Raw genomic sequence first — 57,671 nt, forward strand, 5'->3', positions numbered from 1 at the left:
AAAAGCCAAGAGCCACGCAGAAAGAGCGTGATTCTTGGCTTTCAAGTTTCAGTTAATACTTCTAGAGGTAGCTTAATTGATCAAGCTGCATTAATTGCCGCACTTAAGAGTGATGAGATTGCTGGCGCAGGACTCGACGTCTTTGAAAATGAGACTAAACCGGATCCAGAACTTGTAGAATTGGACAACGTAGTAATGACTCCACATGTTGGAAGTGCAACTCATCGAGCAAGATATCGTCTTACTAAAGAAGCAAGCAAAAATATTATTTCTTATCTCAGAGATGGGAAAACATTGAATCAAGTTAATTAAGATAAAAAATAAGCTGTAATTAAAAATTACAGCTTATTTTACAATAAACAAAATTATGTTAAGTTATTTATCTAATTGGCTGTGGCGATAGCCATAAACTAAATAGATGACAACACCAATTGCTAACCAAATTCCAGCTAAAATGAAAACATCCTTGTTAAGTTGGAAAATCATGAAGATACAGAATAATCCAGAAAGGATAGGAACGACAGGATAACCTGGAACTTTAAAACCATCGTTTGGAATATCCTTTCTTTTTCTTAGACGTAAAATACCAAATGAAACAAGAGTGAAGGCGAATAATGTACCAAAACTAACTAAGTTAGTTAATTGGTCAACTGAGAAAAATGCTGCACCAAGAGCGATCACAATAGTTACTGCAAGTAATGAACGTTCAGGCGTACTATGTTTTTCATCTAATTTACTAAAAGTATGAGGTAATAAACCGTCTCTTGCCATTGCATAAATCAAACGAGAGCTTGAGTAAATCATTGTGAGCATCATTGTTGCCATTCCAACCATTGCCCCTAGAGCAAGAAGTTCAGCTACCCAATCTTGGTGGACATATTGCAGTGCAAATGAAACAGGGTTGGCAATGTTTAATTTAGTGTAATTAACCATTCCTGTTAAAACAATTGAGACACCCATGTAAAGAACTACAGCAACCGCTAAAGTTCCGATGATTCCTAGTGGCATGTTTTTTTGTGGTTTTTTAACTTCTGCAGCAGAACTTGAGACAACATCAAATCCCAAGAAAGCAAAGAACACGGTTGTTGCCCCCTTAATTACTCCAGACATGTGATAAGGTAAGAATGGCTTATAGTTGGCAGGCTTAATAAAGTTCAAACCAACAAAAATAAAGATTAAGATAATGGCAACTTTGATAATAACAGCGATATTGTTGATTTTAATCGAACTTTTCATTCCTTGAGCCAAAAGAGCGGCGATTAAAACGATGATTAAAACAGCAACTAAGTCGAAATAAACTCCATTTTTAGGATCAAAAGGACCAGAGAACGCTTTAGGGATGCTTAGTCCAAATGGCTTGATAAATGAAGAAAAGTATGATGACCAACCTGCTGCAACAGCTGCCACTGATAGCATATACTCTAAAATTAAAGCCCAGCCCATTAACCAACCAACAGATTCACCGTAAATGATACTACCATATGAATAAGCTGATCCGGCGACAGGAATTGAAGATGCAAATTCTGCATAGCACATACCTGCCAAAACACAAATAATTGCTGCCACTAAAAAAGATAAACTTACTCCAGGTCCAGCAGTTGTAGCTGCGACTGTTCCAGGTAAAATGAAAATTCCTGTTCCGATAACAGCTCCAACGCCCATTGCAATTAAGTCAAAGGCAGTTAAGGATCTTGAAAATTTAATATCTTCTCCCAAGAATGTTTTAACTTTTTGTTTGCGAAAAATGTTTACTCGCATAAAACTCCCCCTAAGTATCGTTAGATAGATTTTTTAATTCGTTTTTTGTACCAAATGAATGCTAAATAGATGAAAGCAATCAATAGTAAACCGGCAACAATGAGTGAATATTCTTCAAAAATGGTAACAATTACTTCCCATTTTTTTCCCATGTAGGCGCCTAAAGAAATTAAAACCGCATTCCAAACTAAGCTACCCAGAGTAGTTAGAATAAGGAAAATTGACATTTTAGTTTTAGCAATTCCCGCTGGAATTGAGATTAAGCTTCGGATTACTGGAACAAAACGGCCAAAAAAGACGGCTTTTACACCATGACGGTTGAACCAAGCGATTGTTTTATTTACATCATCTTTTTTAAATCCTAGTTTTTTAAAAAAAGAATGATCTAATAATCTTTCTAAGCGGCTTTCGTTTAATAAAGTACCTAGCCAATACAGAATCAAAGCACCAATTACTGAACCGATCGTCGCAGCAATAATAAGACCGAAGACGTTCAGACTTGTAGTGTCAGTTAAAAATCCACTAAAGGATAAGATTACTTCTGAAGGGATAGGTGGGAAAATGTTTTCGATTGCTATTAAAATAGCAACTGCGATATAACCAAAATCATTAATAAAAGAAAAAATCCACTCTATCATAAAAACTCCTTAAAATTATTATTAATCATTAATATAGCAAAAAAAATATAGGAACGCTATTTAATACTTGATAAAAGAGTTCTTCTTATAAATATGTTAAAATTTGTTGTTGAATTTAGGGAGTGATTTTTTTGGCAACAGAATTAGTTGAAAACAAGTTAAAGCTTTTACCAGAAAAACCTGGCTGCTATTTAATGAAAGATATAAACGGCACTGTCATTTATGTTGGTAAATCTAAAAATTTAAAAAATCGAGTTAGATCTTATTTTAAGAGTAAGCAAGTCGGTAGAAGAGCAGAGTTAGTTAAAGAAATTCGAGATTATGACATTATTACTGTCTCGACTGATAAGGAAGCTTTCTTGCTTGAAATTACTTTAATTAAGAAATATCAGCCGTACTATAATGTGCAATTGAAGCAAGGAACAGGGTATCCTTATATTGAGATTACTAACGAACGTGATCCGCAGACTAAATTAACAAGTGTAATTCATAAAGATAAGGGGTATTATTTTGGTCCATACCCTAATGTTTATGCTGCTCAAGCAACTTTGAAATTTATTCAAAAGGTTTTTCCATTAAGAAGATGTAATGGCCATCAAGGTAGGCCGTGCTTGTATTATCATATGGGCCAATGTTTGGGAGCTTGCTTTAAAAATGTACCTCAAAAAGAATATGATGACCAAATCAAGAGAATTAAAAGATTTTTAAATGGTGATATTGCCTCAGTTAAGCAAGACTTAATCCAAAGGATGGAAGAAGCTTCTGCTGATTTGGAATTTGAACGTGCTGCTGAAATTCGTGACCAGCTTAAATATATTGAAGAAACTGTTGAAAAGCAAAAAATTATCTCAAATGATAATACTCAACGAGATATTTTCAATTTCTATGTTGATAAGTCCTGGTTATCAGTTCAGATTTTCTTCTTAAGACAGGCAAAGTTGCTTAGAAGAGAAACAAAAGTGTTTCCTTTAACAGAAGAAAACGAGCCAGAAGATGAATTTACTTCATTTATTGTTCAGTTTTATGGTCAAAGAAATCGTGTTTTACCAAAAGAAATTTTAGTTCCCGAGGGAATCGATAATGAAGATTTATCTGAAATTCTGCATGTTCCGGTTAGAACGCCACAAAGAGGGCAGAAAAAAGCACTTCTTGAAATGGCTAAAGAAAATGCAAAATTGAAGTTAGATGATAAGTTTAGATTGCTTGAATTAGGGAATCGTAAAACTAAAGGAGCACAAAAAGAAATTTTCGATGCACTTGGGTTGCCATATGGGCACGTGATCGAAAGTTTTGACCACTCACATATCCAGGGAGCAGATCCGGTTTCAGCTCTAGTTGTTTTTAAAGATGGTGAACCAGATAAAACATCTTATCGTAAATACAAGCTTAAGGGTGAAGTTGAACACCAAAATGGCGGAGACGAACTTCGTAATACTCGCGAAGTTGTGAGAAGACGATATGGCAGACTGCTGCGTGAGCATAAGAAAATGCCGGATCTGATTTTAATGGATGGTGGTCAAATTCAAGTTGAGGCTTGTGAGGACGTTCTGCGAAATGAATTGAATTTAAATATTCCAGTTGCAGGGATGGTTAAGGATGATAAGCACAGAACTAACCACTTATTATTTGGTGATCCAATTAATGGAGAAGCTTTTAAACTGATACCACTCGATCCTAAATCTCAAGGCTTCTACTTAATGACGAGAATTCAAGACGAAGTCCACAGGTTTGCAATTACCTTCCATAGAAGGACACATGCAAAGAATGCTTTATCAAGCCGATTAGATGAAATTAAAGGAATTGGTCCTAAGAGCAGAAATAAATTACTTCGTGAATTTGGCTCCCTTAAAAAGATTAAGGAAGCATCAATTGATGATTTAAGAAATGCAGGATTAACTTTAACTCAAGCGCAATCAGTAAAATTAACCTTGTAAATTGATTAAGAGTGGCTAAATGAGGCTATTTGTGTGGTATTATAGTAAAGTTAGACAAGACGGAAAGGGGTTTTAACATGTCTACATTTGTAGATCAAACAAAAATTGAAGTCCAAGCCGGAAAAGGCGGAGATGGCATGGTAGCCTTCCGCCATGAAAAATACGTCCCAAACGGTGGCCCAGCCGGTGGTGATGGCGGTCGTGGCGGTAGTATAATCTTTGTTGCTGATAGCGGATTAAGAACTTTAATGGATTTCCGTTATCGCCGTAAATTTAAAGCTGATAATGGTGAAAATGGTCGAATTAAGTCACAATATGGCCGTGGAGCTAAAGATCTTTATTTAAAAGTTCCAATTGGTACTACAGTTTATGATTTTGACACTAATGAATTAATTGGTGATTTAGTAGAAAATGGTCAAGAATTAGTTGTAGCAAAGGGTGGACGAGGCGGACGAGGTAATATCCACTTTGCTACTAGTGTCAATACAGCTCCAGAAATTGCTGAAAACGGTGAACCAGGTGAAGATCGAGTTTTACGCCTTGAACTAAAGATGCTTGCTGATGTTGGATTGGTCGGATTCCCTTCAGTAGGTAAATCAACTTTACTTTCAGTAGTAACTAAGGCAAAACCAAAGATTGCGGCATATCAGTTTACGACTTTAACACCTAATTTAGGAATGGTAATTTTACCAGATGGTCGTGACTTTTCAATGGCAGATCTTCCAGGATTAATTGAAGGAGCAAGTCAAGGTGTTGGCTTAGGTATTCAATTCTTGCGTCACATTGAAAGAACTAAAGTTATCTTGCACTTGGTTTCAATGGATCCAAATAATGGTCGTGATCCTTATGAAGATTACGAAGCAATTAGAAAAGAGCTTGGAAATTACACCACTGATTTAACTCAGAAGAGAGAATTAATCGTGGCAACGCAAATGGATATCCCAGGTGCTGATGAAAAATTTGCTGAATTTAAAAAAGCATTAGCAGAGCATAATGTTGATGAACCAGTTTATCCAATTTCGAGTGTGACTCATGAAGGGGTTACTAAGCTTATGCAAGATGCAGCAAGCTTAGTGGAAAAGGTCGAAGAAGAACGCAGTCAAGAAGTTCAAGAAACTCCAGAAACTAATGCTAAGACTAAAGAATACAAGTTTAAGGCCCCTAAGACTAATGAGTTTACTGTTGAAAGACTTAGTGAACATGAATTTGAAGTTCATGGTGAATCACTTGAGCGATTGGTTCAAAGAATTAATCTCGACCATCAAGATGGTATTATGCTGTTAGCGCGTAAGTTAAAGAACTTGGGTGTTGATGATGCTTTACGTAAAGCTGGAGCAGTTGATGGGGACGATGTTTACATTGGAGATTTCAACTTTGAATTTGTTCAATAATATTTATTTAGAGAAGTTAATATAATGAAAAAGAATCAGTTTATTACTGGATATTCAGGACTTAGAGCATTAGCGGTAATCGGGGTAATTTTATATCATCTTGATCCAAATACTTTTATCGGTGGCTATCTTGGTGTACCGATCTTTTTTGTGTTATCAGGGTACCTAGTAACCGATCATATGATGAGATCATATGAGGCTCAAGGAAGTTACGACAATAAGAAATTCTATATTAGTAGAATTAAACGGCTATATCCACAAATGATCACAGTTCTTTGGTTATCAGCGGCTTGGATTCTTCTTTTTCAAAGGAATCTTCTAGCAAAACTTAATCAGATTATAGTGACTAATTTGCTTAATGTTTATAACTTCTGGCAAATTTCTAACGGTCAAAGCTATTTTGAAAGATTTGCCGCTAATGAATCTCCGTTTACTCATTTATGGACGATGTCAATCGAAGGACAATTCTATATTCTGTGGCCAATTGTGATGTTCTTGCTTTATAGATTTGCTAGAAAGCGAAAAACAATCTTTTGGATTTTGTTTAGTCTTTCAATTGTTTCTGCAATTGAAATGGCAATTCTGTACTTAACAGGTGCTGATATTAACCGTGTTTACTACGGAACAGATACAAGATTTTTCTCATTGGGTATTGGAGCAGCAATGGCTATTATTTGGCCAATTGAAGACTTACGCGAAAATATTGCAAAACGTGATAGTCGAGTCCTAGATTTAACTGGATTAATTGCTTTTGCTGGGATGCTTTTGATGTTCTTTAGCAGCAACATGAATCCTCAAGCAGCATTTACCTATTGCGGTGGAATGTTGATCTTTACTTTGCTTGTGGCAATTATGACTGCAATTATTGCGCATCCAGGAAGCCACTGGAATCGTATTTTGACTAATCCTATTTTTAAATGGATTGGTTCAAGGAGTTACGGTATTTACTTGTATCAATTCCCAGTTATGATCTTTTTTGAAGATAAGTTAACTAATATTGCTGATCATCCAACTCTGTATCATATCTGTGAAATTTTGATCATCTTACTTTTAAGTGAAACTTCATATCGTTTGATTGAAAAGCCATGCAGTAAGATTACTTGGCAAAAGACAAAACAATATTTTGCACAAGTTTTTGATACTCAAAGAAATAATTATGCTCAGAAGTTTCAAGCTGCTTTTGCTACAATTGTCTTAATTGTTGGTTCTATTGGAATTGGTATTTCACCTTCTGTTAAAGGAGAAGATTTTAATAAGTCTCAGCTAGCAGAAAGAATCAATGCTAATCAGAAAGAACAAAAGAAAGATAATGCAGCTTTAATAGCCAAAATGAAGAAGAATAAAAAGACTAAAAAAGTCGATTCAAGTAAGGCAATGAAAGAGGCAAGAAAGCAGGCAAAAGAGAGCCCAGTAAATAAACGATTTACCAAATATGGTATTTCGCAAGTTGATTTGCAATTGGCACAAAATTTAAATGTTACAGCTATTGGGGATTCTGTTATGGCCGGGTCAAGTGATGATCTTAAAAAATTAATGCCTAAAGCAATTATTGATGCGGCTGTTTCTAGACAACTAAACGTTGCTTTTGATCTTTTGAGTAGCTATCAGAATCAAGGCGCACTTGCTGACAATGTTTTGATCGGATTAGGAACCAATGGACCATTTTCAATGGGAGATGTTGATCGATTGATGAAGCAAGTGGGACCCGATAGACATGTTTTTTGGATTAATGTTCATGTGCCTAGTCGTACTTGGCAAAAACCGGTGAATGATTTGATAGCACAAGCTGCCAAGCACTATTCAAATTTAACAGTGATAGATTGGTATGGATATTCTAAGAGTCACCCAGATTGGTTCTATGAAGATCATACCCACCCAACACCAACCGGGTCGATGTACTATAGTGCTTATATTGTTAAATCGATTGTTAAGCACACGAAATTTTAGAATGGGATTTTAATGGAAATACAATTTTTAGGAACAGGAGCAGGACAACCAGCTAAACAGCGTAATGTTGCTAGCTTAGCATTAAAACTGCTTGATGAGTTAAATGAAATTTGGTTATTTGATGTTGGTGAAGCTACGCAGCACCAAATTTTAAAAACAAACATCCGAATGAGAAAAATTACTAAGATATTTATTTCTCATAATCATGGGGATCATATTTTTGGCTTACCTGGATTATTGGCTACACGTTCATTTCAAGGGGACGTGGGGCCGTTAACTATTTATGGTCCTCCAGGACTTGAACAATTTGTTAAGACGTCTTTGCGAGTTTCTAGAACCAAGATAAGTTATCCAATTAAGTTTGTTGAACTAACAGAAGGTGGATTAATTTATGATGATCATGGTTTTAAGGTTTATACAGACAAGCTTGACCACCGTGTACCAAGTTTCGGTTATCGTGTAGTTGAAAATTCTCGCCCAGGTGAGCTATTAATGGACAAATTAGCAAAATATAATATTCCTAATGGGCCATTATTTGGTAAACTGAAAGCAGGGGAACAAATCGTTTTAAGTAATGGTACTATTCTTGATGGTAGAGACTTTTTAGGCCCTGCTAGACCTGGTAGAATTGTCACAATTATCTATGATACTCGCTCTACCCCTACAATTGCTAAACTTGCTAAAGATGCTGACGTTTTGGTGCACGAATCAACTTTTGCGGGTAATGAGGCGAAATTAGCGCATTCATACTACCACTCAACTTCGGTTGAAGCTGCAGAAGTTGCGCGTGATAATGGCGTTAAAAAATTGTATTTGGATCATGTTTCTGCTCGTTATTTAGGTAATAAAGCTAAAAAATTAGTAAAACAAGCACAAAAAGTATTTCCAAATACATTTTTAGCAAATGATTTTGATCAAATTACGATTCCAATGAAAGGAACTGAAGAATGAGTGATTCATTGAGAAATAAAGTTGTAGTTGTTACTGGAGCTTCTAGCGGTATTGGACGTTCAATCGTTTTAGAAACTGCTGGGCGTGGTGCCACAACTATTTTAATTGCTAGAAATAAAGAAAAGTTAGAAGAAATTTCTGCTGAAGCCAAAGAACTTTCAGGTGCAGATTCATTTGTTTTTCCAACTGATCTTGGAAAGAGCGATGAAATTGAGAAAACTTTCAAAGAGATCATTGCTTCGGTTCAACATATTGACTTTTTGGTAAACGCAGCTGGATTTGGTAAATTTGAAAACTTCATGGATTCTAACATGAAGGACGCTACCAATATGTTCCAAGTAAATGTATTAGGTTTGATGTACCTAACTCGTTTAGTTGGTCGTGTAATGATGGAACAAAAGACCGGACAAATTATCAATTTCGGTTCAATTGCAGGGAAGGTTCCAACTACTAAGTCAGCCGCTTATAGTGCTTCTAAAGCTGCAGTCATCCAATTTTCAAATGTTTTAAGACTTGAATTGAAGCCATTTGGTGTTAAGGTGATGACTGTTAATTTAGGTCCTGTTTACACTAATTTCTTTAATATTGCAGATCAAACTGGTGAATATGTCAAAAACGTTCAAGAATTTATGCTTGATCCAGATGACGTTGCTTGGCAAGTAGTTCATTATTTTGGAAGTAATAAGCGAGAATTAAACTTGCCACTAAGTTTAGCTGTTGCAGCAAAACTCTATAATTTATTCCCAACTATTGGCGATAAGATTTCATTAGATTTTGCTTCAAGAAAGTAGGATTATAATGAATGATGCCAAGAAAAAACAATTAAATATAATCATCGGTTCAGTTATTACTTTGTTAGCAGTGATTTTTGTTGTTTTAAACACAAATCCAGTAGCAATAAATTTTGGATTTTTCAAAGTGAAATTACCGTTAATTATTGTTTTAGTAGTAATGGTAATCGTCGGAATCTTACTTGGATGGTTCCTAGGACAAGGAAATCAATTTAAGAAGAAAAATTAAAACCTTGATTTATAAGCGATTCAATAGTATCATTGAACCATATGAGCGATTGAACTTGTTGTCATACAAGTTATTAGCTTAAGACTACAATAAAGGAGATCTAAATCAATGGCAGTTCCAGCAAGACATACTTCTAAGCAAAAGAAACGTTCACGTCGTGGTCATATTAAGTTAACTGTTCCAGCAATGCACTATGATGCAACTACTGGTGAATACCGTTTAAGCCACCGCGTTTCACCTAAGGGTTACTACAAGGGTCGCCAAGTTGTTAGCGAAAACAACGCAAGTGACAATAACTAATTAAAAGACACCCGGCTATGTGGTGTCTTTTTTTATGCCTGTTTTTAGAAGGAAAGATTATGAGATTAGTTTTTTTACATTCTAGTGATACACACGGTTTTTTATTGCCGACTGATTATCAAAATAAAGACGATTATGATGCACCATTTAGTTTAAGTAGAGTTAGTTCGACTATCAAAGCAGAAAAAGCTAAATATGGCGCTGATAATGTGATTGTAACTGATTCAGGGGATTGCCTTCAAGGTTCACCTCTTGCTTCTTACACGCATGCTTCTGATGTGGATGATTATGATAATTTGCATACCTTTACTGAAGCATATAACGAAGTAGGCTATGATGCACGTTGCCTTGGCAATCATGATTTTAACTTTGGGCAAGATTATCTTGCCTACTATGTAGAACACAATGAGGCACCAATGCTTAATGATAATGTTTTGGATGCTGAAACAGATACACCAGCATTTGGACAAGAATATACTATCGTTGAACGAAACGGTATTAAAGTGGGCTTATTAGGAATTACCACTCAATACATCCCTCATTGGGAACCTAAAGAAAACGTTGCTGGTTTAAAATTTGTCTCTGCTTATGAAAAAATCAAGCATTTTGCTAAAATTTTACGTCCACAAGTAGATGTTTTAGCTGTTCTTTACCACGGAGGTTTTGAAAGTGATCCTGTAACTGGAGAAGCAACTGAACCACATCGTGGTGAAAATGAAGGTTACAAGATCTTAACTGAAATTCCTGAAGTTGACGTCTTTTTAACGGGTCACCAACATCGCCGCTTGAATGTTGTTACTAAAAATACTGCAATTGTTCAACCAGGCTATCGCGGAGAAGCAATTGGTGAAGTTATTTTAGATATTGATGATAATACTAAAAAAATCAAGAATATGTCAGCTGAATTAGTTGACACTAAGGATTATGATCCAGATCCTGAAATCGTAAAAATTGTTAAAAACCTTGATCAAAATACTCAAAAATGGCTTGATCAGCCAATTGCCACTTTAAGTGAGCCAGCACCAATTGAAGATGCAATGAAGGGACGTTTAGAGGGTGCACCATTTATCAACCTTCTTCAGCAAATGCAGATCTGGTTCACAGATGCTGATGTTTCTGCTACTGCCGTAATGAGTGAGAAAGCAAAAGGATTTGGAAAAGAAGTCACAATGCGTGATGTGCTTTTGAATTATCCATATGCTAACCAATTATGCAGAGTAAGATTAACCGGTAAAGAATTGCGTCATATTATCGAACACAGTGCTGGTTTTCTTGAAAAGACCGCAGATGGTGAGATAAAGTTCCTTGATCGATGGATTAAGCCTAAGCCGCTACTTTATCATTTTGATGTCTTTTATCCAGTTGAATATGAAGCTGATCTTTCTAAGCCATCTGGTAAGCGATTGACAAAGTTAACCCTTAACGGAAAACCGATTGAAGATGATCAAATTTATCATTTAGCTGTTAATAATTATCGTGCAATGGGCGGAGGATTTTATCCTGAATACAGCATGGATAAGATTGAATTTACCCTCGATAAGGATTATGTTCAAATGTTTACTGAATATTTAACTAAGAATCAAGTTAAAGTTGATACCAAGAAAAATTATCGCTTCTTTTAGGGAATAAAAAAGCCACTAGCAATGCTAGCGGCTTTTTAAATATAAAATCTTATTTTAATTTAGAAAACTTACTGTTGTCTTTGTGAGAATGAGCAGTAATCGTTGGAATAATTGCTGCAAAGAGGATTCCAAAGACAACGCCAATAATTAGAGCATCTTTAGCGTTAAACGTGCTAGAAGTTAAAGGAGCAGCAATAAAGCCGATAACCATCATGTAAATGACGCTCCAAACAATAGTTACGATATAGCGACCCATAAACATTCCTTCTTTCAGAAGCAATTTTATCAAAAAGGCAACTGATTTTCAAACGCAAAATAACCTGAAATAATCATCAGGTTTGGTATACTTATTTTAATGAAAGGCGGCGAGACGATGAAAGTTGCAGCACTTCAAAATATTAGTTCTTTTTCATTGCTAGAAAGTCCAACTAGAATCAAAGATCTATTGATTTCTGCTAAGAAAGAAAATTATGAAGCCGTTGCTTTAACTGATATTAATGTTACATACGGTTTGGTCAATTTCTTTGAACTTGCAAAAGAAGTTGGCATAAAAACAATCTTGGGGATGCAAGTTAGAATTAACGGAGTTCTAGATACAACAGAAAAATATAACTTGATCGTTCTTGCTAAAAACAATAAAGGCTATCGCAATATTTTAAGAATATCTAGTGCGATTAATTTGCTTACTGATAATGGACAAAATAATCATTTAGTCACTTTGGAAAAGCTGGAAAAGTATTTATCTGATTTAGTGGTCATTGTGCCAGCTAACGCTCAGAGCGAATTACACCGCTTATCTATTGAAAACGATCAGTTGGGCAGTGATTACATTAGACAGCTTAAAAAACGATTGCAAGAGTCGTGTGACCTCTATTTAGGGGTTTATGCAAGAGATGCTCAAAGAAATTACATAAATTATGTTCATGGCTTGTCAAAGCAATTTGAAATCCCGCTTGTAGCAGTAGAGGATAGTCAATATTTAAAACCACAGGATCATTTTTTAAAAAAGACGCTGCATGCAATAAAAACAGGTGATAAGCTGCATGACATAACTGCTTTAGCTAAACAAGAGGGCTCACATTATTTGGCATCCGCTGAAGAAATGCTAACACGCTATCATGATTTTGATCTAGATGAAGCAGTTAATAATACTTGGCGAATTGCTGATAAATGTAATGCGGAAGTTATTTTCCAAAAGCCAGTTTTACCTAAATACCATCAAGGCCAATTTTCTAGTTCACAAGCATATCTGCACCATTTGGCTCAAAGTGGACTTGAAGATCGTTTTACAAATGGCGATGTACCTGAAGAATATCAGAAGCGTTTGGATTATGAACTCCAAGTTATCCATGAAATGGGTTTTGATGATTATTTTTTAATTGTTTGGGATGTTATCAATTTTTGCCATCGAACAGGTATTACTACTGGTCCTGGACGTGGGTCAGCATGTGGATCTTTGGTTTCATATTCTTTAAAAATTACCGAAGTTGACCCATTAGAGTATCATCTTTTGTTTGAAAGATTTTTGAATCCGGCGCGACATGAAATGCCAGATATAGATTTAGATATTCCAGATGTTAAACGTGATCAAGTGATCAGATATATGTACGAAAAATATGGTATGGATCACGCTGCTCAGATTTTGACTTTTGGTACTTTAGCAGCCAAGCAAGCTTTAAGAGATACAGGGAGAGTATTTGGTTTATCTACTGTGGAGCTAGATAGATGGTCAAAGGCTGTACCATTTTCAAAGACTAAAATCACTTTGAATGAAGCTTATCAAGAATCACGTGAAATGCGATTAATTGTTGATTCTACTCCTCAAAGCAAGCTGCTATTTCAAACGGCTAGAGCACTTGAAGGTTTACCGAGACATTATTCAATTCACGCAGCTGGTTTAGTAATAAGTGATGATTCAATTGCAGGTATTTCAGGTCTTCAAGCAGGTCCATTAAAAATTCCTGTAACGCAGCAAACTAAGAAGTATGTTGAAGCGTTAGGGCTTTTGAAAATTGACTTCTTGGGTCTAAGGAATTTGACGATTTTGGGTGACACTCTTGATTTAATTAGAAGTCAGGGAATAAAGATTAATCCAAACAAAATTCCGTTAGATGATCCGCAAACCCTAGCTTTGTTCAGAGCCGGTAAAACTGATGCGATTTTTCAATTTGAGTCAGCAGGAATTAGACAGGTTTTAAAGAAACTGGAGCCAGATAATTTTGAAGATTTAGTTGCTGTTAATGCCTTATACCGCCCAGGCCCAATGCAGAATATCGATACTTTTATTAATCGAAAAAAAGGACAAGAAGCAGTCAAATATCCAGATCCAAGTTTGAAGCAAATTTTAGCACCAACTTATGGTATTTTAGTTTACCAGGAACAAGTTATGCAGACCGCTCAAATTTTGGCAGGTTTCAGTCTAGGTGAGGCTGATTTACTTCGAAGAGCGATGTCAAAGAAAAATCAAAAATTGATTGATGAAGAGCGGAGTAAATTCATTGCAGGAACAGTCAAAAATGGTCGTGATAAAGCTGTAGGCGAGCGGGTTTACCGATATATTGAGCAATTTGCTAACTATGGTTTTAACCGATCACATGCAGTGGCTTATACAAAAATTGCATTTTGGCTTGCATATTTGAAAGTTCATTTTCCAGCTGCTTTTTATACAGCACTGTTAAATTCATCTGCTAGTGGGTCCAAAGCACAGACTTACATAATGGAAGCTCAAGAAGCAGACATTCGGATTTTACCGCCAGATATTAATACTAGTGACGTGGATTTTAAATTGAGTAAGGACAATATCTTGGTTGGGTTCAAGGCGATTAAAGGATTGCGCAATGATTTCATTAGAGAAATTGTGACTTTGAAGCGTCCATTCACTTCTTTTGAAGATTTTTTACGACAAATTAATCCGAAATTTTTACAAGAAGATGCAATCAAAGCCTTGATTATGGCAGGATGTTTTGACAATTTAGAAGCTAATCGGAATTTGCTATTGTTAAATTGCAAAGATGTCATTGAGAATATTCAGTTAACCGGACAGAATCTATCTCTTTCGGTAAGCTTGGGTGGTGTTCCATTAAAAGAAGCTGAGCCGGTAACTAGCGCTGAAAAATCTGAAATGGAAGAGAAAGTATTAGGCTTTTCTACTACCACTACTCCATTGATTGCTGTTCAAAAATATGCTAGACGCTTTAACGCCCGTTTACTTGATCATTTTCAAATTAACGATAGTGGAATTGCAGTTGGTAAACTTATGTCATTAAAACCAATTAGAACAAAAAAAGGTACAGTCATGGCGTTTGCGAGTTTTGCAGATTCAAGTTGCCGTCAGGAAATAACTATCTTTCCTGGAATATATGAAAAAATCCATGGAATTCTAAAAGAAGGGGATATTTACTTATTAGGAATTCGGACCCAAAGTGATCGTTATGATTCGAGCAAGGCACAATATTTGCTAACCAATTTGAAACGAGTGAATTTTCAAGAATAGTTAAAAATTAAAAAGCTTAAAAGATTACGCTTGTAAGCGAATACAATTAAAAAGCCCGATAAATCAATAAATTTAAACCACTTTTTATGAGATTTTTGGCTAAAAAAATGTTAATATTTAATTGATGTGAGAAATTACACAAATAATCATGATGAGGTGAATTCATGAAACGGATTGGTATTTTAACTAGTGGCGGTGACGCCCCTGGTATGAATGCAGCAATCAGAGCTGTTGCCAAGACTGCCATTCACCATGGACTTGAAGTCTACGGGATTCGTTATGGTTTTGCTGGTTTAGTTGCCGGTGACTTTATTCCGCTTACTGCGGAAGACGTTGACCATAAGATTAGCGAAGGTGGTACTTTCTTGTACTCTGCTCGTTTCCCTGAATTTGCACAAGAAGAAGTGCAAAAGAAGGGTGCAGAACAATTAAGAAAGCATGGTATGGATGCTGTTGTCGTAATCGGCGGTGACGGTTCCTACCATGGTGCTTTGGCTTTAACGCGTCTTGGTATTAATTCAGTAGGTTTGCCAGGAACTATTGACAACGATATTCCTTATACTGAATATACTATCGGCTATGATTCTGCTTGTCGTACTGCTATGGACGCAATCGATAAGATTCGCGACACAGCAAGTAGTCACCACCGTGTATTCATTGTAAATGTAATGGGTCGCGAGTGCGGTGACATCGCAATGCGTGTTGGTCTTGCTAGTGGTGCAGATGCAATTGTTATTCCCGAACGTCCTTACGATATCGAGAAGATTGCAAATACTCTTAAGCAAGGTTTTGCTGATGGTAAGGACCACGGTCTTGTTGTATTAGCTGAAGGCGTGATGAGCGCTGATGAATTCAAGGAACAACTTGCAAAATACGCACCTGACCTTGATATTCGTGCTAATGTACTTGGCCATATGCAACGTGGTGGTTCACCAACTGTTGAAGACAGAGTAAATGCTACTAAGATGGGTAATTATGCTGTTAACTTACTTCTCGATGGTAAAGGCGGCTTGGCTGTTGGCATGGAGAATGGTAAGCCAAATACTCACGACATTCTTGATCTGTTTGAAGGTAAACACCAAGGTGACTTTTCACTACTGGATGTTAATGAAGAAATGACTAAAGATTAGTCAGTTTTTGGAGAGGATTTTTTTATAATGAAGAAAACTAAGATTGTTAGTACTTTAGGGCCAGCTTCAAATGATGTTGAAACTATTACTGCTTTAGCTGAAGCAGGTGCAAACGTATTCCGTTTCAACTTCTCACACGGTGACCACGAAGAACACCGTTCACGTATGAACATGGTACGTGAAGTGGAAAAGAAGACTGGTAAGCTTCTTGGTATCGCACTTGACACTAAGGGTGCAGAAATCAGAACTACTGACCAAGAAGGTGGAAAGTTCACTATCAATACTGGTGACAAGATCCGTATTTCTATGGATGCTACCAAGACTGGTAACAAGGACATGATTCACGTAACTTACCCAGGTTTGTACGATGATACTCATGTTGGTGGTCACGTTTTAATTGATGATGGTTTGGTAGACCTCTTAATCTTAGAAAAAGATGACGCTAAGAAAGAACTTGTTTGTGAAGCTCAAAACACTGGTTTAATCGGTTCAAAGAAGGGTGTTAACGCACCAGGTGTTGAAATTCGCCTCCCAGGTATTACTCAAAAGGATACTGATGACATCAACTTTGGTTTAAAGGAAGGTATCAACTTCATCTTTGCATCATTTGCACGTAAGGCACAAGATATCTTAGACATCCGTAAGCTTTGTGAAGAAGCAGGTGCTGACTACGTTAAGATCTTCCCTAAGATCGAATCACAAGAAGGTATCGACAACGCTGACGAAATTTTACAAGTTTCAGATGGTTTGATGGTTGCTCGTGGTGACATGGGTGTTGAAATTCCATTCATGGAAGTACCATTTGTACAAAAGAACTTGATCAAGAAGGCTAACGCACTTGGTAAGCCAGTTATTACTGCTACTCAAATGCTTGACTCAATGCAAGAAAACCCACGTCCAACTCGTGCCGAAGTTTCTGACGTTGCTAACGCTGTTCTTGATGGTACTGACGCAACTATGCTTTCAGGTGAATCAGCAAACGGTTTGTACCCAGTTAACGCTGTTAAGGCAATGGCTGAAATTGACGAACGTACTGAAAAGCAAATGCTTAAGCGTAACACTTTAGCTCTTCAAAGATTCGAAGACTACAAGGGTTCAAACGTAACTGAAGCTATTGGTGAATCAGTTGTACGTACTGCTCAAGAATTGGGCGTTAAGACTATTATTACTGCTACTAAGTCAGGTTACACTGCACGTATGATTTCTAAGTACCGTCCTAACGCTGACATCGTAGCTATGACTTTTGATGAAAAGATCGAACACTCATTAGCAGTTGTTTGGGGTGTAACTCCAGTCTTAGCTGAAAAGCCTAAGTCAACTGATGACATGTTCGAAAAGGCAGCAGAAGTTGCTAAGGAAAAGGGTCTTGTTAAGGATGGTGACCTTGTAATCATCGTTGCTGGTGTTCCAGTTGGTGAATCAGGTACTACTAACGTTATGAAGTTACAAATCATCGGTAACAAGCTTGCTCAAGGTTTGGGCGTTGGTAACGGTTCTGTTGTTGGTAAGGCAGTTGTTGCATCTTCAGCTGAAGAAGCAAACAGCAAGGTTAAGGAAGGCGACATCTTAGTTTCTAAGGTAACTGACCCTGACTACATGCCAGCAATCAAGAAGGCTTCAGGTTTAGTAGTTGAAGCTTCAGGTTTGACTTCACACGCTGCAGTTGTTGGTTTGTCATTAGGTATCCCAGTTGTTGTTGGTACTACTGATGCACCTGAAAAGATTTCTGATGGTTCAACTATCACTGTTGATGCTCGTCGTGGTGCTATCTACCAAGGTGAAATCTCAAACCTTTAATCCAAAAATAGATTAAAAATTCAAATAAAATAGTCAGCTTTTGGGCTGGCTATTTTATTTTGCTTAAAATTTGCGTATACTGGTAACAAGAATATGTAAAGTAGGAGATTAAAATGCTGGGAACAATTCAAACTGGAAAAATTATAGATGAAAATAAAAATGCTTATTATGTTCAAATTGATGGTGTTACCTATGAATTAAAGCGCCAAGAACTGACACAAGATGAAATTCCAAAATTGGGCGACGAAATTACTGGTTTTATCTACGATAATAAAAATCATGATCGTGAAATGACGCAATTCTTACCATTTGCAGGACCAGATCAATATGGCTGGAGTAAGGTAACAGAAGTTAGACCTGGATTAGGTGTTTTTGTTGATATTGGTTTACCAGATAAAGATGTAGTTATTTCAATGGATGATCTCCCATTTGATAAAAATCGTTGGCCAAGAAAAGATGACCGCATTTTAGTGTGTCTAGAAACTGACGAAAAAGACCGCATTTGGGCAAAAATGGCCGATGAAAATATTTTTGAACAGATTTCTGCGCACTTTCCAAATAACATGAAAAATAAGAATGTTTTCGCAACAGTTTATGCAAGTCGTGATATTGGTGCTTTTGTTTTAACTAATGATTATTACTTGGGCTTTGTACATGAATCACAAATGGCCGGTACATTACGTTTGGGTGAACAATTTAAAGCTAGAGTAATTGGAATTAGTCAGTACGGTAGACTTAATTTGAGCAGCTTGCCACGTGCCTTCGAAGAAATTGATGATGATGCACAAATGATCTTGATGAGTTTACGTCGTAAAGAAACTAAGAGCCTTCCATTCTATGACAAATCAGATGCACAAGAGATCAAGAACTACTTTGGAATTTCTAAGTCAGCTTTTAAACGTGCGTTAGGTCATTTGCTTAAAGCAAAGTACATTGTTGAAGATAAGGAAGCCGGGAACATTACTTTAATTAATGATCCAGAAGATAGTGAAAATGAATAAATTAAAAGATCAAATTGACGACTATTTACGTTTTGGGCAATTAGAACGAGGGCTAAGTGAAAATACAATTACTGCTTATCGTCAGGATTTATATGAATTTTTAGATTTCTTAAATGATGAAAATTTCACTTCATGGCCAACAGAAGCAACTGATATTGATGCTTTTCTAGCTAGACAAAAAGATTTAAATAAAGCTTCAAGCTCAATCAGTCGAATGATTTCCAGTTTACGAAAATTTTATCAATGGCTTGCTAGACAAAATATTCAAAAACTTAATCCTATGATTGAAATTGATGCTCCAAAAAAAGAGCGTCGATTACCAGTTGCATTGACTGAAAAAGAAATTGAAGATTTATTAGCTCAACCAGATATTAATAAGAATCTAGGTATTCGTGATCGTGCATTGCTTGAAACGATGTATGCAACAGGAATGCGAGTTAGTGAGGCAATCAATTTAAAATTGGAAGATATTCACGCTGAGTTGAATCTTGTTAAGGTATTTGGTAAAGGTTCAAAAGAAAGGCTGATACCTATTAGTAGTGTCGCAATTGATTGGATTAATAAGTATTTAGAAGAAGTTAGAATGCCTCTTTTAATGAAAAAAGGCAAAAATACTGAAGTTGTATTTTTGAATAATCGGGGCGGCGCAATGACTCGGCAAGCTGTTTGGCAATTGATTAAACGGTATTGTCAACAAGCTGGAATTACAAAGGATGTTACTCCCCATACTTTGCGTCATACTTTTGCGACACATTTACTTGAAAATGGGGCTGATTTACGAGTTGTACAAGAAATTTTGGGACATTCAGATATTAGTACAACTCAGATCTATACCAATTTGACGCAAAAACATATTCTTAAAGTGTACCGAGAAACTCATCCACGGACTTAGGTGATAAAATGCTAGTTCAATATAAAAAAGACTATGAAAAAACGGCAATGGGCTTGTTGTCATACTTACCGGATTTTAAAAACTTCGCAAATTTGAAAGATGAAATGAAGTTAATTAATGATGACACGGAATTTAACCTACTTTTATTTAGAAATAAAGAGGCAAATGTTGTTGGCGTAGTTGGAATTCAAAGTGCAGGTCTATTTATCGTAATTCGCTATTTATCATTAGCTCCAGGGTTTCGTGAAGAGAAATATGAAAAAGAAATTCTACAAGAATTAAAAGAAAGTAATCCGAAAAAGAAAATAGCAGCTTTGCCAGAATATACATATTTATTAAAGTTGGTAAAAAATAAAGATGACAAATAACGAAAGTAACGACTTAACTTTAGAGCTTCCTAATTTTGAAGGACCATTAGATTTATTATTACATTTAATTCAGTCACAAAAGATCGACATTTATGATATTCCAATTGCGCAAATTACGAGTCAATATTTATCATATTTAAAAGAAATGCAGCGCCTAAATCTGAAAATTGCTGGAGAATTTTTCGTGATGTCTTCAACTTTATTGAGAATTAAATCTCAATATTTATTACCAGAAAATGATTTTGTTGAAGAAGATCAAGCAGAAGATCCAAGAGAAGAATTGGTTCAACAACTAGTTCAATATTCAGTATTTAAAAAGGTTTCAGAATATTTCAAAGAACGTAGTGAAGAAGTTCCAATTATTGCAGCGAAAGAAGCTAGTGTCTCGAAAAGTGAAAAAATTCAGCCATTACCTTTAGGGCAAATTACTTCTTCAGACTTAGCTAATACATTTGCTTTGGTGATGAAAAAAATGAAGCTCAGACAGCCTGATGCTGCTTCAGTAAAAGTTGAGGGTGCACCGATTTCTGAAATGATTTCATATTTAGAAATCAGATTAAACAAGAAAAAGAAAATCAGCTTTTTCTCTTGTATTCCTAAAATGAATAATTTAGTCGATGTAATTGGTTTATTTTTAGCAATGTTAGAACTTTGTAAGAATCATAAGATTCATGTTCGACAAGCTAGAACTTTTGGTGATTTAGAATTGATTAAAGGAAATGAAAGTAATGGCATCTAAAGTAGCGGAACTTGAAGCTCTACTATATGTAGCAGGTGATGATGGAATTGAAGAAGTTAATTTATGTGAATTATTAAAAGTAGCGCCGATCGAATTAACTAATTTAGTTAAGGAATTAAAAGAAAAATTGGCTAAAGATGAAGATTCAGGTTTACAGATAATTGAAATTAACAGTACGTATAAATTAACTACTAATTCTAAAGTTGGAAAAATTATCGAGAAGTATTTTTCAAAAGACTTATCAAAGAATATTAGTCAGTCTGCTTTAGAAATATTATCAATTATTGCTTATCGACAACCAATTACTCGAGTTGAAATTGATGATATTCGTGGTGTTAATTCTTCAGGAGCTTTACAGACCTTAGTTTGGCGCGGATTAGTCAAAGCAGAAGGTAAAAAGGATGCACCAGGGCACCCTAATTTATATGTGACTACAGATTATTTCTTACAATATTTTGGTTATCAAAGTTTAGCCGATTTACCTGTGATAGAAGATTTTGAAGATAATTTCGATTCTGACGGTGAAACAGATTTATTTTCACAAATGAGTCAAGCTGATAAATATTTAAGTGATGAAAAAGAGGATAAATAATGGCATTAGAACGATTACAAAAGGTGATTGCTGAAGCTGGGGTAGCTTCAAGAAGAAAAGCAGAAAAGATGATTGTAGCAGGCCGCGTTCGAGTTGACGGCAAAGTTGTAACTCAATTAGGAACAAAGGTAGATACTTTTAGTAATGTAACCGTTGATGGTGAACCAATCGAAAGAGAAAGTTTACACACGTACTTGTTTTACAAACCACGCGGAGTTGTTTCAACTGCAAATGACGAAAAGGGCAGAAAGACAGTGGTTGATTTCTTTGAAAATGTGCCATATCGTTTGTATCCAATTGGTCGCTTGGATTATGATACTTCTGGCTTACTTTTAATGACTAATGATGGGCAATTGGCAAACTTATTAATGCACCCCCGAAACGAAGTGCCTAAAGTTTATGTTGCTAAGATTAAAGGAATTTTGACTCCAGAAGAAATTACTTTACTAAAAAAAGGTGTAAAAATAGATAATAGAAAGAGTGCACCAGCCAAAGTTAAGGTGTTAAAAACCAATCCTAAAAAGAATACTCAAATCGTTCAATTAACAATTCATGAAGGTCACTATCACCAAGTTAAAAGAATGTTTAAGGCAGTGGGTCACTTGGTTGATAAACTATCACGTGAAAGATATGCCTTTTTAGATTTACATTCATTAACTTCGGGTCAATATCGTGAATTGACACGTGAGGAAGTTGACAGATTGAAACATATTTACTAGACTAAAAGTGTAATTAAATAAAAGTTTGTTGTCTTCAGGGCAGGGTGAAAATCCCGACCGGCGGTTGAAGTCCGCGACCCACGATAGTGGCTGAATTTCGTAAGAATACCGATAGTTAAAGTCTAGATGAAAGAAGACAGACCAACCAACTTAAGACAAGAAGATAAATACTTACTTACTTTTGGAAGTCTGTTGCTGAAGCAATAGACTTCTTTGTTTTAGGAGGTAGTAAGTATTATGTCAAATACTAGAAGAGCTGGGAACAGCTTAACAAATTTAATTGCATATGCACTGATCGGAGCGATTGCCTTTGTAGTGATGAAATTTGAATTTCCAATTATTCCAGGAGTAGGATTTTTGAAATTTGATTTTTCTGATATTGTTATCACTATTGGAATGTTTTTATTTGGTGCTTGGCCGGGTGTTTTAATGGCCTTGATTAGAGGTTTACTGAGTTTAATCTTTAGTGGCTTTGCTTTACCAAGTATAGTGGGGCAGCTTGCAGCTTTTTTAGCTACTTTATCATTTGCATTGCCATTTTATTTAATTAGTAAAGGAATTACTCAAGAAAATCGACGTACTAAGAAAGGCTATTTATTACCAATCTTAGGCTTAATTATCGGTATTATTGCAATGACTATAGTTTTGTCCTTGACTAATGCATTCGTTTTAACACCAGTATATGCAGTTACATCAATGGCCAATATTCCAGCTCTTCACAATTATAGTGATTTGTTCAACTTCACAGTGAATAATTATTTAGGACAGTTGCTACATTTACCATCAATGAATGCATATATTTTTGGCATTATTGTACCTTTTAATTTGTTAAAGGGTGCAATTAATTCAGTTGTAGTTTTCATTTTGTTTGAATCAACCTTGAAGAGTATTAAGCCATTTGTTCAAAAGAGATTTACTGTTAACTAGTTACCAAAAGGATATAGACGAAAGAGGAAGATGCGAAAACATCTTTTTCTTTTTTATTTTGTCTCATATAAGTCCATTTCTATGCTAAAATTTAATTTAGTCAATAAATGGGAGGAATTCCAAATGAACAATAGTCCAAAAGGACCATATCAACATTACGAGCGTCCAAACAAAGGTCGCAGTGATGGTGAGCAGCCCAAAGGTGGTCATTGGGGCGCAGTGATTAGCGTCTTATTAATTATTTTGGTAGTGCTAATTCCAATTGTATATCGAACAGCTTCGGCTCACTATGGTCAGAGCGAAAAGGCTAAGGAAGTACAACGCGTAAGTAATAGTTCTTCAAGTAAAAAAGTTAAGAAGGCAAAAAAAACTGCGCAATCAACTAAAAAAACTCAATCTAGCAGCAAGTCTTCTAAGGTAAGCAACCAAAAGAAGGCGACGAATAGTAGTTCTAAGACAAAACAATCTTCATCTAGCCAAACTGCTAAAACCTATGTGGTTCAGGATGGTGATACTTTAACTAGCATTGCGCAAAAAGAAGGCGTTAGTGTTTCTAGCTTAGTAAGTATTAATAATCTAAGTAGTGCTGAAGATATTCAAGCTGGCCAAACTATCAGATTGAGATAAATTTAAGAAAGGATATAAAGACTTATTTACTAGTCTTTTATTGTTAGAATGCAAGTAGCAATTGATGGTCCTGCATCAGCAGGTAAAAGTACTGTAGCTAAGATAATCGCTAAAAAGTTATCTTTTGTATATATTGATACAGGTGCGATGTACCGTGCTTGTACAGTAATCGCGCGTAATCACCATCTTGATTATGGTGATGAAGAAGGAATCTTAAAAGCGATCGATGAAGACGGAATTGAATTGAGATCCGAAAATGGTGAACAGAAAGTTTACTCTGCAGGTAAAGATATTTCTTTAGAAATTCGAACTCCAGAGATTTCAGCTAATGTCTCACAAGTTTCAGCTTTACCTAAAATTCGTGAAAAAATGGTCGCTTTGCAGCGTAAAATGGCAGGCGAAACTAATGTAATCATGGATGGTCGAGATATTGGCACCACAGTTTTACCTAACGCCGAAGTAAAGATTTTCTTAGTTGCTTCAGCTAGATCAAGAGCTGAAAGAAGAATGCTCGATTTCCAAGAACGTGGTATTGAAACTGATCAAAGCGTTGAAGAGATTGAAAAAGATATTGCAGAACGTGACTATAAGGATTCACATCGTGCAATTTCACCGCTTAAGAAGGCTGATGATGCCATTGAAATTGACACTACCAATCTTACAATTGATCAAGTAGTAGACACAATTTTAGAAAAAATCAAAAAAAATCAAAAAAAGCTCACAAAATAGTAGAAAAAAATATCACTTTCCTATAAAATGGGTATTGATATTGGGAGGTACATATGTCAGAAAACAGTAATCAATTTTTAGACGCATTAAAGCAAATGCAAGGAGTTGAGGTCGGAGATATTGTCGATGTCGAAGTATTAGACGTTGAAGACGGCCAAATCGATGTTGGTGTTGTTAACGCCGGTGTTGAAGGTGTTATTACTCACCGTGAATTTACTTCAGACCGTAATGCTGATTTGCGTGAATTAGTAAAGCCTGGTGACACATTCAAGGCTTTAGTATTAAGAAGAGCAGGTGGCGACAAGGAAAATGGTGAATTCTTCTTCTCAGTTACCCGCTTGAAGGAAAGAGAAGCATTCGACAAGTTACAAAAGGACTTCGAAAATGGTACTCCAATCGAAGGTACTGTAACTTCATCAGTACGTGGTGGTTTGCTTGTTGATGTTGGTACTAGAGGCTTTTTACCAGCTTCATTAATTTCAAACCGTTACGTTTCAGATCTTAAGCCTTACATTGGTAAGACTATGAAACTTAAGATCACTGAAATCGATCCTAACAAGAACCGTCTTATTCTTTCACACAAGGATTTAGTTGAAGAAGAACGTGAAGAAGCATTTGATAACGTTGCAAGTCAATTAGTTGTTGGTGACGTTGTTGAAGGTAAGGTATCACGTTTAACTAACTTCGGTGCATTTATCGATGTTGGTGGCGTAGATGGTCTTGTTCACATTTCAGAAATTTCTTACAAGCATGTTGACAAGCCAAGCGATGTTTTGAAGGCTGGTCAAGATGTTAAGGTTAAGGTCATTGGTATCGACAATGACAGACATCGTATCTCCTTGTCAATCAAGCAAACTGAACCTTCACCATTTGAACAAGCTACTTCCGGCTTAACTGAAGGTGATATTTTTGAAGGCGAAGTTAAGTCTTTAACTAACTTCGGTGCATTCGTTGAAGTTGCTGATGGTATCCAAGGTTTGGTACACGTTTCAGAAATTTCAAGCAAGCACGTTGACAAGCCAAGTGATGTTTTGAAAGTCGGTCAAGAAGTTAAGGTTAAGGTATTAAACATTGACCCTAGCGATAGAAGAATCTCACTTTCAATCAAGGCTGCAGATCCTAATGCTTCATCAAGCGAAAGTCCTCGTCCACGTCGTCAACGTAACGACAACTCAGTAAACAAGAAGTACATGAGCAATGATGACAACGGCTTCGCATTAGGTGACATTATCGGTGACCAATTAAAAGACCGTAAATAATTAATGTAATAAAAAAGCCGACGCTTAAAGTCGGTTTTTTTTATTTTTTAGAGGAGGCTGAAAAAAAGATGGTTTTACCTGTAGTAGCTATTGTTGGACGCCCTAATGTGGGTAAGTCAACACTTTTCAACCGCATTATTAAAGAACGCTTGGCAATTGTTGAAGATGAGCCAGGCGTAACAAGAGACCGTAACTATGCTAAGGCAGAATGGATGGGTCACGAATTTGATCTGATTGATACCGGTGGAATTACCTGGGAAGATGGAAAGATCGAAGAAGAAATCCGTGCACAAGCTGAAATTGCTATTGAAGAAGCTGATGTTATTGTTATGCTTTGTAGTGTAGTTAATGGTGTAACCGATCTGGATGAAAGGGTTGCAAAGTTACTTTATGGCACTAAAAAGCCAGTGATTTTGGCAGTAAACAAGGCTGATAACCCAGAACAAAGAAATAATATTTATGATTTCTATAGTTTAGGATTAGGAGATCCTTTCCCAGTTTCTGGTAGTCACGGAACTGGGATTGGTGATTTACTGGATGAAATTGTAAGTAAATTTCCTGAAAAAGAAGATTACAAGTCAGATGATACAATTGCTTTTAGTGTAATTGGGCGTCCGAATGTTGGTAAATCTTCAATTGTTAATAAGCTTCTTGGAGAAGAGCGTGTGATCGTTGCTAACCAAGAAGGTACTACGAGAGATGCTATCGATACACCGTTTGAATCAAAAGATGGTACAAAGTTCCGTTTAATTGATACAGCTGGTATTAGAAGACGAGGTAAAGTTTACGAAAAGACTGAAAAATATTCAGTAATGCGTGCGATGAGTGCTATTGAACGCTCCGACGTGGTTTTGTTGGTGCTTGATGCAAGCACCGGTATTCGTGAACAAGATAAGCACGTGGCAGGATATGCCCATGATGCAGGGCGAGGTATCATTATTGTAGTTAACAAGTGGGACTTACCTAAAAAGAACTCAACCAGTGCTAAAGATTTTGAAAAAGTAATTAGACAAGAATTTCAATACTTAGACTATGCACCTATTATGTTCGTTTCTGCAGAAACTGGTCAGAGAATTGATCAAATTCCTATTATGGTTAAAGAAGTCTACAAAAATGAGAATCAACGTATTCAATCTAGTGTATTGAATGACTTATTGCTTGAGGCTTCAAGCCTTGTGCCAACCCCAATGATTAAAGGTAAGCGTCTTCGCGTTTACTATATGACTCAAGTTAAAACAAATCCACCAACTTTTGTCGTATTTGTTAATGATCCAGAATTGATGCACTTTTCATACCAAAGATTTTTGATTAATCAATTACGTGAAAACTTTAACTTCGAAGGAACTCCAATTAAGATTATTCCAAGAAAGAGAAAGTAACTTTAAGACATTGGTCTTTGAACCAATGTCTTTTTCGTGTAGAATAAGATTTCGAATGAATGGAGGATTGCAATGTCATATTCAGAACAGTTATTAGATGCGATTGAGAATCATGATTTTTCTCAAAGTAAAATTCTATTAAAGCAAGCGCTTGATAATGATACACCAGAAGTATTAGCTTCTTTAGCCGAAAATTTAACCAACTACGGTTTTACTGATTTATCTAAAGAAGTTTATCGTGCTTTAATTGCAAAATTTCCACGAGAGAACTTATTTAAGGTTTATTTGGGTGAAATTCTATTAAATGACGGTCAAGAAGATGATGGACTAAGTTTACTCTATAATGTATCAAAAGATTCAGATGCATATGTAGAGAGTTTACTGGTTCAGGCAGATTATTACCAAAGCAATGGTTTTTTTGAAGCTGCTAGAGATAAGTTGCTTGAAGCTCTAGAACTTGCTCCTGAAGAAGATGCGATTAAATTTGGCCTTGCTGAATTGTATTTCGCTGCAGGTAGATATGAATCTGCTTTAGACATCTATCAAGATTTAATTAAAAGGCAAAAAAACTTTGGTGAGGTTAACCTTATTCAGCGCTTGTTCCAAACAGAGGCAAAAATTGGTAATTATGAAGAAGCTGCTAATATTATTAATGAACACAGCAGTGATATTTTGGATATTGATAGTAAATATCAAGCTGGATTAGTTATGCTCTCAGTAGGTGATGATGATAAGGCAATTGAATACTTAGACGATGTTATTAATCAAAGCCCTGATTACGTCAATGCTTATCCATTATTAGCCCAAGCGTATGAGCATAAACATGATAATGACCAAGTTCTGCGCTCTGCCCAAGCAGGTCTTGCCTATAATGAACTAGACGAAACACTTTACTCAATGGGGGCAATGGCTGCCGCAAATTTAAAAGAGTTTGACACAGCAGAAGATTTACTCAAAAAAGGGTTAGATATTGCACCAGATAATACTAATTTAAGATTACAGTTATCTAATTTATATCTTCACGAAGGTAAGTTTGCAGAAAGTATTAAATTATATGATGCAGATAACGAAGAAGAACTGGAACCACAAGCTCATTGGAATTTGGCTGTAGCATATCAAAATTTGGATAATAGTGAACAAGCCAAAAGTGAATTTTTACTTGCATATCCAGAGTTTCAATCTAATCCGGAATTTTTGAAACAAATGACATATTTCTTCAATACTCAACCTAATAGTCAAGATATCGTAAAACAATTACTTGATAAGTATTTGAAACTGGTACCTGATGATGAAGATATGATTGATCTATATAACCGAATCATTTAGAAAAAATGCGCAGCGAAAGAAAGTTTCGTTGCGCATTCTATTTATGAAAGATTAAATGATGACGTTTTTGTTTATAAGTAAAGCCTTCTCCTAAAGCTTCATGCACTTCAAAGATTGTGACAAATGCTTTTGGATCTTCTTGCTCAATTAATTGTTTAACCATTGGAACTTCACGAGGTGAGACAACAAGGTAAATTACTCTTTTTTCATTTTGTTTGTAGCCCCCTAGAGCGTTTAAATAAGTGAAGCCACGATCCAGTTTTAAGTCGATCATTTCAGCAATTTGTTCATATTTGTCAGAAATAATTAAGCACCCTCTTGCAGTGTAAGCACCTTGCTGAACCGAATCCATAACTCTGGATAAGATGAATGAGGCAAGTAAAGTGTACATCATATGTTTAATATCAAGATATGATAAAGAAATAAATAGGACGATTGCATCACATAATAGCAGCATTTTTCCAGAAGAAATACCAAATTTCATCTGACAGATTCTGGCAATAATATCGGTCCCACCAGATGTACCATTATAGCGAAAGACAAGTCCTAATCCAAAACCTGATAATGTTCCGGCAAGTGCAGCTGAAAGGAATAGGTCGTGCTCAAGGTTGAGTTGAGTTATAATTGGAAAGAGGCGCCATAGCCATAAAAAGAATGAAAGTGATATAGTTCCCCAAATGGTATATAATAATAGTCTCCTTCCCATGTAACGATATCCTAATATAATAAGTGGAATGTTTAAGATTAAAGTAGATAATCCCATGTTTACGCCCCAAAAATGACGCAATAGTAGTGAGATACCACTCAGACCGCCGTCAGCTAATTTATTTGGGACAGAGATTGCATCTAGGCTCAGAGCGTAAATTGCACAACCTAGTGCAATCATAAATAATTCTAAACAGGTGTGCTTATTGATGACTTTTTTCATAATTAACGCCTCCATTTCTCTACTCTTAAGCTACCATATTATTTGATTTATTACACTAAAACGAGTTGAAAAAATTTATGAAAATAGATAATTTACCAAAAGTATTTCAAGCTGCAATGCCTGTACTTGAAACTCTTGAAAATGCAGGCTTCGAAGCATATTTTGTAGGTGGATCTGTACGCGATATCTTACTAAAAAGACATATTCATGATGTTGATATTGCAACTAGTGCTTATCCAGAAGAAGTGAAGAGTCTTTTTGAAAAGACAATCGATACCGGTATCCAACATGGTACAGTAACTGTTTTATATGGTAATGAAAGTTATGAAATAACTACTTTTAGAACCGAATCAGGTTATCAAGATTATCGTCGTCCTGATCATGTTACTTTTGTTCAAAATCTCGAAGAAGATTTAAAACGCCGTGATTTTACCATTAATGCGTTTGCTATGAATATGAGAGGCGAGATCATCGATTTATTTGATGGTTTAGACGATTTGAAAAATAGAGTCATTCGAGCAGTCGGTGATCCAGAAAAAAGATTTAACGAAGATGCTTTAAGAATGATGAGAGCAGTTCGCTTTATGAGTCAGCTTAAATTCACTTTGGAAGAAAAAACAGAGCAAGCGATTGTGGATCATCACGAATTATTAAGAAAAATTTCTGTTGAACGAGTTCGTGATGAATTTGTCAAAATGGGAATTGGATCAGATTCCAGACAAGCTTTTCAAGTGTTTTTGGATACTAAATTAAGTGAAGATGTACCAGACTTTGAAGGTAAGAGCGAATTATTAAGTGTCTATCCTAAACTGAAATTTAGTCCAACTATGGAAGCAAGTTTTTGGTCAATTATTATGATTTTGCTTAAAGTTCCAAATAATCAAATTAGTAAAATCATGCGTGATTGGAAGAATTCCAATGCTATGATTGATTCGGTTGAACGAATTGTCGATTTCTTTGATATTTTATCTGATCATGCACCTACAGACTATGAGCTCTTCCAGATGGGCAAAGAGACGCTTTTAAACGTAATTGATGTTGCACATATATTAGGACAGCCAGTCGAATCAAAGGCGCTGGTAGATCGTTATGCGGCCCTTCCAATTAAAAAATCATCCGAGCTTACAATTGATGGACGCTTTTTAATTAAGATGGGAATCACTCCAGGCCCAAATTTGGGGAAGATTTTGGAAGAAATTAAAAAAGCAGTTATTTCTGGGCAACTGGAAAATGATCAAGTAGCAATTGAAAATTATTTAAACTAAAGAAAAAACTGGCATTTTGCCAGTTTTTTTATACATATAATAAAACAGAAAAGTACATCAAAATTGATCCAAGCATTACAAATAAATGCCAAATAACATGAATATAAGGAACGTTACGCATTGTATACAAGAGTGCGCCAACGGTATAAGCAATTCCACCGCTAACTAATAACCAAAAGCCAGTTGGACTTAGGCGAACGTATAAATAGCTACCAGATAAGATTACTAACCATCCCATTAAGACATACAAGATAGTATCAAAAATGATATGCTTACCACGATTGAAGATATAATAAATAATACCGAAAATTGTTAAGCCCCAAATTAATCCGAATAAAACCCATCCCCAAACACCACCAATTGCAACTAATGAGTATGGAGTATATGATCCAGCAATTAATAAAAAGATGGAGCAATGATCAAATATTTGAAAAACGTTTCTAGCTTTTGTAAAAATTAAACTATGAAATAGCGTAGAAAACAAATATAAGAGAACTAAACTAGTCCCGTAAATCGTGAAAGTTGTTATTCTCATTGCATCCCCAGTGTGTGCCGCTTTCACGATTAAAACAACCAATCCAGCAACTGCAAGACCAAATCCAATTCCATGCGTGATTGCACTGAAAATGTTATCGAGGATATGGTATCTATTTGAACGATTCTTTGGTTTATTCCATAATTCTTTAAATTTCATAATAAAACATTCCAATCAAACTTTTTTCTTGTGAAGTTTTTTTGATATACTAACATATATATTGTGCTCAACCCTGATATGTAATATGTATTTTATCATAAAAGAAATTGAGCTTTTTAGAATTGAGGGCGAATACTTTGTCAAAGTTTAAAATCATGACGGATTCTTCCGTTCAATTAACAACAGAAGAAATTGAGAAATATGATATTACTGTCGTTCCATTATCCATTTCTATTAATGGTAAAACTTACATCGATGGTGTAGATATCTCAAGAAGAGATTTCGTTGAGAAAATGAACGAATCAGTAGAATTACCAAAGACTAGTCAACCTCCAATTGGTCGTTTTGTCGATACGATTAATAACTTGACTGCTGACGGTAGTGAGATCATTGGTATTTTCTTAGCAAAAAGCTTAAGTGGTACGATTGATGCAGCAAGACAAGCTGCTGAAATTGCTGGAAAGTCAGATAAAGTTCATATTATTGATTCTGAATTAACTGATCGCGGGGAAGGTTTCCAAGTACTTGCTGCAGCTAGGGATGCTCAAGAGGGCAAGAGCTTGGAAGAAATTTTAGCTCATGTAGACCAAATTAAGAAGAATCAAAAACTTCGAATGATGGTTGTAGATTTAAAGAACCTAATTAAGGGTGGTAGATTAGGTGCTTTATCAGGTAAAGTTGCTACACTTTTAAATATTAGAATTGAGTTACACATGCCGGAGGGTAAGCTACAAGTTGTCAAAAAAGGCCGTGGTAAGAAATTCAGCAAGTCTTTTGATGAACGCGTTTTAAAAGATATTGAAGAAAATAAAGATCGCATTCATGAAGTTGGTATTTCCTATGTTGACACCCCTGAGGCAATGGAAGTATTAGCAGATAAAATTCGCGCTATTAGTCCAGATATTAACGTTTTGGTTAGAGAAACTAGTCCAATTGTTGCCACTCATGCTGGTAATGGCGCCTATGCAATAATTTATTATCTGGATGTGGAGTAATAAATGGCTTATAGAGATAGTTTTTATCAATACTTAATGACGCAAAGAGACCCAGATTCAACTGATGAAGTGGCTCAATTTGCAAATAATGCACAGCATGATCAAACTTTTCCTAAGCAAGAACAAAACTATGAAAAGTTATCTGACTATTTAGAGTTAAACGCAAGTTATTTACCGAGCATGTCAGTCTTTGATCGAGCATATGAAATGTATCAAGAAAAAATGAGTTATTAGAATAAGAGTCCCACATGGGACTTTTTTTAATCTATGAATGAGGTAGAGAGATGGAGACATTTACTGGGATAAGTGAATTAATCTTGGCAGTATGTTTAGCCATGGTTATTCAGAATTGGATTTTGAAAAAGGTTTCGGTTAATTATATTGCTATGATCATTGGTATCTTGATGGCTCTGTTTCTTAAGTTTCCAGTGAATCGTTTTATCTTTGAACCGGAAGTTTTTATTGGATTGGTAGTAGCGCCGTTATTATTTTTTGAGGGACAACAAAATAACCTACATAGTATCTTACGATCATGGCGGTCAATCTTCGGAATTACTGTGATTATGATTGTAATTGCAACTTGTGTAGCTGCTTTCGGCGTTGTAATAACTACTGGAGTATCGATGCCATTAGCACTTGTTTTAGCTACAATTTCTACACCAACGGATGCTACAGCGACTGAATCAGTTAGTCATGGCTTAAAATTACCCAAAACAGTCAGCAAGTATCTAAAAAATGAATCGCTTTTTAATGATGCGAGTGGGCTAATCTTACTTGATATGGCTGTTACTTGGTATGTTTCAAAAGAACTGAATATTGGGCATACTTTACTACGCTTTTTATTTTCGTCTATTGGTGGTTTGATACTTGGAACTTTGTTGATGGGGATGCTAGTTCTGACGTTTCAAAAGTTATTGAGATCTAATGCTAATTTTGATCATAGTGGTTATGAACCAATTACAGCACTAATCACAATTTATCTGATTATGCCAATTATGATTTATTACTTGGCTGAACACATTCAAGTATCAGGAATCATTGCTGTTGTTGCTGCAGGCATCGTAGCTAATGCTGGAATTGAGCGAAGTCGATTAACAAGTTTAAGTTATACGTATACTAGCTTAACTTTAACTAGGTATTTATCATCGATGTTAAATGGGATTGTCTTCGTTGTTTTGGGAATTGTTATTGCACAAACTTTTCAAGAAAAAAGCTTAACTAGACTTTATTTAGCAATTCTTATCGGAACAGTTCTTTATCTAGCAAATTTGTTGGTACGCTTTTTATACAGTAAAATCATAATGAAGTTATCGGCTAAGGATGCTATAATTTTTGCACTGGGTGGAATTCATGGTGCAGTTACCTTTGCCTTAGCTTATATGCTTGAGCAAACTGTGATCAGTAGTAGTAACTTTACATTAATTTTGTATAGTGAAGTTAGTTTAATAATTTTGAGTATGATTGTTCCAACGATCTTGTTCAGACGTTTATTACCTAAAGATCGAACGGATTTTGAAAAAGAGGATAATATCCAGCAAATTAAATGTGATATGGTTGACTATGCTCAAAGTAAATTAAATGAAATCTACTTACCTAAGAGAATTAGAAAGCAATTAGAGTTTGACCTTAATGCGCAAATTGACGAAACATCTATGAAAGATTTTATTCGTGAATTAAAGAAATCAGTTAAGGCAACTGAATTGACTCCAAGTCAAAAAGAATTTAGAGATGAAGTATATCGTTATGCTTTTAGAGAAGAGCGAACATATTTGGGCCAGCTTTCGCAAAAAGAAGAAACGCGACCTGAATTCTTAAATCTCTATCGGGAGGTCCTTTTTGGCAGAAGTTTTGTTTTTGCATTCTGAGGATGAATAGGTTATAAACTATCAGGGAGGAATTATAAATGGGACAAATACAATGGTATCCAGGCCATATGAACAAGGCTCGGAATCAATTGGAAGATAAATTAGGATTAATAGATGTAATCGTGGAAGTGCTAGATGCTAGAATTCCTAAGTCATCTCGTAACCCGATGATTGAAGAATTAGTAGGTAACAAACCCCACTTAATAATTTTGAATAAAGCTGACTTGGCTGATCCTGTTTTAACAAAGTTATGGCAAAAAGAATTACAAGAGCCAGGAAAATTTGTTATGGCAATGGATTCTCTTCACAATACTAATATGCAAGCTTTAATTGGAATGATAAAAAAAGCAGCACTTAGTAAAACAAAAAAGCTTGAAGCAAAAGGTGCTTCAAGTCCGATGATTCGTATTGCCTTAGCAGGGATCCCAAATTGTGGTAAGTCAACAATTATCAATCGTTTGGTTGGACGAAATGTGGCTGAAGTAGGTAATAAACCAGGTGTTACTAAAGGACAGACCTGGCTGAAGACTAAAACAAATATCCAAATTTTAGATACGCCAGGAATCTTATGGCCTAAGTTTGAAGATCAAGAAGTTGGTTACAAATTAGCTGCTTTTGGCGCTATTAAAGATAGTATCTTCCATGCGGATGATGTGGCTCTTTATGTCATTAAAAGCATGAGGAAGTACTATATGAATGATTTAGTCAAGTTTGCACGTTGTTCTAAAGAGCAAGTAGAAAATATCAGTGATCCAGATTTACTTCTAGCAATGACTGAAGTATATGGAATGCGCGATGATTATGATCGATTTGCTTTATATATGCTTCAAAGATTGCGTAAGGGTAAAATTGGAAGGATTACATTAGACCGACCATGACGATAAAAGAAGTAAAAGAGCTACTCAAGCAAGATAATATAGATCAAGAAGAATTAGCGGAACTAGAAAAAGATTCACGTGCTGGCGTTCAAAAATTACTGATTTCTTATCATAAAAGACAAAAGAAACTGGCTGAAGCTAAGGAAGCTTTTGAAGCGCGCTTTTCTTATGAAAAAAAGTTTTGGGCAAAAGGACAGCGTGTGGCGGGAGTTGACGAAGTAGGACGCGGACCTCTAGCTGGTCCAGTTGTTACAGCAGCTGTTATTATTGATGACAGTTTCGACTTAATTGAAGTTAATGATTCAAAAAAATTGACGCCCAAGCGACGTCTTGAGTTATATCCAGAAATTTTATCAAAAGCGGTTAGCGTAGCTGTTGGGGTAAAAAATGCACAAGTGATCGATCAAGTAAATATTTATGAGGCAGATCGCTTAGCGATGGCTGCTGCGGTTAATCATTTAAATATTAAGCCGGATGCACTTTTAGTTGATGCAATGAATGTACCGGTTGATCTGCCCCAGATTGAATTGATTAAGGGGGATGCTAAATCCAATTCTATTGCTGCAGCTTCAATTGTAGCCAAAGTTTTTAGAGATAAATTGATGGATGACTATGCTAAAATTTACCCTCAATATGATTTTCCAAATAACGCTGGATATGGAACAGCCAAGCATTTAGCAGCTTTAGAAAAGTATGGTCCTACATCAATTCATCGTAAAAGTTTTGAGCCAGTAAAAAAATTTTTTGAATAAATTTTTATTTTTTTAAGTAAAATCCTCCATTTTTTGCGAATTTAATAAATGGAGGACTAATTTATGAAAATAACTGATTTTTTATTAGCATTAAAACTACAAAAGGGTGTTGGTTATGTTAAAATGCTTCAAATAGCCAGCCAATTGGACGTAGAAGAGGTTGATCCGGTGCAATTAAATGCGTTAGACTTACCTTTGTCATTTAGAGAAATTTGTCTAAGAGCATACCGTGATGAAAAAGCCGAGGAGACTATTAACAGAATTAAGAAGCAATGCCAGGTAATTAGTTTCTTTGATTCAGAGTATCCAGAGCAGCTGCGACAAATTTATCAACCACCATTGATTTTGTTTGCGCGTGGCAATCTTGATCTTTTGAAAAAAGAAATTGTCACGATCGTTGGCTCGAGAATGGCAACTGATTATAGCTATCAGGTGATTAATCGTCTAATGCCTAATTTGGTAAAGCAAGACCTAGTCATTGCTAGTGGCTTAGCTAAGGGCGTGGACAGTTTGGCTCATGAAGCGGCTTTGAGAAATAATGGAAAGACAATTGCTGTAGTCGGAAATGGGTTGAATCATTATTATCCTTTGCAAAATCATAATTTGCAGGATGAAATTGTCCAAAAAGGTCTGATACTGAGTGAATATTTACCGGATACTCCGCCAAGGCCATTCAGGTTCCCTCAACGAAATCGCATACTCTCAGGTCTTAGCCGCAGTGTAATTGTCACAGAAGCTAAAGAAAAATCCGGCTCACTGATTACTGCAAATTTAGCTTTGCAAGAAAATCGTGACGTTTATGCAGTACCTGGACCAATCACTAGTACTCTTTCTGAAGGTCCTAATAAGCTGATTGAAGCAGGTGCCAACCCTATAATTGATTTTGAACTTAAAAGAGAAAGATTTGACAATTTGACTACTAATATCTTATTCTCAGATTAGTATTTTAATTAAAAAATTTAAGAGGAGGCATTAAATGCCTACTAAGACGACAAAGAAAAAGACAACTAGAAAAACAAGATCTAAAGTTAAAAAGAATCTGGTTATTGTAGAATCACCAGCTAAAGCAAAAACTATTGAAAAATATTTAGGTAGAAATTATCACGTTATTGCTTCTAAAGGACATATTCGCGATTTACCTAAATCACAAATGGGAATTGATTTTGACGATAATTACAAGCCAAAGTACATTTCAATTCGTGGTAAAGGTGACACGATTAAGGAATTAAAGAGTGAAGCTAAGAAAGCTAAAAAAGTTTATCTGGCTTCCGACCCCGATCGTGAAGGAGAAGCAATTGCTTGGCATGTAGCTCATGCTCTTAACTTAGATGAAAAAGATAAAAATAGGGTAACTTTTAACGAAGTTACAAAAGATGCTGTTAAGGAAAGCTTTAAGCATCCCCGTACAATTGATATGGATACTGTTGATGCCCAACAAGCTCGCCGTGTTCTTGATAGAATTGTGGGTTATTCCTTATCACCAATTCTTTGGGCTAAGGTTAAGAAGGGCTTAAGTGCGGGTCGTGTTCAATCTGTGGCTTTGAAATTAGTGATTGATCGTGAAAAAGAAATCAAGAACTTTAAGCCACAAGAATATTGGACAATTGACGCAGAATTTGTTAAGGATAAGTCAAAGTTTAAGGCAGCATTTTATGGTATAGACGGTAAAAAGACTGAATTGCCTAACAATGAAGCTGTTCAAGATGTTTTGTCTAAGATTGATAAAAAGAAATCCTTCGAAGTACAAAACGTTGTAACTCGCCAGCGTCGCCGTCAGCCACCTGCACCTTTTACTACCTCAACGATGCAACAAGAAGCTAACAAGCGCTTAGGCTACAGAACCAGAAGGACTATGAGCATTGCTCAGCAACTTTATGAAGGAATTAGTTTAGGTAAGCAAGGGACAGTTGGTTTGATTACTTATATGAGAACTGACTCCAAACGTACTTCTCCAGTTGCTCAGCAAGAAGCTTCTAAGTTTTTACATGAAAAATATGGCGCAGAATTTGCTGCCAAAAGTCAACGTCATTTTAAGAATCAAGAAGATGCGCAAGATGCTCACGAAGCAATTCGTCCAACAAGTGTTTATCGCACTCCAGAGTCTTTAAAAGAAGTTTTGACGACTGAGCAATATCGCTTGTATAAACTAATTTGGTCACGTTTTCTTGCTAGTGAAATGACGCCTGCTGTTTATGACACAGTTAGAGCAGACATTAATCAGAATAGTGTCACTTTCAGAACTACTGGATCTCAGATGAAGTTCCCTGGTTTTACCAAGGTTTATGACAATGCTCAAGAAAAGAATGTTGAACTTCCTGATCTGGCAGAAGGCGAAGAAGTTAAGTTGAGTAAATCTGACAACAAACAACATTTTACTCAGCCACCTGCACGTTATACTGAAGCTAGTTTGGTTAGAGCACTAGAAGAAAATGGTGTAGGTCGTCCTTCTACTTATGCTCCAACTATTGATACTATCCAACGTCGCTATTACGTTAAACTTGAAGGTAGAGCAATTGTGCCAACTGAGCTTGGTGAGATTGTTGACGGTTTGATTGAGGAATTCTTCCCAGACATTACTGATGTTGACTATACTGCTCGACTTGAAAGTGATCTTGATAACGTTGAAGACGGAAATAAGAATTGGGTCAAGGTAGTTGATGATTACTACCACCCATTTAAAAAAGAATTAGATAAAGCTGACAGTGAAATTGAAAAGGTTCAGATCAAAGATGAGCCTGCAGGTTTCAACTGTGACATCTGTGGCGCACCAATGGTCATCAAGATGGGACGATATGGTAAGTTTTACGCTTGTTCACGTTTCCCTGATTGTCGTAATACTAAGCCAATCGTTAAGAAGATTGGTGTGACTTGTCCGAAGTGCGGCAAAGGTGAAATCGTTGAAAAGAAGTCAAAGAAAAATCGCAAATTCTATGGTTGTTCACGCTACCCAGAGTGTGACTTTGTATCATGGGATCAAACAATTGGACGTAATTGTCCAAATGATGGTCATTTCTTAGTTCAGAAGAAGACTAAGAAGGGATTGGTTATTCTTTGTCCAAATGGCGATTACAAGGAAGAGCCGAAAGAAGATAATTAGTAAATATTTTAATAAAACAAAAACTTATATCATCAAACTTATGTAGTTTGATGATATATTTATATATGAGTAATTTTTATGTAGAGGATGAAATAAATGCCTAAAAATGTAACTGTTATCGGAGGAGGCCTTGCAGGTAGTGAAGCTGCTTGGCAATTAGCTAAACGTGGGATTAACGTTGACCTGTATGAAATGCGTCCTAAAAAGATGACGCCAGCTCATGAAACTAGTAATTTAGCAGAGCTTGTATGTACTAATTCGATGAGATCTAATCAACTTTCAAATGCTGTTGGGCTTTTGAAAGAAGAAATGCGCCAAATGGATTCATTAATTATGAAAGCCGCTGATAAGACGCAAGTACCTGCAGGTGGAGCCTTAGCGGTTGATCGTGATAGCTTCAGTAAATATGTTAGTGATACTCTTCGCGGAATGGATAATGTCACTATTCATGAAGAAGAAATCACAGAAATTCCTAAAGACGGAATTACGATTATTGCAACTGGTCCACTTACTAGTGATACATTAGCTGAACAAATCAACGATTTTTCAGGCACAGATAGTTTGCACTTTTATGATGCAGCTGCACCTATTGTCGCAGCAGATTCAATTGATATGAACATCGTTTATAAGAAGTCACGTTATGATCGTGGTGAAGCGGCATATCTTAATTGCCCAATGACCAAAGAGCAATATGAAAAGTTTGCTCATGAATTGATCCATGCTGAAGTGGCTGATGTACATGGTTTTGAAAAAGACGATGTATTTGAGGGATGTATGCCAATTGAAGTAATGGCAGCAAGAGGTGCTAAGACCATGTTGTTTGGTCCCCTTAAACCAGTTGGCCTTGAAGATCCACATACTGGTGAAACTCCATATGCAGTAATTCAATTACGTCAAGATAACGCTGCTGCTTCAATGTATAATATTGTTGGTTTCCAGACCCACTTAAAGTATGGTGAACAAAAGCGTGTCTTCTCAATGATTCCAGGTTTGGAAAATGCACGCTTTGTGAGATATGGTAAGATGCACCGTAACACTTATATCGCATCTCCAGATTTGCTAACTGCTTCATATGAAGCAAAGAAGCAAAAAGGGCTCTTTTTTGCTGGTCAAATGACTGGTGTTGAAGGCTATGTTGAAAGTGCTGGCTCAGGTTTAGTAGCTGGAATCAATGCAGCAAGAGAGGCAATGGATGAAGATACTGTTGTCTTTCCAAAGGACACTGCATTAGGTTCAATGGCAAATTATGTAACAACTACTAGTGCTAAACATTTTCAACCAATGAACGCTAGTTTTGCTCTTATTCCTGGTTTAGAAGGTAAGAAAATCCGTAATAAGCGCGAGAGACATGAAAAGATTAGTGAACGTGGGTTAGAAAGTTTAGCTAAATTTAAAGAAACTGTTTTAGATGACTAAAGAAGACAAAGATAAATTAACTCTGTTTATTTCGTACTTAACTAATGAGCGCCAGTACAGCGATAAAACAATTATTTTTTATCAAAAGGATTTGCTAGAGGCAAAGACTTTTTGGCAAGAAAATGGAGGTTTTAATGGCTGGACTAAAGTTCAGACTCGCGATGTTGAAGTGTATCTTCAGCACCTTGCTGAAAAAAAGCTCGCTCGAACTAGTCAAATGCGAAAAATGTCGAGTTTACGCTCTTTTTATCGTTTTTTAGTTAAAAGAAAACTAATAAAGATTGATCCAGTTCAAACGATTACTCTACGTTCTGAAGAACATCGTTTACCTCAATTCTTTTATGCACCAGAAATAAAGCAGGTCTTGGCTTCTTTAAGAGGTAATACTCCGCTAATGAAGAGGAATTTAGCATTGTTCGAATTGTTTTATACAACGGGGATGCGAGTTAGTGAAGTTAGTGGATTGAAACTCAACCAAATTAACTTTGACATGAATTCAATCTTGGTACATGGTAAAGGAAAAAAAGATAGATATGTTTTTTTTGATGAGCAGACTAAAGAAGCGATATCTGAATATTTAGATACTGCTAGAAGTAAGTTATTGAAAAATTCTGAAGAAAAAGATTATGTTTTTTTAAATAATCAGGGACAAGCTTTAACAGATCGTGGTATTGAATATATAATGCAAAGAGTATTCAATAAAGCGGGGATCGGTGGAAAAGTACATCCTCATGAATTGCGCCATACATTTGCTACTGCGATGCTTAATAATGGGGCAGATCTGAGAACTGTGCAGGAATTATTAGGACATACAAATATTTCAACTACGCAAATATACACGCATGTCACTACAGCATATTTAAAAGATGAATATCAGAAATTTTTTCCTCGCAATAAAGAAAAGGATGAGAATAAAAAATGACAACAATTTGTTCTGTGAAATTTAATGGAAAGACTGCAATTGCCGGTGATGGTCAAGTTACTTTAGGTGAAAAAGTTATTGCTAAAGCAACTGCAAAAAAGATTCGCCGGATTTACCATGATCGTGTTGTGATTGGCTTTGCTGGTGGTGTTGCAGATGCAGTGAGTCTTCAAGATATGCTTGAAGGTAAGCTTGAAAGCTACAGCGGTGATTTACGTCGTGCAGCTGTAGAAATGGCTCAAGCATGGAGAAAAGATCCAACTCTTCAAAAATTAAATGCAATGTTGATCGCTTTTAACGATGAAGATCTATTATTGATTTCAGGTAACGGTGAAGTACTAGAGCCAGATGAAAATGTTGTAGCAATCGGTTCTGGTGGAAATTTTGCTCAAGCAGCTGCGATTGCAATGACTCGCCATGCAAAAGATATGGCTGCAGATGAAATTGCACGTGAGGCCGTTAAGATTGCATCAGGAATTGATGTCTTCACTGATGATCACATCACTACAGATGAATTGGAGGAAAAATAATGTCTATTAAAACTCCAAAGAAGATTGTTGAGCTTTTAAACGAATATATTATTGGTCAAGATGATGCTAAAAGGGCAGTAGCGGTAGCTTTGTATAATCGCTACCGTAGAATGCAATTGTCCAAGAAAATGCAAAAGGATATTACACCAAAAAACATGTTGATGGCCGGACCAACTGGTGTTGGTAAAACTGAAATCGCACGTCGTTTGGCTGATATCGTTGAAGCACCTTTTGTAAAGGTTGAAGCTACTAAATTTACTGAAGTTGGTTATGTTGGACGTGATGTCGAATCAATGGTAAGAGATTTAGTTGCTAAAGCTGTCCAAATGGAAGAAAAAGACGAATTCGATCGAATTCGTCCTCGTGCATTGAAGGAAGCTAATAAAAAGCTAGTTCGTTTATTAGTTCCTGGAATTAAGCGTCAAAATCGAGAAAATCAAATGCAGGAAATGATGAACATGTTAATGTCAGGCATGAATAATCAACCTGCAAATAATGATGAAGAAGAAGTTACTGATGATATTCGTAATCAAAGATTGTCAGTTGCTGAACAATTAGATAAAGGCCTTCTGGAAGATCGTGAAGTAACCATCGAAATCGAACAAGCTCCAAAAGTAAATCCAATGAGCGATATGATGGGACAAATGGGCATGGATATGTCATCAATGATGAATAATTTGATGCCTAAGAAGATGGTTAAGCGTACTTTACCTGTTAAAGACGCTCGTGAAGTTTTGATTCAAGATGAATCACGTAAGCTTGTTGATTACGATGCTCTATACCAACATGCAATAGAAAGAACTACCAATAACGGTATCATCTTTATTGATGAAATTGATAAAATTACTGCTGGTAATAAGAATAATTCTGGTCAAGTTTCTCGTGAAGGTGTACAAAGAGACATCTTGCCGATTGTTGAAGGATCTACTGTTCAAACTAAGTACGGTCCGGTTTCTACTGATCATATTTTATTTATTGCTGCAGGAGCTTTTGCTGAAAGTAAACCAAGTGATTTGATTCCAGAACTTCAAGGTCGTTTTCCGATTCGAGTTCAATTGAATGCTTTAACTAAAGAAGACTTTGTTCGCATTTTAAAGGATCCAGAAAATTCTTTATTGAAGCAATACATCGCTTTATTGGAAGCTGATGGTATTAAACTTATCTTTACTCAAGAAGCCGTCGATAAAATTGCAGAAATTGCCTACAATGTCAACCAAGGTACCGATAATATTGGGGCAAGACGTTTATCAACTATTCTTGAAAAATTACTTGAAGATGTTCTTTACGAAGGCCCTGATATGGAAATGGGTGAAATTACTATTACTGAAGCTTATGTAGAAGATAAGCTGAAGGATGTAATTACTAACAAAGACTTAACTAAGTTTATTTTGTAGTTGATTAAGCACGTTTTTGAAGCGTGCTTTTTCAGTATCGTAATTTTAAATTGAGTGCTTTTATAGTGTAATTTTTATGAAAACTTGTGATATAATTAACAAATGAGAAGGCTTTCACACTTCTTAGTTTTTGAATATAAAGGATAATTAAGATGAATTATACTATTAAAAATAATATGCTTGAAGTTACTATTTCAAGTATGGGTGCAGAAATTCAAAGTGTTAAGGGCCGTCATACTGGTCATGAATATATGTGGCAAGCTGATCCTGAAATTTGGGATAGACATGCTCCTGTATTGTTCCCAATTGTTGGTCGTCTAAAGAATGATGAATATACTTATAATGGAAAAACTTATCATTTACCACAACATGGATTTGCTCGAAATGAAGAATTCACAGTTGAAAAGCAGTCTGAAGAAAGCATTACCTTTTTACTTAAGGATACTGAAGAAAGCCGTAAGATGTATCCATTCGAATTTGAACTTCGTGTAAATTATAATTTGATGAACAATCTTCTGGAAGAAAACTTTACGGTAACTAACAAAACAGACGGTGAAATGATTTTTGGTATTGGTGGTCACCCTGGTTTTAACGTTCCTGTTAAAAATTTAGGCCTTGAAAAGAAAGATTTTTACTTTACTACTCAACCATCAGTGTCGAGAATTCAAATTCCGATTAGTAAGCAAAATGGTTTACTTGACTGGGATAATCGTTCTCTTGCACCAACTGATAGCTTAATTGCTTTAAGTGATGATTTATTCAAAAATGATGCTTTGATTTATCAATTAAAGGGACATGATAACAAGATCTCACTTAGAACTGAGGATAGTCATTTCCATATTAATGTTTGGACGAGGAATGCCCCATTTGTAGGTATCTGGTCTCAATATCCTAAGACTGCAGACTATATTTGCATTGAACCATGGTGGGGAATTGCCGATAGATCAGATTCAAATGGTAAATTAGAAGACAAGTTTGGTATGAACCATCTTGATAAAGGTGAAAAATTTGAAGCCGGTTTTAGTATTACATTTCATGGTCAAGATGATGAATAAAAAATGGGGTCTTGCATAGTCAAGACCTTTTTTTGTGGAAAGTCTTTATGAAAAAATTAAGCGTAGCGTATCTGAAAAATTTCGGAACAAATGAAATCCTTAAGTCTAAAAATGTCCTGGAACAGAAATATCCTAATATAGAGTTAGAATTAAAACCATTTGGACAGCAACAAACTATCGATGCAGTCAATGAAGGTAGAGCTGATATTGCAATTACGAACTTGCGTGACTCAGTAGTAAATGAGCTTTTTTCAGAAAAGTTAGCTGATATTAGCTTGATGATTCTACTTCAAGCTGGTAACTTTGATCGTGGTCAGCAAACAATTACTTTAGCTGATCTAAATAAAATTCCAGATTTACTCGCTGTCAAGACAGAAGAAGAGGCTGCTGAACTGCATTATCATCGAGATATTTTGGAAATCAAAAGTCCATTCATGGCAGTAGAAACTTTTAATGAAGCAGCTTTGATGGCAGAGTCGGGATCAGGGTACTTTATTGTTAATGAAAAAACAGCTCCAGCCTTTAAGAGCCAGCAGCTGCAAAAAATGTTTTTATTAAATAATAAGAATCAACAAATAAAACAAGACTATAGTTTGCTTGTAAAAGAAGAAAATAGTAATCTAGACGTAATTAAAGAATTTGGACAACTTCTGAGTCACGAATTAAATTAGTGCTTGCGAACTATAGTTCGAAAATATATAATTAATACTATAAAAAAACCAACAAATCATTTTGTTGGTTCTTATTATTTTAGCTATTGTGTTTTTTCTTATACCAGTAAACAATTCCAAATGGAACCATGTTCTCATTATGCTGCCGAATTCGCGAAATGTTACTTCGATGGCTCCAGTAGATTAAGACTACGAGCAGTCCACTGATTAGACTCAAGGCCAAATCATGGAAGAAGAAGGAAGCAATAAAAATCAGTACAATTGAGATTAAGCTGGTTAATGAAACCATACTGGTAATAAATAAGATAGGAATAAAGATAACGGCACAAATTAGGAAAAAGTGAACATTGTAACCTAGCAAGAATCCTGCAGTGGTTGCAACAGCTTTTCCTCCTTTGAAGTGTAAGAAAACAGGAAAAGCGTGACCTAAAATGGCCGCTAATCCACAAAATAGACACCAATGATGACCAGAGATGGAAAAGATCACAGGTAGTAATGTAGCAATCGTACCTTTGAAGAAATCAATAAGGAAGACAACTGTTCCTGCTTTTGGCCCTAATACTCTGAAAGTATTAGTAGTTCCAATATTACCTGATCCATATTTTCGGATGTCTTTTTTGAAAAACGTTTTCCCAATCACAACTCCTGTCGGGAATGAACCAATTAAATATGCTAAAATAATAATCGATGCAATTTTTAATGCAAACATATATCACAACTCCATTTAATCTATGGATATTTTAGCAAAAAATTACTTGTAAATATATATGGGGTTGCGAAATTATTGAACAAGTGGAGGAATTTTAGTGGCTAAAGCTAATACTTATGATGATTCTTCAATTCAAATCTTACACGGTCTAGAAGCTGTTCGTAAGCGTCCGGGTATGTATATTGGTTCAACAGATATACATGGATTGAATCAGTTGGTTTATGAAATCGTCGATAATTCTGTCGATGAGGCTATGGCTGGATACGGTGATGAAATCGATGTGACGATTCATAAAGATAATAGTATTACTGTAAGAGATTTTGGTCGTGGTATGCCAACAGGTATGCATAAGTCTGGCAAACCAACTATCGAAGTTATTTTGACTGTTTTACATGCCGGAGGAAAATTTACTGAACAAAATTATAAGACTTCTGGTGGATTGCACGGTGTAGGTTCTTCAGTAGTGAATGCTCTATCAAGCTATATGAAAGTTAGAGTGGTTCGTGATGGAAAAGCCTATGAAGAAGAATTCGAAAATGGTGGTCATCCTATTGGTACTTTACGCTGTTTAGGTAAGACTAAGGATAAGACTGGAACAACTATTACTTTCAAACCAGATGCAAGTATTTTTTCAACGGTTAAGTATAAGTATGAAACTATTCAAGAGAGAATTCGTGAATCAGCTTTCTTGCTTAAAGGAGTAAAATTCAATTTAACTGATGAACGTGAACCTGAACACCATGATACGTTCCAATATGATGATGGAATTAAATCTTTTGTTTCTTACTTAAATGAAGGAAAAGGTACGATTAGTGATGTCTTTTACTTTGAGGGTAAGCAAGATGGCATGGAAATTGAATTTAGTGGTCAATACAGTGACGGTTATTCAGAAAATTTGGTTTCATTCGTAAATAACGTTAGAACTGCTGATGGTGGTAGTCACGAAGTGGGTGCTCGCAGTGGATTTACTCGCGCTTTCAATGACTATGCTAAAAAGCAAGGCCTTTTAGGAAAGAAAGATAAAAATATTGACGGTTCTGATTATCGAGAAGGTTTAAGTGCAGTATTATCAATCAAAATACCTGAAGAATTACTTGAATTTGAAGGCCAAACTAAGGGTAAGTTAGGTACACCTCAAGCAAGATCCGCAGTTGACGCTCTTGTTTATGAGAAGATGACTTACTACTTAATGGAGAACGGTGAGCTTGCACAGGAACTTGTTAAAAAAGCCCAAAGAGCAAGAGATGCACGTGAAGCTGCTAAAAGGGCAAGAGATGAAAGCAGAAACGGGAAAAAGCGACGTAAGAAAGAAGTTTTATCTGGTAAATTAACTCCTGCTCAATCCCGTAATCCGAAGAAGAATGAGTTATTCTTGGTTGAAGGTGATTCAGCCGGTGGATCTGCTAAGCAAGGTAGAGATAGAAGATTCCAAGCAATCTTGCCTCTTCGTGGAAAAGTACTAAATACGCAAAAGGCGAAGCTACAGGATATCTTTAAAAATGAAGAAATCAACACAATGATCTACACGATTGGTGCAGGTGTTGGTACTGAATTTAAAGCAGATGATTCTAACTATGATAAAGTCATTATTATGACTGACGCGGATGACGATGGTGCCCATATTCAAATTTTACTTCTTACTTTCTTCTATCGTTATATGCGACCAATGATTGAACAAGGTAAGGTATATATTGCATTACCTCCTTTATATCGTTTGCAAAAGGGTCGTGGTAAGAAGACTGAAGTACAATATTGCTGGACTGATGAAGAATTAGTCGAAGGCGAAAAAGCAATGGGTAAAGGGTATTCTCTTCAAAGATTTAAGGGTTTGGGTGAAATGAATGCTGAACAGCTTTGGCAAACAACTATGAATCCTGAATCTAGAATGTTAATTCGTGTTCGTATTGATGATGCTGCATTAGCTGAACGCAGAGTAACTACATTAATGGGTGATAAAGTAGCAGCAAGAAGAAAATGGATAGAAGAGAACGTTAAGTTTAGAATGGGCGAAGATGGCTCGATTTTAGACGCAGATAATGATTAAGAGGTTTAGAATTTAATGGCCACAAAAGAAAGAATTCGTGAAATGCCACTTGAACAGGTTATGGGTGAACGTTTTGGACGATATTCTAAATATATTATTCAAGAACGTGCCTTGCCTGATATTAGAGATGGTTTAAAGCCAGTTCAACGTCGTATTCTTTATGCGATGTATCAAGATAATAATACTTACGATAAAGCATTTAAAAAAGCTGCTAAGGCTGTAGGTAATATTATGGGTAACTATCACCCCCACGGTGATAGTTCAATTTATGGTGCTTTAGTTCACTTGTCACAAGACTGGAAGATGCGTGAACCACTTGTTGAAATGCACGGAAATAATGGTTCAATGGATGGCGATGGTCCAGCTGCCATGCGTTATACTGAATCTCGATTGAGTAAAATTTCTAATATGCTTTTACAAGATATCGATAAAGACACAGTTAATATGGTCCTCAACTTCGATGATACTGAGTATGAACCAACCGTTTTACCAGCTAAATTCCCTAATTTATTAGTTAATGGGTCAACCGGAATTTCAGCCGGGTACGCGACAGAAATCCCACCACATAATTTAAGCGAAGTAATTGATGCTACAATTTATTTGTTAAAGCACCCAGACGCTAGCTTATCTGACTTAATGAAATTTGTTAAAGGACCAGACTTCCCAACTGGTGCTATTGTTATGGGAACAAAAGGAATTAAGGAAGCTTATGAAACTGGTCGAGGCAGAATTCAGGTTAGAGCTAAGACTAGTATTCAAGAAATTAGAGGCCATAGACAAGAAATTGTAATTACTGAAATTCCATTTGATGTTAACAAAGCGATGATGGTTAAAAAAATTGATGAAATTCGCTTAAACAAAGAAATTGATGGGATTGCAGAAGTTCGTGATGAAACTGATCGCCACGGATTATCAATCGTAATTGAGCTTAAGAAAGATGCAGATGCACAAAATATTCTAAATTACTTATTTAAGAATACTGATTTGCAAGTTTCTTATAATTTCAATATGGTTGCAATTGATCATATGACACCTGTTCAAGTCGGGTTAAAGCGTATTTTATCTTCATACCTTGAACATGATGAAGAAGTTATCACTAAGAGGACTAAATACGATTTAAACAAGGCTGAAGGTCGTCTTGAAATTATCCAAGGTTTAATCCATGCAATGGATATTTTGGATGAAGTAATTAAAACAATCCGCGCTTCTAAGAATAAGGCAGATGCTAAGAAGAATATTATTGCAGCTTACCAATTTACTGAACGTCAAGCTGAAGCTATTGTTTCTTTACAATTGTATCGTTTGACTAATACTGATGTAGATGCATTAATTGCTGAACAAAAAGAATTAAATGAAAAAGTTGCTGTTTATAGAAAGTTGTTATCAGATCGCGCTACTCTTGAAAAGCAAATTATCAAGGAATTAAATGCAGTAAAGAAAGAATTTGGTAATCCAAGAAGAACGGAAATTTCTAAGGAAAGCGCTAAAGTCGAGATTGATGAAAAAGCTCTGGTGGCTGATGAACAAGTTAGAGTTTTAATCAGTCGTGATGGCTACTTGAAACGTTCTTCACTTCGTTCATATCAATCAACCGATAGTGCTGATAATGGTTTGCCAGAAAGTGATAAAGTTATTTACGAGAAAACTGTATCAACTTTGACTAACCTTTACTTGTTTACAAATAGAGGCAACTTGATTTATCGTCCTGTTCATGAATTAGTTGAAACAAAATGGAAAGAAACAGGTCAACATTTATCTCAAGAAATCGGATTATCACCTGACGAGCAAATTATTCGTGTATTTGAAATTGATTCTCTTGATGAAGAAATGAATTTCCTAATGGCAACAAATGATGGTTATATCAAGCAGGTTCAATTAAGCAATTTACAACCAACTAGAACTTATCGTTCTCGAGCAATAACGGCTATGAAGATGAAAGATGATAATAGTCGTATGCTTAGAGTTGATTATATAAAGCCAGATTCTCAAGCTGAAATAACTTTATTTACTAATAAGGCATATGCTGTAAAATATGATATTTCAGAAGTTCCTGAATCTGGTGGTAAAGCAGCGGGTGTTAAATCTGTTAACTTGAAAGATGATGATTTCGTTGTTGGCTATACTTTAGTTGATCCAGAATATGTTGATTTAATAAAGGTAGGATTGGTTACGCAAAGAGGAGCCTTTAAGCAGTTTAATTTAAATATTGTCAACAAAGTCTCAAGAGCAAAACGTGGGGTAATGGTCCTAAGAGAACTAAAAGCTAAGCCACATAGAGTTGCTGCAATAGTTTCGTATGGTCAAAATCATATCTTAAATTTAACCACTTCAAGTGAACGTCATCTTGAAGTTAATACGACTGACTTCCCATTAGGCGATCGTTATTCAAACGGATCATTTATTGTTGAACCAACAACTGATGGTACTCCGGTTAGCCTTGAGTTAGGACGTCCAATTAGTGATAAAGGTAAAGACGTTTCAGACTTGTTCGAGTAATAATAAAAGTGCTTTCACAGTGTCAAGTCATTTACTTTGACACTGTTTCTTTTTAGGTACACAATGATGGTGAATACAGAGATTATTTTAATACAATAGAAAGAAGCTAATCATTATGCCTAAAACAGATACAATACTCTCAGCAAAATCTCTTAGATATTTTTTGCAATTAGTTGATACTATGAATTACACTCAAGCTGCTCAAATTTTGGGAATTACGCAGCCAGCATTAACTCAGCAAATCAAAAAGCTTGAGCGTACAATCGGTGCGCCTTTATTTGGGCAAATGGGTAAAAAATTGTACTTAACTGAAGCCGGTAAAGAAATGAAAGTAGCGGCTTCTCAGCTATTAGATACGATTAATTCTGTTGTAAATAATATTCAAGAATTTACACAATCGGATAAAGGAACGATTACAATTGGCGTTCTAGAAACATTAGATATCACAATTTTGCGTCAATTTTTAACTAAATTCGCTGAAAAGTATCCAAACATTAGTATTAATGTTTATGATTTTGATTATGAAGATTTGTGGCGAGAATTAGATAAAAATATGATCGACATGGCTGTGATGTATTTACCGGATAATACTAAACGTGACGAAATAAATCTACATCATCAGTATGAACATCAGTTGATTTATCATGATCGTCTAGTTGTCTTAACTCACAAGAATACAGTTGAAGCCAATAAAGAATATCCAATTTCAAGGTTCTTAAAGAGAAAATGGATTTCATATCCACAAAATTATTATTTAACAAATTTGATGAAGAACTACTTCGGAAGTAAGAGAAAACCAAACGTTGTTCTAACTTTGCCACGTCCAAAATATTTGATTGATGCAGCAGAGAATACAAAGATGGATACGTTCGTATCAAGAGAGTACTATGTCACTCATAAGAATGAAACTACGTTAACGCCAGTATATATTCAAAATGATAAAGAATTTGATATTTCATTAGTTTACTTAAATGATAAAACTAACATTCCAAGAATCCAAAACTTCTTAAAAGAATGGAATATTTTCTTGGATAAAAAGGACTATTCTAGTAGACTAGAAGAAGAAAAGAAAATTCAGTGAGGAGAAATTTTTAATGGAAAAAGAATTAGTTTTTGGTCACCAAAATCCAGATACAGATGCAATTGGTACTGCAATTGCGTTTTCATATTTGCAAAATAAGTTAGGTTACAATACTGAAGCTGTTGCTTTAGGTGAACCTAATGATGAAACAGCTTATGCTTTGAAAAAGTTTGGTTTTGAAGCACCTAGAGTTATTAAGACTGCTTCTAATGAAGTTGATGGTGTTATGCTTGTTGACCATAATGAACCACAACAAAGTGTTTCTGACATCGATAAGGTTAAGGTAACTCACGTTGTAGATCACCATAGAATTATGAACTTTAATACTGCTGATCCATTGTACTATCGTGCAGAACCAAAAGGTTGTACTTCAACCATCGTTTGGAAAATGTTCAATGAAAATGAAGTTGAAATTCCAAAGAACATCGCAGGTTTGATGCTTTCAGCAATTATTTCTGATACATTGCTTTTGAAGTCACCAACTTCTACTGAAGAAGATAAGGAAGCCATTGAAGCATTAGCAAAGATTGCTGACGTTGACTACAAAGAATACGGTTTAACAATGCTTAAGGCTGGTACTAACATTGCTGATAAGTCAGAAGAAGATTTAATTGATCTTGATGCTAAGAGCTTTGAATTAAACGGTAACAATGTTCGTGTTGCTCAGATCAACGTTGTTGATTTACCAGAAGCAATGGAACGTAAAGAAGCATTTTTGAAAGCAATGGAAACTGCATCTAAAGAAAATAACTATGACATGTTTATGTTCTTAATTACTAACATCCTTGATTCTGATTCAGAAGCTCTAGTTGTTGGTTCTGATGAAAATAAGGCTATTTTTGAAAAAGCATTTGATAAGAAGCTGAATGATTCAGAAGTTAAACTTCCAGGTGTTGTTTCTCGTAAGAAGCAAGTTGTTCCTCCATTAACTGATGCTTTTGAAGGTTAATTTATTTAATTAATAATTGAATAGAGAAGAAGTGACTAGTTTAGTAAATTAGCCACTTTTTCTGTTTCTATTTTTGAAGGGAGAAAACATGTCATTACCACAATTAAACTTAGATAAAATTGAAGGTCCTACAGCAATAATTAAAACAAATCATGGTGATATTAAGATTCAACTGTTTGAGAAACAAGCTCCAATGACAGTTGAAAACTTTGTACGTTTAGCTCAAAAAGGTTATTATGATAATACAACATTTCATCGTGTGATTTCTGACTTTATGATTCAAGGCGGAGATCCAAAAGGAGATGGAACAGGTGGCGAAAGTATCTGGGGACATCCATTTGAAGATGAATTTTCAAATGAACTTTTTAATATCCGTGGTGCGCTTTCAATGGCAAATTCTGGTCCTAATACTAATGGAAGTCAATTCTTTATTGTCCAGAATAAAAATATGCCTAAGAGATACATTAAACAAATGGAGCCGTTAGGTTATCCCAAAGAAATTATTAAACAATATAAGCAAGGTGGAACACCATGGCTTGATGGAAGGCATACTGTTTTTGGTCAAGTGATTGATGGTATGGACGTTGTTGATGGGATTGCTAAGGTTAAGAAAAATAAATTAGATAAGCCTATTGAAGACGTAATTATTAATACAATTAAAATTGAAGGTTCAAAATTCAATGATTAAACATAAAAAGGTTGTGAACGCGATGACAGTTCACAACCTTTTTATGTTTATTTGTTATTATTCATTGTTTTAAGCAAAACAATCAGAGATTTACTTACTTTTTCAGCATCTCCACTTGGTAATTTTCGGATTTCGTTAACGATTTTTTGGATGTACGCAGGATTAGTTTCCTTTGTAGGTCCATTAGGATAAACCTTTTTAACACGATAAGCGTTATTAATAATATCAGGAGTGGTAGTATTCAATGCTTGGGCAATTGAATCCAATTTTTGAATACTAATATTTTGATCTTTTGTTCTTTCTAAACGGGAAATAAAATTAACCGATAAATCGCTTAATTCAGCAAGATCCTCCTGTGTAAGTCTTTGATCACGTCTCCGGCGTGAAATTTCAACTCCTAGATTGACACTCATTGGTGCTCAGATCCTTTCATATAGTAGTAATTGTATTATTGTGGTTATCTTGTAAGGAAACAATATATACCTTAAACAATTTTAAACTAATTTATTTGTACATTGAAAGTATATTCATGTGTTTTAAAAAAAATTAATAAACAAAGAAAGATATATCAAATAACAGTTTATTCAGTCAAACGTATAGTTTATATACATTATACTATACGTTATTAGAAAAATATTCAAATAATATGATTGCGCGAATTTGATTTTCCGTTTGATTTTGATCTGTGGTAGCAAAAAATAGATGCGAGTTGATAATAATTTTTACTGAAAAATAGAAAGAGAGTAGCAAATTTAGCTAGCAGGTGCTTCGTATAATGTATATTATGTAAAGTAATAAAAACAAATTGAGAGATAGTGTGTGATCGACTCATTTTTGAACATGTATTGGTAATAATCCAATTATTGAATATCTGAAATTAATTCGTAGTAAGTAATCATCATATAATTTATTTCAGAATTTTAAAGTAAGATATTATTGATGTTTTAGATTGATCACATAAACATTTTAAAAACATTTATTATTACCTATTAAGTTATTCAATTAAAAATGATCGTAGAATTGCGATATATGCAGTTGCTGAAAATTGTAAATAGTATCTAAATGAATGCTAGTTTAAAATAATGAATCAAACGATTGTATATGATATTGATAAAATAGTTAAATTTACGTGATTAATCATAAAACTAAAAATCATCAGATTTTGACTATTTACGAGATAGCTATAATGATCGACTGACATCTTTACTTAAAATCTTCTTTTAATGAAACATATGTTCTAAAATTGAAAAAGATCAATTTTTTGCTGTTAGTAATTAGTAAGTAGTCAACTTTGAAAATTTATTTAATTGGTTGAATAATTGCTAATTTTAATACATATACTTTAGTTTCTTTATTTATATTCTCCCTACCATATCAAATCATAGAATAATGTTCGCTTTTTCGATTGAAATTTAGCGTTTTCAAAAAGCAAAACCTCATTATTTTGTAAAAATCTTCTTTTAATACTAAAAATTACTGCTTTCTGTAGAAAAAAATGCTAGAATATTAACAATTTAACATTATTTAATGAACAGAATTTACGAGGAGATTTAAAATGCAAAATTTGATAGATATTCATCTTCATTTAGATGGTTCCTTACCCTTTGATACAGCTCAAAAACTCAGTAAATTACATCATTTCCCTGCTCTTAATGATGATCAACTTCACCAAAAACTCTCTGTTTCAAAGGATTGTCATGATTTAAATGAATATTTAGAAAAATTTGCTTTTCCTTTGAAATTGATGCAAACCAAAACTGATTTAGAGATGATCGTTTTTGATTTATTAAGAGATCTACGCAAGCAAGGCTTTATCTATGTTGAAATTCGATTTGCACCTCAGCTTCATACTCAAAAAGATCTGACACAGGAAGATGCAGTTAAAGCATGTGATATTGGTTATAAAAACTTCCTAAATTGGCAAGATGCGTTAAATGATGGTCAAGCTGATCTTCATGCGAACTTTATTTTATGCTGTATGCGAAAGCATGATAATGAAAAGAAAAATATGGAGACCGTTTTACTTGCAAAGAAAATGCTGAAGACTTCTCACGTTGTTGGTATTGATTTGGCCGGTGCTGAAACTCCAGAATTAGCCATTGAGAATTTCAAGCCATTATTTGATACAGCAAAAAAACTCGGAGTTCCTTATACAATACACGCAGGTGAAGCAATGGGCCCTGAATCAATTTATGAAGCATTGAGTTTAGGAACTAAACGAATTGGTCATGGGATTCGTTGTACCGAAGATTCAAAACTAGTGCAAGAACTGATTAAAGATCAAATTACTTTAGAGTGCTGCGCTACTTCAAATATGAATACCAAAGTTTTTGATCAATTAGAAACTTATCCAGTTAGAGATTTACTTCAGGAAAATGTACGGGTAACTTTGAATACTGATAACATGACAGTTTCAAATACTACCTTGCCTAAAGAATATAAGAAGCTGGAAGAAAAAACAGGACTATCAAAAGATGAAGAAAAGCAAATGCTGAAAAATTCGATTGCTGCATGCTTTGCTAGTCCTCAAGAAAAAGAAAGATTGAAAAAGTTAATTGGATAAAAAATATCTCATATCATTACTTGTTTATGTTTTGATATGAGATATTTTAATTATAGGAGATTTGTTATGGCTAAATTTCAGTGATAATATTTTTGTTATCATGTGTTTATAACAATAGTACTATGCTTGTTCAGAGGTAATAATAAACTGGTTATAGCTACGTGCAAAATAAAAGAAGTGACACAATAGCCACTCCTTTTATTTTTTATTTAGTTAAATCGATTTTATCAATATCAATCATCCAAGCGATAGCAACTGACTTCTCACCTAGGTGTGTTGCAATAACTGGACTAAATTCAGCTACATCAACTGGCATACCTGGAAGCTTTTCTTCCCAGAAATCTTTAAGTTCTTCAGCTTGTTTTTCATCATTAGAATGGAAAACAAATAGCCGTAACTTATCTTTATAGTCTAGTTTACTTATTCTATCTAGAGCAATGATTTCAATTTTATTAACAGCGCGCTTCATTGAACGTATTTTGTCAAAAGCGACAATTTTACCATCTTCAAAAGTTAATAAAGGCTTAATATGAAGCATGGTTCCAATAAATGCACTTGCATTACTCAAACGGCCACCACGACTCAAGTTTTTAAGGTCATCAACCACAAACAACTCATCAATGGTTTCAGAAATTTCATCCAATTTTTTGATGATTTCTTCTGGTGTAAACCCATTTCTGATCATTTTTGCAGCAGCTAAAACTAAATATCCTTGTAATTTAACTGTCATCTTAGAGTCGTATGGATATAAATGATATTCAGGGTTATTACGAGCGATGTTCTGTAAAGTTGAGTTATAGCCTGAAATACCACTCGATAAAGTAATATCAATAATTGCTTCATAACCTTCTGCATGTAACTTGTTATAAAGCTCAATCATTTTACCCATACTTGGCTGTGAAGTTTTAGGAAAAGCTGCTCCATGTCGTTGTGTTTCAAAAAGCTGTTCAGATGTGATATTAACGCCTTCCAAGTATTCTTTATCACCAATAATGACTGGAATAGGCATTACGATCACATTATTTTCCTTTACTTCTTTTTCGGTAAGTACACTTGTACTATCGGTTACTAATGCAATCTTCATTATATACCCTTTCATCTACGAATTTCATAGATGAATTATAGCATAAAAAGACGCTTTGATCGAATCGATTAAAGCGAATCTACTCCACTCTTGTATTTTTGAGCTAAGCTAGTAAGCTCTTTTGAAAAGTTTGATAATTCATTTTGGTCAATATAAGAAGACAACGAACTTTCAATTTCTGCCAAAGCGTGTTTTAATTCACTAACCTTATTTAAGCCTGCTTCACTTAGTTTTACTTCTTTACTTGAATTTTTTTCTGAACGAGTAATTGTAACTAATTCCTTAGTTTTCTTTTGCTGAAGCTGACGACTTAAGGTAGATAAAGAAATCGATAATTCATCAGCTAACTCTCCCATAGTTAACGCGTGATTATCTGCATCGTCAAAGAATAAAAGAATCCTAGTTTGTGAAAGATTTAAACTACATTTGTGAAAAATTTCTTTTTTGATGTGATCTGCTATTGTGTTAAAAAATAAAACATTCATCTGAAAACATTCCTTTTTCCAAAGTAGAACCATAAGAATGGTTATGACTAAGTTTTTTAAAAAATAAGCTAGAAAAATTGTGAAAGATATCACTTTATATTTCTATATCAATGAGCGTGAAACACTAAAATACTTAGTCGCTTTTTGAAGATCTAATGTATTTTTATTCAAAGTATAGTATACCAGTTTTTTTGAAATAATTCATCGCATTTTGCCAACTCACACTATATTCAAAGCTAGTGCTCTATCTTAAGATCTGTAAAATAAGTAATGCGATTTAAGAATAGACCAATTAATTGGTATAATGTAAATAGTATTTTGAGGTGATTTAACATGGCTTTTGATGGTTTATTTATCCATAGCTTATTAAAAGATTTATCCCCTACTCTCATTGGGGGACGTTTATCTAAAATATACCAACCTTTTGAACAAGATTTGGTTTTAGTTTTTAGAAAAGATCGTAAAAATTATCAATTATTGATTTCAGCTAATGCCCAGTATCCGAGAATGTATTTAACTGAACAAACAATCTCGAATCCTGATAAGGCACCTACCTTCGTAATGGTGTTAC

At 35.2% G+C, this 57,671-nt stretch carries 54 protein-coding genes and 1 riboswitch (1 of these 55 running past the window's edge); of the genes, 45 read left to right on the forward strand and 9 right to left on the reverse strand.

What is annotated here, in order from left to right:
- Positions 1-312 (forward strand): 2-hydroxyacid dehydrogenase (locus FC46_RS03010; protein WP_269079428.1); only part of this gene is annotated, 312 nt, incomplete at its 5' end.
- Positions 313-375: 63 nt separating this feature from the next.
- On the opposite strand, the gene FC46_RS03015 is transcribed toward FC46_RS03010, so the two are convergent.
- A complete protein-coding gene (locus FC46_RS03015) occupies positions 376-1,758 on the reverse strand; it encodes an APC family permease (protein ID WP_057797712.1) in 1,383 nt (460 codons plus the stop codon).
- A gap of 20 nt (positions 1,759-1,778) precedes the next feature.
- Positions 1,779-2,396, reverse strand: coding sequence for a DedA family protein (locus tag FC46_RS03020; protein ID WP_057797715.1), 618 nt, complete (start codon positions 2,394-2,396; stop codon positions 1,779-1,781).
- Between the two features lie 131 nt (positions 2,397-2,527).
- Here FC46_RS03020 and uvrC point away from each other — a divergent pair, with 131 nt between their 5' ends.
- From uvrC to FC46_RS03060, 8 genes are all read left to right on the forward strand, one after another.
- Positions 2,528-4,330, forward strand: a complete 1,803-nt coding sequence (gene uvrC / locus FC46_RS03025) for an excinuclease ABC subunit UvrC (RefSeq protein WP_057797718.1) — start codon at positions 2,528-2,530, stop codon at positions 4,328-4,330.
- 77 nt (positions 4,331-4,407) lie between these two features.
- Complete coding sequence (gene obgE / locus FC46_RS03030; RefSeq protein WP_057797720.1) at positions 4,408-5,721, forward strand: GTPase ObgE; 1,314 nt, start codon at positions 4,408-4,410, stop codon at positions 5,719-5,721.
- Positions 5,722-5,745: 24 nt separating this feature from the next.
- Positions 5,746-7,668, forward strand: coding sequence for an acyltransferase family protein (locus FC46_RS03035; RefSeq protein ID WP_057797722.1), 1,923 nt, complete (start codon positions 5,746-5,748; stop codon positions 7,666-7,668).
- A 12-nt stretch (positions 7,669-7,680) separates the two neighbouring features.
- The gene (rnz, locus tag FC46_RS03040; protein ID WP_057797724.1) at positions 7,681-8,619 is read left to right on the forward strand and encodes a ribonuclease Z; all 939 of its coding nucleotides are present in this window, start codon (positions 7,681-7,683) and stop codon (positions 8,617-8,619) included.
- Positions 8,616-9,410, forward strand: a complete 795-nt coding sequence (locus FC46_RS03045; RefSeq protein ID WP_057797726.1) for an SDR family NAD(P)-dependent oxidoreductase — start codon at positions 8,616-8,618, stop codon at positions 9,408-9,410. Before rnz ends, FC46_RS03045 begins: the two co-directional genes overlap by 4 nt.
- 7 nt (positions 9,411-9,417) lie before the next feature.
- Positions 9,418-9,639 carry a lipopolysaccharide assembly protein LapA domain-containing protein gene (locus FC46_RS03050; protein ID WP_057797728.1) on the forward strand — a complete coding sequence of 74 codons (222 nt, stop codon included), beginning with the start codon at positions 9,418-9,420 and terminating at the stop codon, positions 9,637-9,639.
- A gap of 108 nt (positions 9,640-9,747) precedes the next feature.
- Positions 9,748-9,939 (forward strand): 50S ribosomal protein L32, encoded by a 192-nt coding sequence (gene rpmF, locus FC46_RS03055; RefSeq protein ID WP_057797729.1) that lies wholly within the window; start codon positions 9,748-9,750, stop codon positions 9,937-9,939.
- A 59-nt stretch (positions 9,940-9,998) separates the two neighbouring features.
- Positions 9,999-11,561: a bifunctional metallophosphatase/5'-nucleotidase gene (locus FC46_RS03060; protein WP_057797731.1), complete on the forward strand. Its 1,563-nt coding sequence runs from the start codon at positions 9,999-10,001 to the stop codon at positions 11,559-11,561.
- A 49-nt stretch (positions 11,562-11,610) separates the two neighbouring features.
- On the opposite strand, the gene FC46_RS03065 is transcribed toward FC46_RS03060, so the two are convergent.
- Positions 11,611-11,817: a YjzD family protein gene (locus FC46_RS03065; RefSeq protein ID WP_057797733.1), complete on the reverse strand. Its 207-nt coding sequence runs from the start codon at positions 11,815-11,817 to the stop codon at positions 11,611-11,613.
- 117 nt (positions 11,818-11,934) lie between these two features.
- Here FC46_RS03065 and FC46_RS03070 point away from each other — a divergent pair, with 117 nt between their 5' ends.
- The 15 genes from FC46_RS03070 to FC46_RS03140 all read left to right on the forward strand — a co-directional run bounded on the left by FC46_RS03070 (position 11,935) and on the right by FC46_RS03140 (position 28,539).
- Complete coding sequence (locus tag FC46_RS03070) at positions 11,935-15,054, forward strand: DNA polymerase III subunit alpha (protein WP_057797735.1); 3,120 nt, start codon at positions 11,935-11,937, stop codon at positions 15,052-15,054.
- A gap of 164 nt (positions 15,055-15,218) precedes the next feature.
- The gene (gene pfkA, locus FC46_RS03075; RefSeq protein WP_057797737.1) at positions 15,219-16,184 is read left to right on the forward strand and encodes a 6-phosphofructokinase; all 966 of its coding nucleotides are present in this window, start codon (positions 15,219-15,221) and stop codon (positions 16,182-16,184) included.
- A gap of 27 nt (positions 16,185-16,211) precedes the next feature.
- On the forward strand, positions 16,212-17,981 hold the full coding sequence (pyk, locus tag FC46_RS03080) for a pyruvate kinase (RefSeq protein ID WP_057797739.1): 1,770 nt from the start codon (positions 16,212-16,214) through the stop codon (positions 17,979-17,981).
- Positions 17,982-18,094: 113 nt separating this feature from the next.
- The gene (locus tag FC46_RS03085) at positions 18,095-18,982 is read left to right on the forward strand and encodes a CvfB family protein (protein ID WP_057797741.1); all 888 of its coding nucleotides are present in this window, start codon (positions 18,095-18,097) and stop codon (positions 18,980-18,982) included.
- Positions 18,975-19,874: a site-specific tyrosine recombinase XerD gene (gene xerD, locus FC46_RS03090; RefSeq protein ID WP_057797743.1), complete on the forward strand. Its 900-nt coding sequence runs from the start codon at positions 18,975-18,977 to the stop codon at positions 19,872-19,874. The genes FC46_RS03085 and xerD overlap by 8 nt, the downstream gene beginning before the upstream one ends.
- Before the next feature lie 8 nt (positions 19,875-19,882).
- Positions 19,883-20,242 (forward strand): hypothetical protein, encoded by a 360-nt coding sequence (locus FC46_RS03095; RefSeq protein WP_057797745.1) that lies wholly within the window; start codon positions 19,883-19,885, stop codon positions 20,240-20,242.
- The gene (locus FC46_RS03100) at positions 20,232-20,981 is read left to right on the forward strand and encodes a segregation and condensation protein A (RefSeq protein ID WP_057797747.1); all 750 of its coding nucleotides are present in this window, start codon (positions 20,232-20,234) and stop codon (positions 20,979-20,981) included. Before FC46_RS03095 ends, FC46_RS03100 begins: the two co-directional genes overlap by 11 nt.
- Positions 20,971-21,573 (forward strand): SMC-Scp complex subunit ScpB, encoded by a 603-nt coding sequence (scpB, locus tag FC46_RS03105; RefSeq protein ID WP_057797749.1) that lies wholly within the window; start codon positions 20,971-20,973, stop codon positions 21,571-21,573. The genes FC46_RS03100 and scpB overlap by 11 nt, the downstream gene beginning before the upstream one ends.
- On the forward strand, positions 21,573-22,292 hold the full coding sequence (locus FC46_RS03110) for a pseudouridine synthase (protein ID WP_057797751.1): 720 nt from the start codon (positions 21,573-21,575) through the stop codon (positions 22,290-22,292). The genes scpB and FC46_RS03110 overlap by 1 nt, the downstream gene beginning before the upstream one ends.
- A gap of 26 nt (positions 22,293-22,318) precedes the next feature.
- Positions 22,319-22,434: riboswitch (FMN riboswitch) on the forward strand.
- Positions 22,435-22,529: 95 nt separating this feature from the next.
- Entirely contained in the window at positions 22,530-23,219 is a 690-nt protein-coding gene (locus tag FC46_RS03115; protein WP_057797754.1) for an ECF transporter S component, read from the forward strand.
- A gap of 123 nt (positions 23,220-23,342) precedes the next feature.
- Positions 23,343-23,846, forward strand: coding sequence for an SAG1386/EF1546 family surface-associated protein (locus FC46_RS03120; protein ID WP_057797758.1), 504 nt, complete (start codon positions 23,343-23,345; stop codon positions 23,844-23,846).
- Positions 23,847-23,894: 48 nt separating this feature from the next.
- The gene (gene cmk / locus FC46_RS03125) at positions 23,895-24,575 is read left to right on the forward strand and encodes a (d)CMP kinase (protein ID WP_057797759.1); all 681 of its coding nucleotides are present in this window, start codon (positions 23,895-23,897) and stop codon (positions 24,573-24,575) included.
- A gap of 53 nt (positions 24,576-24,628) precedes the next feature.
- Positions 24,629-25,834 carry a 30S ribosomal protein S1 gene (rpsA, locus tag FC46_RS03130; RefSeq protein ID WP_057797761.1) on the forward strand — a complete coding sequence of 402 codons (1,206 nt, stop codon included), beginning with the start codon at positions 24,629-24,631 and terminating at the stop codon, positions 25,832-25,834.
- A gap of 68 nt (positions 25,835-25,902) precedes the next feature.
- Complete coding sequence (gene der / locus FC46_RS03135) at positions 25,903-27,213, forward strand: ribosome biogenesis GTPase Der (RefSeq protein ID WP_057797763.1); 1,311 nt, start codon at positions 25,903-25,905, stop codon at positions 27,211-27,213.
- A gap of 72 nt (positions 27,214-27,285) precedes the next feature.
- Positions 27,286-28,539 (forward strand): tetratricopeptide repeat protein, encoded by a 1,254-nt coding sequence (locus tag FC46_RS03140; protein WP_057797765.1) that lies wholly within the window; start codon positions 27,286-27,288, stop codon positions 28,537-28,539.
- A gap of 37 nt (positions 28,540-28,576) precedes the next feature.
- Here the strand turns inward: FC46_RS03140 and FC46_RS03145 are convergent, their stop codons facing one another.
- On the reverse strand, positions 28,577-29,467 hold the full coding sequence (locus FC46_RS03145) for a YitT family protein (protein ID WP_057797766.1): 891 nt from the start codon (positions 29,465-29,467) through the stop codon (positions 28,577-28,579).
- 77 nt (positions 29,468-29,544) lie between these two features.
- On the opposite strand from FC46_RS03145, the gene FC46_RS03150 reads away from it, so the two are divergent.
- Positions 29,545-30,732 carry a CCA tRNA nucleotidyltransferase gene (locus tag FC46_RS03150; RefSeq protein ID WP_057797769.1) on the forward strand — a complete coding sequence of 396 codons (1,188 nt, stop codon included), beginning with the start codon at positions 29,545-29,547 and terminating at the stop codon, positions 30,730-30,732.
- A gap of 28 nt (positions 30,733-30,760) precedes the next feature.
- Here the strand turns inward: FC46_RS03150 and trhA are convergent, their stop codons facing one another.
- A complete protein-coding gene (gene trhA / locus FC46_RS03155) occupies positions 30,761-31,426 on the reverse strand; it encodes a PAQR family membrane homeostasis protein TrhA (RefSeq protein ID WP_057797772.1) in 666 nt (221 codons plus the stop codon).
- 137 nt (positions 31,427-31,563) lie between these two features.
- Here trhA and FC46_RS03160 point away from each other — a divergent pair, with 137 nt between their 5' ends.
- From FC46_RS03160 to FC46_RS03220, 13 genes are all read left to right on the forward strand, one after another.
- Positions 31,564-32,421 carry a DegV family protein gene (locus FC46_RS03160; RefSeq protein ID WP_057797774.1) on the forward strand — a complete coding sequence of 286 codons (858 nt, stop codon included), beginning with the start codon at positions 31,564-31,566 and terminating at the stop codon, positions 32,419-32,421.
- 3 nt (positions 32,422-32,424) lie between these two features.
- Positions 32,425-32,655 (forward strand): YozE family protein, encoded by a 231-nt coding sequence (locus FC46_RS03165; RefSeq protein ID WP_057797776.1) that lies wholly within the window; start codon positions 32,425-32,427, stop codon positions 32,653-32,655.
- Positions 32,656-32,705: 50 nt separating this feature from the next.
- Positions 32,706-34,286 carry a cation:proton antiporter gene (locus FC46_RS03170; protein ID WP_236702287.1) on the forward strand — a complete coding sequence of 527 codons (1,581 nt, stop codon included), beginning with the start codon at positions 32,706-32,708 and terminating at the stop codon, positions 34,284-34,286.
- Between the two features lie 38 nt (positions 34,287-34,324).
- The gene (gene ylqF / locus FC46_RS03175) at positions 34,325-35,164 is read left to right on the forward strand and encodes a ribosome biogenesis GTPase YlqF (protein WP_057797778.1); all 840 of its coding nucleotides are present in this window, start codon (positions 34,325-34,327) and stop codon (positions 35,162-35,164) included.
- Positions 35,161-35,916, forward strand: a complete 756-nt coding sequence (locus FC46_RS03180; RefSeq protein WP_057797781.1) for a ribonuclease HII — start codon at positions 35,161-35,163, stop codon at positions 35,914-35,916. The genes ylqF and FC46_RS03180 overlap by 4 nt, the downstream gene beginning before the upstream one ends.
- Positions 35,917-35,979: 63 nt before the next feature.
- Positions 35,980-36,858, forward strand: a complete 879-nt coding sequence (gene dprA, locus FC46_RS03185) for a DNA-processing protein DprA (RefSeq protein WP_057797783.1) — start codon at positions 35,980-35,982, stop codon at positions 36,856-36,858.
- 34 nt (positions 36,859-36,892) lie between these two features.
- The gene (gene topA, locus FC46_RS03190; protein WP_057797785.1) at positions 36,893-39,013 is read left to right on the forward strand and encodes a type I DNA topoisomerase; all 2,121 of its coding nucleotides are present in this window, start codon (positions 36,893-36,895) and stop codon (positions 39,011-39,013) included.
- A gap of 96 nt (positions 39,014-39,109) precedes the next feature.
- Entirely contained in the window at positions 39,110-40,429 is a 1,320-nt protein-coding gene (trmFO, locus tag FC46_RS03195; protein ID WP_057797787.1) for a methylenetetrahydrofolate--tRNA-(uracil(54)-C(5))-methyltransferase (FADH(2)-oxidizing) TrmFO, read from the forward strand.
- Entirely contained in the window at positions 40,422-41,351 is a 930-nt protein-coding gene (gene xerC / locus FC46_RS03200; protein WP_057797789.1) for a tyrosine recombinase XerC, read from the forward strand. The genes trmFO and xerC overlap by 8 nt, the downstream gene beginning before the upstream one ends.
- A complete protein-coding gene (gene hslV / locus FC46_RS03205; protein ID WP_057797791.1) occupies positions 41,348-41,881 on the forward strand; it encodes an HslVU peptidase proteolytic subunit in 534 nt (177 codons plus the stop codon). Before xerC ends, hslV begins: the two co-directional genes overlap by 4 nt.
- Positions 41,881-43,275: an ATP-dependent protease ATPase subunit HslU gene (gene hslU / locus FC46_RS03210; RefSeq protein WP_057797792.1), complete on the forward strand. Its 1,395-nt coding sequence runs from the start codon at positions 41,881-41,883 to the stop codon at positions 43,273-43,275. Before hslV ends, hslU begins: the two co-directional genes overlap by 1 nt.
- A gap of 152 nt (positions 43,276-43,427) precedes the next feature.
- On the forward strand, positions 43,428-44,330 hold the full coding sequence (locus tag FC46_RS03215; RefSeq protein WP_057797795.1) for an aldose 1-epimerase family protein: 903 nt from the start codon (positions 43,428-43,430) through the stop codon (positions 44,328-44,330).
- A 47-nt stretch (positions 44,331-44,377) separates the two neighbouring features.
- A complete protein-coding gene (locus tag FC46_RS03220) occupies positions 44,378-45,001 on the forward strand; it encodes a LysR family transcriptional regulator substrate-binding protein (protein ID WP_057797797.1) in 624 nt (207 codons plus the stop codon).
- Positions 45,002-45,080: 79 nt separating this feature from the next.
- Here FC46_RS03220 and plsY read toward each other — a convergent pair whose 3' ends face one another.
- Positions 45,081-45,710 carry a glycerol-3-phosphate 1-O-acyltransferase PlsY gene (gene plsY, locus FC46_RS03225; RefSeq protein WP_057797799.1) on the reverse strand — a complete coding sequence of 210 codons (630 nt, stop codon included), beginning with the start codon at positions 45,708-45,710 and terminating at the stop codon, positions 45,081-45,083.
- 97 nt (positions 45,711-45,807) lie between these two features.
- Between plsY and parE the strand changes: the two genes are divergently transcribed.
- From parE to FC46_RS03250, 5 genes are all read left to right on the forward strand, one after another.
- A complete protein-coding gene (gene parE / locus FC46_RS03230; protein ID WP_057797801.1) occupies positions 45,808-47,754 on the forward strand; it encodes a DNA topoisomerase IV subunit B in 1,947 nt (648 codons plus the stop codon).
- Positions 47,755-47,769: 15 nt separating this feature from the next.
- On the forward strand, positions 47,770-50,250 hold the full coding sequence (gene parC / locus FC46_RS03235; protein ID WP_057797802.1) for a DNA topoisomerase IV subunit A: 2,481 nt from the start codon (positions 47,770-47,772) through the stop codon (positions 50,248-50,250).
- Positions 50,251-50,365: 115 nt separating this feature from the next.
- Complete coding sequence (locus FC46_RS03240; protein ID WP_057797805.1) at positions 50,366-51,331, forward strand: LysR family transcriptional regulator; 966 nt, start codon at positions 50,366-50,368, stop codon at positions 51,329-51,331.
- Between the two features lie 13 nt (positions 51,332-51,344).
- The gene (locus FC46_RS03245) at positions 51,345-52,280 is read left to right on the forward strand and encodes a manganese-dependent inorganic pyrophosphatase (RefSeq protein WP_057797807.1); all 936 of its coding nucleotides are present in this window, start codon (positions 51,345-51,347) and stop codon (positions 52,278-52,280) included.
- Positions 52,281-52,368: 88 nt separating this feature from the next.
- Positions 52,369-52,968: a peptidylprolyl isomerase gene (locus FC46_RS03250; protein WP_057797809.1), complete on the forward strand. Its 600-nt coding sequence runs from the start codon at positions 52,369-52,371 to the stop codon at positions 52,966-52,968.
- A gap of 47 nt (positions 52,969-53,015) precedes the next feature.
- Here FC46_RS03250 and FC46_RS03255 read toward each other — a convergent pair whose 3' ends face one another.
- Entirely contained in the window at positions 53,016-53,381 is a 366-nt protein-coding gene (locus tag FC46_RS03255) for a helix-turn-helix domain-containing protein (RefSeq protein WP_057797812.1), read from the reverse strand.
- Positions 53,382-54,523: 1,142 nt separating this feature from the next.
- Here FC46_RS03255 and add point away from each other — a divergent pair.
- The gene (gene add / locus FC46_RS03260; protein ID WP_057797813.1) at positions 54,524-55,531 is read left to right on the forward strand and encodes an adenosine deaminase; all 1,008 of its coding nucleotides are present in this window, start codon (positions 54,524-54,526) and stop codon (positions 55,529-55,531) included.
- A 205-nt stretch (positions 55,532-55,736) separates the two neighbouring features.
- On the opposite strand, the gene FC46_RS03265 is transcribed toward add, so the two are convergent.
- Together FC46_RS03265 and FC46_RS03270 are read right to left on the reverse strand one after the other, a co-directional pair.
- A complete protein-coding gene (locus FC46_RS03265; RefSeq protein ID WP_057797816.1) occupies positions 55,737-56,615 on the reverse strand; it encodes a DegV family protein in 879 nt (292 codons plus the stop codon).
- A gap of 68 nt (positions 56,616-56,683) precedes the next feature.
- Positions 56,684-57,100, reverse strand: coding sequence for a MarR family winged helix-turn-helix transcriptional regulator (locus FC46_RS03270; RefSeq protein ID WP_057797818.1), 417 nt, complete (start codon positions 57,098-57,100; stop codon positions 56,684-56,686).
- A 333-nt stretch (positions 57,101-57,433) separates the two neighbouring features.
- On the opposite strand from FC46_RS03270, the gene FC46_RS03275 reads away from it, so the two are divergent.
- A protein-coding gene (locus FC46_RS03275; RefSeq protein WP_057797821.1) for an Rqc2 family fibronectin-binding protein crosses the window boundary here: on the forward strand, positions 57,434-57,671 show its start. 1,442 nt of this gene lie beyond the right edge of the window; the window shows 238 of its 1,680 coding nt (coding positions 1-238); its start codon is at positions 57,434-57,436; its stop codon lies beyond the right edge, outside the window.

It is taken from the genome of Lactobacillus kalixensis DSM 16043 (genome assembly GCF_001434335.1).
GTDB lineage: Bacteria > Bacillota > Bacilli > Lactobacillales > Lactobacillaceae > Lactobacillus > Lactobacillus kalixensis.

Coding starts and splice junctions, on each gene's coding strand:
- FC46_RS03015 (WP_057797712.1), bottom strand. CDS start 1,758: ATGCGAGTAAACATTTTTCGCAAACAAAAAGTTAAAACATTCTTGGGA.
- FC46_RS03020 (WP_057797715.1), bottom strand. CDS start 2,396: ATGATAGAGTGGATTTTTTCTTTTATTAATGATTTTGGTTATATCGCA.
- obgE (WP_057797720.1), top strand. CDS start 4,408: ATGTCTACATTTGTAGATCAAACAAAAATTGAAGTCCAAGCCGGAAAA.
- FC46_RS03035 (WP_057797722.1), top strand. CDS start 5,746: ATGAAAAAGAATCAGTTTATTACTGGATATTCAGGACTTAGAGCATTA.
- rnz (WP_057797724.1), top strand. CDS start 7,681: ATGGAAATACAATTTTTAGGAACAGGAGCAGGACAACCAGCTAAACAG.
- FC46_RS03045 (WP_057797726.1), top strand. CDS start 8,616: ATGAGTGATTCATTGAGAAATAAAGTTGTAGTTGTTACTGGAGCTTCT.
- FC46_RS03050 (WP_057797728.1), top strand. CDS start 9,418: ATGAATGATGCCAAGAAAAAACAATTAAATATAATCATCGGTTCAGTT.
- rpmF (WP_057797729.1), top strand. CDS start 9,748: ATGGCAGTTCCAGCAAGACATACTTCTAAGCAAAAGAAACGTTCACGT.
- FC46_RS03060 (WP_057797731.1), top strand. CDS start 9,999: ATGAGATTAGTTTTTTTACATTCTAGTGATACACACGGTTTTTTATTG.
- FC46_RS03065 (WP_057797733.1), bottom strand. CDS start 11,817: ATGGGTCGCTATATCGTAACTATTGTTTGGAGCGTCATTTACATGATG.
- FC46_RS03070 (WP_057797735.1), top strand. CDS start 11,935: ATGAAAGTTGCAGCACTTCAAAATATTAGTTCTTTTTCATTGCTAGAA.
- pfkA (WP_057797737.1), top strand. CDS start 15,219: ATGAAACGGATTGGTATTTTAACTAGTGGCGGTGACGCCCCTGGTATG.
- pyk (WP_057797739.1), top strand. CDS start 16,212: ATGAAGAAAACTAAGATTGTTAGTACTTTAGGGCCAGCTTCAAATGAT.
- FC46_RS03085 (WP_057797741.1), top strand. CDS start 18,095: ATGCTGGGAACAATTCAAACTGGAAAAATTATAGATGAAAATAAAAAT.
- xerD (WP_057797743.1), top strand. CDS start 18,975: ATGAATAAATTAAAAGATCAAATTGACGACTATTTACGTTTTGGGCAA.
- FC46_RS03095 (WP_057797745.1), top strand. CDS start 19,883: ATGCTAGTTCAATATAAAAAAGACTATGAAAAAACGGCAATGGGCTTG.
- FC46_RS03100 (WP_057797747.1), top strand. CDS start 20,232: ATGACAAATAACGAAAGTAACGACTTAACTTTAGAGCTTCCTAATTTT.
- scpB (WP_057797749.1), top strand. CDS start 20,971: ATGGCATCTAAAGTAGCGGAACTTGAAGCTCTACTATATGTAGCAGGT.
- FC46_RS03110 (WP_057797751.1), top strand. CDS start 21,573: ATGGCATTAGAACGATTACAAAAGGTGATTGCTGAAGCTGGGGTAGCT.
- FC46_RS03115 (WP_057797754.1), top strand. CDS start 22,530: ATGTCAAATACTAGAAGAGCTGGGAACAGCTTAACAAATTTAATTGCA.
- FC46_RS03120 (WP_057797758.1), top strand. CDS start 23,343: ATGAACAATAGTCCAAAAGGACCATATCAACATTACGAGCGTCCAAAC.
- cmk (WP_057797759.1), top strand. CDS start 23,895: ATGCAAGTAGCAATTGATGGTCCTGCATCAGCAGGTAAAAGTACTGTA.
- rpsA (WP_057797761.1), top strand. CDS start 24,629: ATGTCAGAAAACAGTAATCAATTTTTAGACGCATTAAAGCAAATGCAA.
- der (WP_057797763.1), top strand. CDS start 25,903: ATGGTTTTACCTGTAGTAGCTATTGTTGGACGCCCTAATGTGGGTAAG.
- FC46_RS03140 (WP_057797765.1), top strand. CDS start 27,286: ATGTCATATTCAGAACAGTTATTAGATGCGATTGAGAATCATGATTTT.
- FC46_RS03145 (WP_057797766.1), bottom strand. CDS start 29,467: ATGAAAAAAGTCATCAATAAGCACACCTGTTTAGAATTATTTATGATT.
- FC46_RS03150 (WP_057797769.1), top strand. CDS start 29,545: ATGAAAATAGATAATTTACCAAAAGTATTTCAAGCTGCAATGCCTGTA.
- trhA (WP_057797772.1), bottom strand. CDS start 31,426: ATGAAATTTAAAGAATTATGGAATAAACCAAAGAATCGTTCAAATAGA.
- FC46_RS03165 (WP_057797776.1), top strand. CDS start 32,425: ATGGCTTATAGAGATAGTTTTTATCAATACTTAATGACGCAAAGAGAC.
- FC46_RS03170 (WP_236702287.1), top strand. CDS start 32,706: ATGGAGACATTTACTGGGATAAGTGAATTAATCTTGGCAGTATGTTTA.
- ylqF (WP_057797778.1), top strand. CDS start 34,325: ATGGGACAAATACAATGGTATCCAGGCCATATGAACAAGGCTCGGAAT.
- FC46_RS03180 (WP_057797781.1), top strand. CDS start 35,161: ATGACGATAAAAGAAGTAAAAGAGCTACTCAAGCAAGATAATATAGAT.
- dprA (WP_057797783.1), top strand. CDS start 35,980: ATGAAAATAACTGATTTTTTATTAGCATTAAAACTACAAAAGGGTGTT.
- topA (WP_057797785.1), top strand. CDS start 36,893: ATGCCTACTAAGACGACAAAGAAAAAGACAACTAGAAAAACAAGATCT.
- trmFO (WP_057797787.1), top strand. CDS start 39,110: ATGCCTAAAAATGTAACTGTTATCGGAGGAGGCCTTGCAGGTAGTGAA.
- xerC (WP_057797789.1), top strand. CDS start 40,422: ATGACTAAAGAAGACAAAGATAAATTAACTCTGTTTATTTCGTACTTA.
- hslV (WP_057797791.1), top strand. CDS start 41,348: ATGACAACAATTTGTTCTGTGAAATTTAATGGAAAGACTGCAATTGCC.
- hslU (WP_057797792.1), top strand. CDS start 41,881: ATGTCTATTAAAACTCCAAAGAAGATTGTTGAGCTTTTAAACGAATAT.
- FC46_RS03215 (WP_057797795.1), top strand. CDS start 43,428: ATGAATTATACTATTAAAAATAATATGCTTGAAGTTACTATTTCAAGT.
- FC46_RS03220 (WP_057797797.1), top strand. CDS start 44,378: ATGAAAAAATTAAGCGTAGCGTATCTGAAAAATTTCGGAACAAATGAA.
- plsY (WP_057797799.1), bottom strand. CDS start 45,710: ATGTTTGCATTAAAAATTGCATCGATTATTATTTTAGCATATTTAATT.
- parC (WP_057797802.1), top strand. CDS start 47,770: ATGGCCACAAAAGAAAGAATTCGTGAAATGCCACTTGAACAGGTTATG.
- FC46_RS03240 (WP_057797805.1), top strand. CDS start 50,366: ATGCCTAAAACAGATACAATACTCTCAGCAAAATCTCTTAGATATTTT.
- FC46_RS03245 (WP_057797807.1), top strand. CDS start 51,345: ATGGAAAAAGAATTAGTTTTTGGTCACCAAAATCCAGATACAGATGCA.
- FC46_RS03250 (WP_057797809.1), top strand. CDS start 52,369: ATGTCATTACCACAATTAAACTTAGATAAAATTGAAGGTCCTACAGCA.
- FC46_RS03255 (WP_057797812.1), bottom strand. CDS start 53,381: ATGAGTGTCAATCTAGGAGTTGAAATTTCACGCCGGAGACGTGATCAA.
- add (WP_057797813.1), top strand. CDS start 54,524: ATGCAAAATTTGATAGATATTCATCTTCATTTAGATGGTTCCTTACCC.
- FC46_RS03265 (WP_057797816.1), bottom strand. CDS start 56,615: ATGAAGATTGCATTAGTAACCGATAGTACAAGTGTACTTACCGAAAAA.
- FC46_RS03270 (WP_057797818.1), bottom strand. CDS start 57,100: ATGAATGTTTTATTTTTTAACACAATAGCAGATCACATCAAAAAAGAA.